60 protein-coding genes are annotated in these 53,213 nt (G+C 38.9%); 27 read left to right on the forward strand and 33 right to left on the reverse strand.

What is annotated here, in order from left to right; all coding sequences use genetic code 11:
- Positions 1–45: 45 nt before the first annotated feature.
- Genes AMET1_RS07125 through cysE form a run of 4 tightly spaced genes read left to right on the forward strand, consistent with a single transcriptional unit; the run spans position 46 to position 3,303 of the window.
- Positions 46–1,206 carry a cysteine desulfurase family protein gene (locus tag AMET1_RS07125; protein WP_086637786.1) on the forward strand — a complete coding sequence of 387 codons (1,161 nt, stop codon included), beginning with the start codon at positions 46–48 and terminating at the stop codon, positions 1,204–1,206.
- A 5-nt stretch (positions 1,207–1,211) separates the two neighbouring features.
- Entirely contained in the window at positions 1,212–1,676 is a 465-nt protein-coding gene (locus AMET1_RS07130) for an iron-sulfur cluster assembly scaffold protein (RefSeq protein WP_086637857.1), read from the forward strand.
- A gap of 57 nt (positions 1,677–1,733) precedes the next feature.
- Positions 1,734–2,654 carry a cysteine synthase A gene (gene cysK / locus AMET1_RS07135; protein ID WP_086637787.1) on the forward strand — a complete coding sequence of 307 codons (921 nt, stop codon included), beginning with the start codon at positions 1,734–1,736 and terminating at the stop codon, positions 2,652–2,654.
- A 13-nt stretch (positions 2,655–2,667) separates the two neighbouring features.
- Positions 2,668–3,303 (forward strand): serine O-acetyltransferase, encoded by a 636-nt coding sequence (gene cysE / locus AMET1_RS07140; RefSeq protein ID WP_143406894.1) that lies wholly within the window; start codon positions 2,668–2,670, stop codon positions 3,301–3,303.
- 90 nt (positions 3,304–3,393) lie between these two features.
- On the opposite strand, the gene hisB is transcribed toward cysE, so the two are convergent.
- Genes hisB through hisG form a run of 3 tightly spaced genes read right to left on the reverse strand, consistent with a single transcriptional unit; the run spans position 3,394 to position 5,591 of the window.
- The gene (gene hisB / locus AMET1_RS07145) at positions 3,394–3,960 is read right to left on the reverse strand and encodes an imidazoleglycerol-phosphate dehydratase HisB (RefSeq protein ID WP_086637789.1); all 567 of its coding nucleotides are present in this window, start codon (positions 3,958–3,960) and stop codon (positions 3,394–3,396) included.
- A 5-nt stretch (positions 3,961–3,965) separates the two neighbouring features.
- Positions 3,966–4,682: a 1-(5-phosphoribosyl)-5-[(5-phosphoribosylamino)methylideneamino]imidazole-4-carboxamide isomerase gene (gene hisA, locus AMET1_RS07150; protein ID WP_201721317.1), complete on the reverse strand. Its 717-nt coding sequence runs from the start codon at positions 4,680–4,682 to the stop codon at positions 3,966–3,968.
- 51 nt (positions 4,683–4,733) lie between these two features.
- Entirely contained in the window at positions 4,734–5,591 is an 858-nt protein-coding gene (gene hisG, locus AMET1_RS07155) for an ATP phosphoribosyltransferase (protein WP_086637791.1), read from the reverse strand.
- 189 nt (positions 5,592–5,780) lie between these two features.
- On the opposite strand from hisG, the gene AMET1_RS07160 reads away from it, so the two are divergent.
- Entirely contained in the window at positions 5,781–6,161 is a 381-nt protein-coding gene (locus AMET1_RS07160) for a transcriptional regulator (RefSeq protein ID WP_086637792.1), read from the forward strand.
- A gap of 441 nt (positions 6,162–6,602) precedes the next feature.
- On the opposite strand, the gene AMET1_RS07165 is transcribed toward AMET1_RS07160, so the two are convergent.
- Positions 6,603–7,094, reverse strand: a complete 492-nt coding sequence (locus AMET1_RS07165) for an RNA-binding protein (RefSeq protein ID WP_086637793.1) — start codon at positions 7,092–7,094, stop codon at positions 6,603–6,605.
- A gap of 209 nt (positions 7,095–7,303) precedes the next feature.
- Between AMET1_RS07165 and AMET1_RS07170 the strand changes: the two genes are divergently transcribed.
- On the forward strand, positions 7,304–8,893 hold the full coding sequence (locus AMET1_RS07170; protein WP_161490826.1) for a B12-binding domain-containing radical SAM protein: 1,590 nt from the start codon (positions 7,304–7,306) through the stop codon (positions 8,891–8,893).
- Between the two features lie 108 nt (positions 8,894–9,001).
- Here AMET1_RS07170 and AMET1_RS07175 read toward each other — a convergent pair whose 3' ends face one another.
- Positions 9,002–9,742 (reverse strand): hypothetical protein, encoded by a 741-nt coding sequence (locus AMET1_RS07175; RefSeq protein ID WP_086637795.1) that lies wholly within the window; start codon positions 9,740–9,742, stop codon positions 9,002–9,004.
- 199 nt (positions 9,743–9,941) lie between these two features.
- Here AMET1_RS07175 and AMET1_RS07180 point away from each other — a divergent pair, with 199 nt between their 5' ends.
- Complete coding sequence (locus AMET1_RS07180) at positions 9,942–10,124, forward strand: hypothetical protein (RefSeq protein WP_086637796.1); 183 nt, start codon at positions 9,942–9,944, stop codon at positions 10,122–10,124.
- A gap of 341 nt (positions 10,125–10,465) precedes the next feature.
- On the opposite strand, the gene AMET1_RS07185 is transcribed toward AMET1_RS07180, so the two are convergent.
- Positions 10,466–11,467 (reverse strand): metallophosphoesterase family protein, encoded by a 1,002-nt coding sequence (locus AMET1_RS07185; RefSeq protein ID WP_161490827.1) that lies wholly within the window; start codon positions 11,465–11,467, stop codon positions 10,466–10,468.
- Positions 11,468–11,706: 239 nt separating this feature from the next.
- Here AMET1_RS07185 and AMET1_RS07190 point away from each other — a divergent pair, with 239 nt between their 5' ends.
- From AMET1_RS07190 to AMET1_RS07220, 7 genes are all read left to right on the forward strand, one after another.
- On the forward strand, positions 11,707–12,261 hold the full coding sequence (locus tag AMET1_RS07190) for a rubrerythrin family protein (RefSeq protein WP_086637798.1): 555 nt from the start codon (positions 11,707–11,709) through the stop codon (positions 12,259–12,261).
- A 294-nt stretch (positions 12,262–12,555) separates the two neighbouring features.
- Positions 12,556–13,032 (forward strand): transcription elongation factor Spt5, encoded by a 477-nt coding sequence (locus tag AMET1_RS07195; RefSeq protein WP_086637858.1) that lies wholly within the window; start codon positions 12,556–12,558, stop codon positions 13,030–13,032.
- A complete protein-coding gene (locus AMET1_RS07200) occupies positions 13,028–13,477 on the forward strand; it encodes a 50S ribosomal protein L11 (protein ID WP_394334884.1) in 450 nt (149 codons plus the stop codon). Before AMET1_RS07195 ends, AMET1_RS07200 begins: the two co-directional genes overlap by 5 nt.
- 15 nt (positions 13,478–13,492) lie before the next feature.
- On the forward strand, positions 13,493–14,131 hold the full coding sequence (locus AMET1_RS07205; protein WP_201721319.1) for a 50S ribosomal protein L1: 639 nt from the start codon (positions 13,493–13,495) through the stop codon (positions 14,129–14,131).
- Between the two features lies 1 nt (position 14,132).
- Positions 14,133–14,999, forward strand: a complete 867-nt coding sequence (locus AMET1_RS07210) for a 50S ribosomal protein L10 (protein ID WP_086637800.1) — start codon at positions 14,133–14,135, stop codon at positions 14,997–14,999.
- A 21-nt stretch (positions 15,000–15,020) separates the two neighbouring features.
- Entirely contained in the window at positions 15,021–15,344 is a 324-nt protein-coding gene (gene rpl12p / locus AMET1_RS07215; protein WP_086637801.1) for a 50S ribosomal protein P1, read from the forward strand.
- Between the two features lie 260 nt (positions 15,345–15,604).
- Positions 15,605–16,060: a DUF61 family protein gene (locus AMET1_RS07220; protein ID WP_086637802.1), complete on the forward strand. Its 456-nt coding sequence runs from the start codon at positions 15,605–15,607 to the stop codon at positions 16,058–16,060.
- Positions 16,061–16,197: 137 nt separating this feature from the next.
- Here the strand turns inward: AMET1_RS07220 and AMET1_RS07225 are convergent, their stop codons facing one another.
- Positions 16,198–16,761 (reverse strand): stage II sporulation protein M, encoded by a 564-nt coding sequence (locus AMET1_RS07225; RefSeq protein ID WP_161490828.1) that lies wholly within the window; start codon positions 16,759–16,761, stop codon positions 16,198–16,200.
- A 58-nt stretch (positions 16,762–16,819) separates the two neighbouring features.
- Entirely contained in the window at positions 16,820–17,776 is a 957-nt protein-coding gene (gene hemB, locus AMET1_RS07230) for a porphobilinogen synthase (protein ID WP_086637804.1), read from the reverse strand.
- A 386-nt stretch (positions 17,777–18,162) separates the two neighbouring features.
- Here hemB and mcrB point away from each other — a divergent pair, with 386 nt between their 5' ends.
- The 5 genes from mcrB (at position 18,163) to mcrA (AMET1_RS07255) (ending at position 24,294) form a co-directional block, all read left to right on the forward strand.
- The gene (gene mcrB, locus AMET1_RS07235) at positions 18,163–19,491 is read left to right on the forward strand and encodes a coenzyme-B sulfoethylthiotransferase subunit beta (protein WP_086637805.1); all 1,329 of its coding nucleotides are present in this window, start codon (positions 18,163–18,165) and stop codon (positions 19,489–19,491) included.
- Positions 19,492–19,493: 2 nt separating this feature from the next.
- Complete coding sequence (mcrD, locus tag AMET1_RS07240) at positions 19,494–19,916, forward strand: methyl-coenzyme M reductase operon protein D (RefSeq protein WP_086637806.1); 423 nt, start codon at positions 19,494–19,496, stop codon at positions 19,914–19,916.
- A 28-nt stretch (positions 19,917–19,944) separates the two neighbouring features.
- Positions 19,945–20,718: a coenzyme-B sulfoethylthiotransferase subunit gamma gene (gene mcrG / locus AMET1_RS07245; protein WP_086637807.1), complete on the forward strand. Its 774-nt coding sequence runs from the start codon at positions 19,945–19,947 to the stop codon at positions 20,716–20,718.
- 2 nt (positions 20,719–20,720) lie between these two features.
- Positions 20,721–22,379: a coenzyme-B sulfoethylthiotransferase subunit alpha gene (gene mcrA / locus AMET1_RS07250; RefSeq protein ID WP_086637808.1), complete on the forward strand. Its 1,659-nt coding sequence runs from the start codon at positions 20,721–20,723 to the stop codon at positions 22,377–22,379.
- Positions 22,380–22,632: 253 nt separating this feature from the next.
- Complete coding sequence (mcrA, locus tag AMET1_RS07255) at positions 22,633–24,294, forward strand: coenzyme-B sulfoethylthiotransferase subunit alpha (protein ID WP_086637809.1); 1,662 nt, start codon at positions 22,633–22,635, stop codon at positions 24,292–24,294.
- Positions 24,295–24,337: 43 nt separating this feature from the next.
- On the opposite strand, the gene AMET1_RS07260 is transcribed toward mcrA (AMET1_RS07255), so the two are convergent.
- The 5 genes from AMET1_RS07260 to arsB form a co-directional block, all read right to left on the reverse strand.
- On the reverse strand, positions 24,338–25,168 hold the full coding sequence (locus AMET1_RS07260) for a cytochrome c-type biogenesis CcmF C-terminal domain-containing protein (RefSeq protein ID WP_086637810.1): 831 nt from the start codon (positions 25,166–25,168) through the stop codon (positions 24,338–24,340).
- A gap of 118 nt (positions 25,169–25,286) precedes the next feature.
- Positions 25,287–26,321 carry a magnesium transporter gene (mgtE, locus tag AMET1_RS07265; RefSeq protein ID WP_086637811.1) on the reverse strand — a complete coding sequence of 345 codons (1,035 nt, stop codon included), beginning with the start codon at positions 26,319–26,321 and terminating at the stop codon, positions 25,287–25,289.
- A gap of 92 nt (positions 26,322–26,413) precedes the next feature.
- Positions 26,414–27,322: a permease gene (locus AMET1_RS07270; RefSeq protein WP_086637812.1), complete on the reverse strand. Its 909-nt coding sequence runs from the start codon at positions 27,320–27,322 to the stop codon at positions 26,414–26,416.
- 131 nt (positions 27,323–27,453) lie between these two features.
- A complete protein-coding gene (locus AMET1_RS08100; RefSeq protein WP_269087999.1) occupies positions 27,454–27,588 on the reverse strand; it encodes a hypothetical protein in 135 nt (44 codons plus the stop codon).
- Between the two features lie 51 nt (positions 27,589–27,639).
- Positions 27,640–28,695, reverse strand: a complete 1,056-nt coding sequence (gene arsB, locus AMET1_RS07275) for an ACR3 family arsenite efflux transporter (RefSeq protein WP_086637813.1) — start codon at positions 28,693–28,695, stop codon at positions 27,640–27,642.
- Between the two features lie 226 nt (positions 28,696–28,921).
- Here arsB and AMET1_RS07280 point away from each other — a divergent pair, with 226 nt between their 5' ends.
- Complete coding sequence (locus AMET1_RS07280; RefSeq protein ID WP_086637814.1) at positions 28,922–30,034, forward strand: alpha/beta fold hydrolase; 1,113 nt, start codon at positions 28,922–28,924, stop codon at positions 30,032–30,034.
- A gap of 82 nt (positions 30,035–30,116) precedes the next feature.
- Here the strand turns inward: AMET1_RS07280 and AMET1_RS07285 are convergent, their stop codons facing one another.
- Positions 30,117–30,878: a DUF1638 domain-containing protein gene (locus tag AMET1_RS07285; protein WP_086637815.1), complete on the reverse strand. Its 762-nt coding sequence runs from the start codon at positions 30,876–30,878 to the stop codon at positions 30,117–30,119.
- Positions 30,879–30,987: 109 nt separating this feature from the next.
- Positions 30,988–32,040 (reverse strand): cytochrome c biogenesis protein CcsA, encoded by a 1,053-nt coding sequence (gene ccsA / locus AMET1_RS07290; protein WP_161490829.1) that lies wholly within the window; start codon positions 32,038–32,040, stop codon positions 30,988–30,990.
- Positions 32,041–32,415: 375 nt separating this feature from the next.
- Here ccsA and prf1 point away from each other — a divergent pair, with 375 nt between their 5' ends.
- A complete protein-coding gene (gene prf1, locus AMET1_RS07295; protein WP_086637817.1) occupies positions 32,416–33,636 on the forward strand; it encodes a peptide chain release factor aRF-1 in 1,221 nt (406 codons plus the stop codon).
- A 21-nt stretch (positions 33,637–33,657) separates the two neighbouring features.
- Complete coding sequence (argS, locus tag AMET1_RS07300) at positions 33,658–35,367, forward strand: arginine--tRNA ligase (protein WP_086637818.1); 1,710 nt, start codon at positions 33,658–33,660, stop codon at positions 35,365–35,367.
- A 221-nt stretch (positions 35,368–35,588) separates the two neighbouring features.
- Here the strand turns inward: argS and AMET1_RS07305 are convergent, their stop codons facing one another.
- The 15 genes from AMET1_RS07305 to AMET1_RS07375 form a co-directional block, all read right to left on the reverse strand.
- Positions 35,589–36,623 (reverse strand): hypothetical protein, encoded by a 1,035-nt coding sequence (locus AMET1_RS07305; RefSeq protein ID WP_143406895.1) that lies wholly within the window; start codon positions 36,621–36,623, stop codon positions 35,589–35,591.
- A 296-nt stretch (positions 36,624–36,919) separates the two neighbouring features.
- Positions 36,920–37,366 carry a 4Fe-4S dicluster domain-containing protein gene (locus AMET1_RS07310; protein ID WP_086637820.1) on the reverse strand — a complete coding sequence of 149 codons (447 nt, stop codon included), beginning with the start codon at positions 37,364–37,366 and terminating at the stop codon, positions 36,920–36,922.
- Position 37,367: 1 nt separating this feature from the next.
- Positions 37,368–38,345, reverse strand: a complete 978-nt coding sequence (locus AMET1_RS07315; protein ID WP_086637821.1) for a respiratory chain complex I subunit 1 family protein — start codon at positions 38,343–38,345, stop codon at positions 37,368–37,370.
- Positions 38,338–39,603, reverse strand: coding sequence for a hydrogenase large subunit (locus AMET1_RS07320; RefSeq protein WP_086637822.1), 1,266 nt, complete (start codon positions 39,601–39,603; stop codon positions 38,338–38,340). Before AMET1_RS07320 ends, AMET1_RS07315 begins: the two co-directional genes overlap by 8 nt.
- Entirely contained in the window at positions 39,600–40,199 is a 600-nt protein-coding gene (locus AMET1_RS07325; RefSeq protein WP_161490830.1) for an NADH-quinone oxidoreductase subunit C, read from the reverse strand. Before AMET1_RS07325 ends, AMET1_RS07320 begins: the two co-directional genes overlap by 4 nt.
- Entirely contained in the window at positions 40,124–40,594 is a 471-nt protein-coding gene (locus AMET1_RS07330) for an NADH-quinone oxidoreductase subunit B family protein (RefSeq protein WP_086637824.1), read from the reverse strand. Before AMET1_RS07330 ends, AMET1_RS07325 begins: the two co-directional genes overlap by 76 nt.
- Before the next feature lie 3 nt (positions 40,595–40,597).
- Positions 40,598–40,933: a hypothetical protein gene (locus AMET1_RS07335; protein ID WP_086637825.1), complete on the reverse strand. Its 336-nt coding sequence runs from the start codon at positions 40,931–40,933 to the stop codon at positions 40,598–40,600.
- Entirely contained in the window at positions 40,930–42,507 is a 1,578-nt protein-coding gene (locus AMET1_RS07340) for a proton-conducting transporter transmembrane domain-containing protein (RefSeq protein ID WP_201721321.1), read from the reverse strand. The genes AMET1_RS07335 and AMET1_RS07340 overlap by 4 nt, the downstream gene beginning before the upstream one ends.
- A complete protein-coding gene (locus AMET1_RS07345) occupies positions 42,504–42,848 on the reverse strand; it encodes a sodium:proton antiporter (protein ID WP_086637826.1) in 345 nt (114 codons plus the stop codon). The genes AMET1_RS07340 and AMET1_RS07345 overlap by 4 nt, the downstream gene beginning before the upstream one ends.
- Position 42,849: 1 nt before the next feature.
- Positions 42,850–43,293 carry an MnhB domain-containing protein gene (locus AMET1_RS07350; RefSeq protein WP_086637827.1) on the reverse strand — a complete coding sequence of 148 codons (444 nt, stop codon included), beginning with the start codon at positions 43,291–43,293 and terminating at the stop codon, positions 42,850–42,852.
- The gene (mbhE, locus tag AMET1_RS07355) at positions 43,293–43,556 is read right to left on the reverse strand and encodes a hydrogen gas-evolving membrane-bound hydrogenase subunit E (RefSeq protein ID WP_086637828.1); all 264 of its coding nucleotides are present in this window, start codon (positions 43,554–43,556) and stop codon (positions 43,293–43,295) included. The genes AMET1_RS07350 and mbhE overlap by 1 nt, the downstream gene beginning before the upstream one ends.
- A complete protein-coding gene (locus tag AMET1_RS07360; protein ID WP_086637829.1) occupies positions 43,553–43,801 on the reverse strand; it encodes a DUF4040 domain-containing protein in 249 nt (82 codons plus the stop codon). The genes mbhE and AMET1_RS07360 overlap by 4 nt, the downstream gene beginning before the upstream one ends.
- Before the next feature lies 1 nt (position 43,802).
- A complete protein-coding gene (mnhG, locus tag AMET1_RS07365; protein ID WP_086637830.1) occupies positions 43,803–44,216 on the reverse strand; it encodes a monovalent cation/H(+) antiporter subunit G in 414 nt (137 codons plus the stop codon).
- Positions 44,213–44,467 carry a monovalent cation/H+ antiporter complex subunit F gene (locus AMET1_RS07370; protein WP_086637831.1) on the reverse strand — a complete coding sequence of 85 codons (255 nt, stop codon included), beginning with the start codon at positions 44,465–44,467 and terminating at the stop codon, positions 44,213–44,215. Before AMET1_RS07370 ends, mnhG begins: the two co-directional genes overlap by 4 nt.
- Positions 44,464–44,985: a Na+/H+ antiporter subunit E gene (locus AMET1_RS07375; RefSeq protein ID WP_086637832.1), complete on the reverse strand. Its 522-nt coding sequence runs from the start codon at positions 44,983–44,985 to the stop codon at positions 44,464–44,466. The genes AMET1_RS07370 and AMET1_RS07375 overlap by 4 nt, the downstream gene beginning before the upstream one ends.
- 441 nt (positions 44,986–45,426) lie before the next feature.
- Between AMET1_RS07375 and AMET1_RS07380 the strand changes: the two genes are divergently transcribed.
- Positions 45,427–46,446: an NOG1 family protein gene (locus tag AMET1_RS07380; RefSeq protein ID WP_086637833.1), complete on the forward strand. Its 1,020-nt coding sequence runs from the start codon at positions 45,427–45,429 to the stop codon at positions 46,444–46,446.
- A gap of 10 nt (positions 46,447–46,456) precedes the next feature.
- Here the strand turns inward: AMET1_RS07380 and AMET1_RS07385 are convergent, their stop codons facing one another.
- The 3 genes from AMET1_RS07385 to hypF form a co-directional block, all read right to left on the reverse strand.
- Complete coding sequence (locus AMET1_RS07385) at positions 46,457–47,284, reverse strand: presenilin family intramembrane aspartyl protease PSH (RefSeq protein ID WP_269088007.1); 828 nt, start codon at positions 47,282–47,284, stop codon at positions 46,457–46,459.
- Between the two features lie 29 nt (positions 47,285–47,313).
- Positions 47,314–47,817, reverse strand: a complete 504-nt coding sequence (locus AMET1_RS07390; protein WP_161490832.1) for an undecaprenyl diphosphate synthase family protein — start codon at positions 47,815–47,817, stop codon at positions 47,314–47,316.
- An 83-nt stretch (positions 47,818–47,900) separates the two neighbouring features.
- The gene (gene hypF / locus AMET1_RS07395; protein WP_201721322.1) at positions 47,901–50,156 is read right to left on the reverse strand and encodes a carbamoyltransferase HypF; all 2,256 of its coding nucleotides are present in this window, start codon (positions 50,154–50,156) and stop codon (positions 47,901–47,903) included.
- A 109-nt stretch (positions 50,157–50,265) separates the two neighbouring features.
- Between hypF and AMET1_RS07400 the strand changes: the two genes are divergently transcribed.
- From AMET1_RS07400 to pheA, 4 genes are all read left to right on the forward strand, one after another.
- Positions 50,266–50,919, forward strand: a complete 654-nt coding sequence (locus AMET1_RS07400) for an A24 family peptidase (protein ID WP_086637836.1) — start codon at positions 50,266–50,268, stop codon at positions 50,917–50,919.
- A gap of 25 nt (positions 50,920–50,944) precedes the next feature.
- Positions 50,945–51,517 carry an L-threonylcarbamoyladenylate synthase gene (locus tag AMET1_RS07405; protein ID WP_086637837.1) on the forward strand — a complete coding sequence of 191 codons (573 nt, stop codon included), beginning with the start codon at positions 50,945–50,947 and terminating at the stop codon, positions 51,515–51,517.
- A gap of 85 nt (positions 51,518–51,602) precedes the next feature.
- Positions 51,603–52,187, forward strand: coding sequence for a response regulator (locus AMET1_RS07410; RefSeq protein ID WP_086637838.1), 585 nt, complete (start codon positions 51,603–51,605; stop codon positions 52,185–52,187).
- 71 nt (positions 52,188–52,258) lie between these two features.
- Positions 52,259–53,071: a prephenate dehydratase gene (pheA, locus tag AMET1_RS07415; RefSeq protein WP_086637839.1), complete on the forward strand. Its 813-nt coding sequence runs from the start codon at positions 52,259–52,261 to the stop codon at positions 53,069–53,071.
- Positions 53,072–53,213: the final 142 nt, after the last annotated feature.

The following is a 53,213-nucleotide window of genomic DNA, read 5'->3' on the forward strand; positions in this document are numbered from 1 at the left end:
AAAGGGGTATAAAATATTAATAGGGAAATTAAAATTAATACGAAGATGTCAATAAACAAATCTGATATTATTTATGCAGACAACAACGCAACAACACCGATAGACCCAGACGTATACAAAGAAATGAAACCATACCTACAAGAAAGATATGGAAACCCTAACTCCCTACACATAAAGGGACGGGAAGCAAAACAAGCCATAGAAGAAGCTAGAGAAAAAGTAGCCTCTTTAATAAACGCAGATACAAAAGAAATAATCTTCACAAGCTGCGCAACAGAATCAAACAACCAAGCAATAAAAGGGATAGTAAACAAAACCGATAAAAAAGGCCACATAATAACAACCAAAACAGAACACAAATCAATAATAAACCCAATAAAACACCTAGAAAGAGAAGGCCACGAAGTCACATACCTAAACGTAGATAAAAATGGATATGTAAACCCACAAGAACTCAAAAAAGCAATAAAAGAAAACACAATACTCGTATCAATACACTACGCCAACAACGAAATAGGAACGATCCAACCAATAAAAAAACTAGCAAAAACAACACCAAAAGACATACCATTCCACACTGATGCAGCACAAATACCAGGTAAAATCGATATAAACGTAAAAAATCTAGAAATAGACCTACTAACAATAAACGGCCATAAAATGTATGGACCAAAAGGTATCGGAGCCCTCTGGATAAATAAAAAAACAAAAATACAGCCCTTACTCCATGGAGGCGGACAAGAAAACAACAGAAGATCCGGAACCGAAAACGTACCATACATAGTTGGTTTTGGAAAAGCCGCAGAAAAAGCAAAAGAATCCCTAAAAAAAGAACAAAAAAAACTCACAGAAATGCACGAAAAAATCCTCACACAAATACCACAAAAAATAGAAAACACAAAAATAAACGGCCCTCAAAAAAATAGACTACCAGGCAACGCAAACATATCCTTCAAAGGAATAGAAGGAGAAGCATTAGTCTTAAGACTCGAAGACAAAGGAATAATGGCTTCAACAGGCTCTGCATGCGCTTCAGAAACACTAGAACCATCACATGTCTTAATAGAAACCGGAGTCCCAGAAGAACTAGCACACTCCTCCCTAAGAATCAGCTTTGGAAGATTCAACGAAATGCAAGACGTGGAAAAAATAATAGAAACACTACCTGAAGAAGTTAAAAAACTAAGATCAATATCAGCAGTGTGATAGATATGTACTCAGATAAAGTAATGGAACATTTTAAAAACCCAAAAAACATGGGTGAAATGGAAAACCCCGACATAACAGCAAAAGTCGGAAACCCCGCATGTGGAGACCTAATGCAGGTCTACCTAAAAATAGAGGAAAAAAACAACGAAAAATACATAGAAGACATATCATTCAAAACATTCGGATGTGCAGCCGCAATAGCAACATCATCAGTCACAACAGAACTCGTAAAAGGAAAAACACTTAAAGAAGCAGAAAAACTAACTCGCGACGACGTAGCAGAAGAACTCGGTGGACTACCCAAAGTAAAAATGCACTGCTCAAACCTAGCAGCCAACGGAGTGCACAGAGCAATCTACGAATACAAAAAGAAAAACAACATGGAGATATCACAGGAACTAGAAAAAAAATACAAAACAAGCGAAGCAGCACTAGAAAAAACAGAAGAAAAAATGGACCAAAAATAACACCCCATAAAACCACAAAACCCCAAAAAAACAGAAACAAAAATATAGGTGTTAGATTTGAAAATAAAACAAAACATAACACAGTTGGTGGGTAACACCCCACACATCAAACTAAACTCATTTTCACCAAACATCATCGCAAAACTAGAAAAAAACAACCCAATGTCAAGCGTCAAAGACAGAATAGCACTATCAATGATAGAGAAAGCAGAAAAAGAAGGTAAAATCGATAAAAAAACAACAATAATCGAACCTACAAGCGGGAACACAGGCATAGGTCTAGCATTCATCTGCGCCTCAAAAAACCTCAACCTAACAATAACAATGCCAGAGTCGATGAGCAAAGAAAGAAGAAAATTAATGAAGATATTCGGAGCAAAACTAATCTTAACACCTAAAGAAAAAGGCATGAAAGGTGCAATAAAAAAAGCTCAAGAAATCAATGAACAAAAACCCAACACATTCATGCCACAACAATTCAAAAACAAAGCAAACCCAAAAATCCATAAACAAACAACCGGCCCAGAAATATGGAATGCAACCAATGGAGAGATCGATGCTTTTATCGCTGGAGTAGGAACTGGTGGTACACTAACCGGAGTATCAGAATACATAAAGGAAGTGAAAGGAAAAAAAGATTTCCAAACAATAGCAGTTGAACCCAAAAACTCAGCAATCCTATCCGGCGAAAAACCAGGATCACACGGAATACAGGGAATCGGAGCAGGATTCATACCTGAAATACTGAGAACCGAATTAATAGACCAAGTAATCCCAGTAGGGGAAAAAGAAGCCAAAAAAACCACCAAAAAACTGGCAAAACAAGAAGGAATACTAGCCGGAATCTCATCTGGAGCCGCATTAAAAGCAGCCACCAAATACATAAAAAAACCAGAAAACAAGGACAAACTAACAGTAGTGATGCTACCAGACACAGGAGAAAGATACCTATCCACAGACCTATTCCGAAACCTATAAACAAACCAATAAAATAGGAAAAAAAATGATAGGGAGAATCAGAGAAGACATAAACACAGTATTTGAAAGAGACCCCGCAGCAAAAAACACATTTGAAGTGGTAACCTGCTATCCAGGACTCCACGCAATATGGATGCATAGAATCGCACACTACTTCTGGAACCACAAACTAAAATGGCTAGGCAGATTCATATCACACCTATCAAGATTCCTAACATCAATAGAGATTCATCCAGGCGCAGAAATCGGCCGCAGATTCTTCATCGACCATGGAGCCGGAGTAGTAATCGGAGAAACAACAAAAATAGGAAACGACGTATTAATGTACCAAGGCTCAACACTAGGCGGCACTTCAATGGAAAAAGGCAAAAGACACCCAACAATAAAAGACGGCGTTGTAATAGGCGCTGACGCAACCCTACTGGGGCCAATAGAAATCGGAGAAGAAGCAAGAATAGGCGCAGGCTCCGTAGTACTAGACTCGGTACCAAATGAAACAACAGTTGTAGGAATACCAGCAAAACCCGTAGAAGAAGTAAAAAGAAGAGAAAACAAACTAAAACACGCAGACCTACCAGACCCAATAGAAGACGAAATAAACAAAATACACCAAAAAATCAGAGAACTAGAAGACAAAATAGAAAAATAAAAAAATAAAAAAACAACCCAAACTAAACCACAACCTAAAAAACCAAACCAACCAAACACTACTTAAATAGATCCAAATAGACTCTATTTCTTAATCTAAGGTTCCTTTCGTACTAAGTACCTCGTTAGATTCATCTAAAGCTTGTTTTAATGCCTGACCAAATGATTTAAAAACAGCTTCAACAACATGATGCATATCATCGCCTACAGCTTGAATATGTAAGGTTATACCAGCATTGCTGCATAAAGACCTAAAGAAATGTTCAATCAAGACAACGTCAATACCACCAACACTTCCTTCAGGAATTTCCATAACTAGATAACTACGGCCTGAAACGTCTAAAGAGGTTTTAGATATAGCTTCATCCATAGGGACCGATGCAAACCCAAAACGAGTTATATCAACATCCTCAACCGATTTTTTTATAGCTTTACCGAGAACCAACCCAATGTCTTCGATGGTATGGTGTTTATCCACCTCAAGATCACCATCTACATAGACCATTAAATCAAAACGACCATGGGTAGCAAAAGAATCTAACATATGGTCCATAAAACCAATACCAGTCGTTATTTCACTCTTTCCTGAACCTTCCGCATTAAACTCTATCGATACCGATGTTTCGTCAGTATCTCTTTCAACCTTGGATTTTTTCATAAAAATCAACCACTACACATATCTATAGCCTTATTAAAATCAAGTTTACCGTTATACAAAGCAGTTCCAACCACTGCACCTGAAGCACCAACTTTCTTTAAAGCATCGAGATCCTTAATAGATGAAACTCCACCTGAGGCAATAACAGGCATTTCTGTAGCACCTATAACTTCACTGAAACTACCTATATCTATTCCCTCCATCTTTCCTTCTTTATCTATGTTTGTGAATAAAAAACCACCAACACCAACCGCTTCAAATTTCCGACAAGCTTCAACAACATTTACACCACTACCTTTAGTCCAACCGTCAACCATAACCTCACCAGCTTTGGCATCGATAGAAACATAGATGGATTTACCGAAGGATCCTACAAGCTTTTTCAACAACTTTTTGTCATTAAAAGCGATGGTACCTACAAAAACCCGATCAACACCTACTTCAATCAACTTTTCGGCAGCTGAATAACTACGGATACCACCACCAACTTGAATCGGGACATCAAATTTTTCCACAATCTTTCTTATTGTATCAAAGTTCTTCTGTCGTCCTTTGAAAGCACCATCAAGATCTATTATGTGAAGTCGATTAGCACCGGAATCAACCCATCTTTCAGCAGCATCTACAGGATCCCCATACTCACTACCCGTACCTGGTTTTCCCTGCACAAGCTGAACACATTTACCATCTTTGATATCGACAGCCGGAATAACTTCAAACACTAAATCACCAAACAAAAACCATTAAACCTAAAAACAACCTGTCTAAGAAATTTATGGAACTAATCTGTCTATCGATGTCACAAGTATATCTCTAGCTCCTTCGTCCCTTACTTTCTGTATAACCTGATATATCTCCGATTCATCAACAACTACATGTAGAGCTACAATCTCCTTTTCCGATTCAACGTTCATAACGGTTGGACCTGACATTCCTGGTAAAACTTCTTTTACAGCGGATAGTTTTTCACTTGGAACGTTCATCATCAAGTATTTTTTCTTACGACCCCTCAATACACTTTCAACAGCCATTTCAATCTCGCGGATTTTTTTGGAGTTCTCTTTTAAAGACTCTTTGTTAGCTATTAGGTGGGCTGAAGTATCCAAGATCTTATCAATAACTCTAAGTTTATTAACTTTAAGAGTGGTTCCAGTACTCGTCAAATCAACTATACCATCGGCAATGCCAACTTGAGGGGTCATTTCAGTTGCACCAGAAACCTCTATAATATCTGGATAGATATCTAGGTCTCCAAAATAATTTTTGGTTATGTTAGGAAACTCTGTAGCTATATTCATCTGGTCTTCAACATCGGTTGGAGAACCTATCTCAGAATCTTCAGGAACAGCGAAAACTATCTCAGCAACCCCAAAATCAAGGTCCAGTAACAACTCAACGTCAACACCAGTTTCATTGATAAAATCAAGACTTGTTATACCTATATCTGCAGCACCATCATTCACGTATTCAGGGATGTCAGCAGTTCTAGCGAACAACAACATTATATCGGGATCGGCGGTTCGGGCGAAAAGTTTTCTATCCCCCTTATCTTCAATATGTAGTCCGGCCTTCTCAAGAAGCTCCATACTCGGTTTGTGGATTCTTCCTTTGTTAGGAACAGCAATTCTCATAGATAATTACCCTCAAATCAATTAGTCATAGTTTTAGAGTTAGATACTAACCAATTTACCGGTTGCCCACAACCCATCAAAAAAAATATAAAAAAACAAAATCTTAACAATCGTTAATTACTTAAGTGTGTTAACATTAAGTATAAACGAACAACACAAAATTAAAATAAAAAACCAGGTTGAGATGATATGCCTAAACAGCCATGCGAAATAATAGTACTACACGTACTACCCTCCGTTAGAGCACAGATTTCAAAAGACCTAGTAGAGATGGGAATGTCCCAACAAAAAATATCTGAAATAATCGGAATAACCCCCGCTGCAATATCCCAGTACGTAAGCGGAAAAAGAGGATACGAAATGGAGTTCAAAGGAGAAGTTAGACACAAAATCCAGGACTTCGCCCAACAAACATACGAACAAGGAAACGCAGATACACTAGAAGGAATATGCAATATATGCGACGTAATAAAAGAAAACGGAATACTATGCAACCTACACGACAAATACGAAGAACAATCAAACGAATGTTCTTCATGCAAATTCAGTTCAGTATGCTCCTGTGGCTAAAAACAGTAAACGAAAACCACCCCACCCAAACAAAGTGGAATAGATAATTAACTACAACCCGACCTTCAGCAAAGGTACGCCCACACCAATTAAGTTTTTTCCCCACCCCATGCCTCACACCTCTGACCATACAGAGATGGAGAGACAGCTCCATCAGAAGGAGAGTTCGTAGGCTATGTCACATCAAACCCTAGATCAACGAGAGAACATACCTCAACCACAACCCCGCATAGATATACTTAAAGCCCAATTTATCTCAACTCAGGGCTAAGACCTCTTCCTTCAGGGAGAGGAGGATGTCACATCTGGATCTATTAATCTTCTTTAAAACCATCTTAACGTCCTCTACAACTCTCTTCATCTCCCCAATATTTTACAGAAAAATTACCGGCCGAAAAAAAAAAATAAAAAACTACTGAACAGAAACAGAATGAAAGATATTCACAAACCCTTAATGAAATCCCATAACTCATCCTGAACATAATGTAGAGTTTCACCAACCTTACCTGAACCACTCTCATTCATATAATCTCCATTCTCCACCGCCCTACAAACAGCTATAGGTTTATCATGTTCCTCCTCAACAACAAGAAACAGTTCACCAACCCCTATACCAACATCAGCATCAACCACTCCAGGAGCCATTAAATCCGCTCCATTTAACAAAAAAGGAATAGCACCCTGATCAACAACAACCCTCCTCCTCTCTACATCTATCTCAAGAGCTCCAACAAGAGTTAAAAAAACATCACCACCAAACTCCATCAAAACCGGTTTTTTATCAACAAAAACCAATTGATGTCCTTCATCGGTTTCAGCAACCTCAACATCAGAACCAGAGTCAACCACAGTACAACCAAACTTCTCATTAATCTGATCACCTAACTCACGTATTTTATCCTTCCTCATATGATGCCTTGAAGTTATCTTCATACTATATACCTCAAAAACCAAACAAATTGGCAATAACTAAACCTACTAAAAACATGTTCTCTAAATAGATATTTTTTTCCAACAACAGGATACCGAAAAACTACACAAGATATGTAGACAATAAATAACTTGGAACCAAACCATATTTAAACTAAATAAAAAATCCTAACCCAAGTAAATCCATGAAAACACTTCATGGAGATGGTATTTTGAGTATAATAGAAAAAATAATGAAAAATAACAAAAATCAAAACAACCCAACCATCGTAATTACATCCGATGAAACGATGATGAGCAGTTACACAGGAGGGATATTCCTAGGTTTTTCAACATGCATGCCAACAGGCATATTCCCCTCATGGCTCTATTTCAAAACAATAGCACCACCAGTACCTCGAAAAAAAGGTCGTGCAATACAAGCCGACTATGGGTTAAGAATGGTTGAAGCTACGTTAAGAGAAAACGGCTTCAACGAACAAGAAGTAGCAGTTGTACATCCAAAAGACCTTAAAAAAACAATAGGAGATGAAACAGAGATAATTGCTGTCGGTGGCCATGACATATTAGGAATAAACCCTCCTACATCCGAATTCGTAGAGTTCCTGCAAACAGGGCCACCACTAAACCGATTGAAATTCATAGAACTAATAAAACAACCAGCTGTTCAAAATAGAACCTTAATAGTAGGTGGAAAATCAGCTTGGCAAGTAGCTGAAGTAGATATAATGGACAGACTTGGAATAAACCATGTATACCTTGGAGAAGCCGAAACAAAACTACCAGAAACAATAAAATCGATACTAAAAAATGAAGAGGTTCCTAGAATAATACATTCAAACCAACCATCCACACACCAAATTCCATCAATCAAAGGAGCAACAATACATGGACTAGTAGAAACAATGCGTGGATGTGGACGTGGATGCGATTTCTGCACACCATCCATGCAAAAAATACGTTTCAAACCAATAGAAAAAATAATGAGAGACGTCCAGGTTAACATAGATTCAGGATTAAACTCAATATTACTCCACAGCGAAGATATATTAAGATATGGATCAAGAAAAATAACCCCAGACCAACAAAAAGTAATAAAACTATTCAAAAAAGTAAGCCAAACCCAAGGGGTTAAAGAAATAAAAACAAGCCATATATCATTATCCTCAGCCTACCACAACCCCGATTTAATACAAGAAATAACGGAAATCTGCATGGAACTACCAAACCAAGAGATAATAGGAACCCAAACAGGAATAGAAACCGGAAGCCCAAAACTACTAAATAGATATATGAAAGGAAAAGCACTACCATCAACCCCCAACGAATGGCCAAACATAGTTGAACAATCACTGGGACTATTAAACGACAACAACTGGTTTCCAGCATGTACCTTAATGTACGGATTGCCACAAGAAACGGAAAAAGACGTCAAACTAACACTAGACCTACTGGACAACATAAAAAATACATCCAAAATCGTCGTACCACTAAACTTTGTATCCATGGAAGGATCAGCATTATCAAACGACAAATCATTCACAGCAAAAGACATGCAACCCATCCATTGGATATTAATCGGAGAATGCATTGAACAAAGCATAGATTCAATAAAAAAACTACAAAAACAAAACAAAAAAATCATGACCCCTAAAGGAAATTACTTTAAAACCAAACTAGTCAACTACTTCATAAAATTCCTTATAAACAACTCACAAAAATACATAAAAGACCTAAAAAAAGGTAAACCCCCAAAAGACTACCAAAACCTAAAGAAAAACTATAGAAAACCAGAAATATAACAAAACCCCACTCAAAAACCAAAAACCCTACATCCCATGACCAAAAAAAGATAAAAAAACACCAAAAACTACCTAAAATTCAGGGTAAACAGTTTACAAATAAGATAATCAATCCACGCAGCCACACTCCAACTCACCTAAAACTGTTTTTATCCTCTCAATCCGACCTAAAAACTTACTCACATCATCCTGAGAATGAAATAAAGTCCTGTTTGGATGCATAATCTTGTTTCTAAGATCAACAAGCCCACTGAAATGTTTATTAAACTGGGTTTTTGAAGAAAAACCACATTGAGAAACAAGTTCTTTATCGTTCTGAATCACGTTCACCATATCTGAAAGAGACATATACTCCGCTATATGGAGCTCAACACCCTCCAACTTAGATTTATACCAATACCCAACGGTATGATTACCTAACCTCGCAATAAGATCGTTATCTCCAGGGTTGGGATACGAACTTACAATTAAATTCGACAGCTTCTTTTCCAAATCAACAATCAAAGGATAAACTGCTTCACGAACACACCTCTTATTCAAATCCGCAACGGTAATGATAAAAAAACCATCAACATCTTCAATCAAAACAAACGGATATCTATCAAGATACCTAACAGCATCTAGTATACCACTACCAACCTCAAGAACTTGATCAGAATCCAGTTCCTTAAACTCTTCATCTTTCACACAAAAATAGAGATTTTCAGATGGAATCGGAACAAAATCATAACCCTTCTCCCTATAATACTCAATATTATCCTCAACACCACTAACGGAATCAACCTCAGCCTTAGAACTAAGAGCCAAACAACCCTTACCAACACTTAAAAAACCACTATCCGGAACCATTACTAACACTCACAAATAAAATATACCTCAAACAACAAAACACTTCAACAAAAAAACTACACAAAAAACCAAAAAAACATTTAAACCTTAAAATATAAAAGAGAAACATAAATTCTACAAACTTACAGAAAAAATATTTAAAACCAACAAAAATAACTCTATTCGAGGGGATGGTAAACTGCTAAAATCTAAAAGCTACATGATATTAGGCCTTATATTTCTAGCTCCGACTCTAAGCGTATCCGCAATAGATTCATTCTTAGGACTGAATCTAATATACGAAACCAACATAATAAACATAATTATTATAGCAACAATCGTATTCCTTTTATTAATATACTACGCAACCAGAGAAGAAAACTCCAAAATATTCAAAAACTAAAATTCTAAACAAACCGCTATGCTGAGCCCTTAACCAAACAAAAAAGAAGTTAAGACCAACATAGCTTAAAGTTCTGTAGTTTAAATACGCTAACCAACCTTTTTACACCAAAATAAACAAAAAAATCCAAAAAAATCCTAAGTTAAATCCCTTAGATGTTTTTTGGAAATCAATCTACAACATAGAAATATTTTTTAAACCAAACTACAACAGACTGTATTCAGTTATATCGAGAATTATTGGTAACCCCCCCTTTCCTTTATATCATTTTTTGAATCCAGATGATTGTGGTGAATCCAGTTTTTAAAGTGATGGGGAAGGGAAAGTTGGGGAGGCGATTGTCATCTATTTGACCGGGCATGTAGAGTCAATATAGCTATAGGTATTGAGGTAATCGCTATTATCATTGCGATGACGAATGGGAGGTTAGGAGGGTTTAAGTCATCTATGTGTAACCATTCTCCAGTATTATGGTCCCTGAAATCTACGTGAACCATAGAGGTATTTTCATCCACTCCTTCAAAGGATAATATAATACTTTGTTCTTCTTGAGCTCCACCCCAACCCCAGTGATAGATGGAAGTAATTTTTAATCTATCGAAATCAAATCCATCAATGTCTTCTTGGTAATCCCATTTGTGAGCGTGTCCTGATATCCACAGCACTACATTATATTCATCTATTTCTTCCCCTAACCAATCTTCAAAAGAAGTAACCTCTCTATCAATTGGACAGTGATGGCTCATAATAATTGTTGGTTTGCTAGAATTTTCTTCTAAAGTTTCTCTAAGCCATTGGTCTTGCTCAGGTCCAACAACAGTTTTATCTTTTTGATCGCCATCCTCATCTGAAATCCCTATAACTTGAACACCATTAACAATTTCACTAAAATAATTAACCTCTTTTACAGGTTCATTAGTTTCGGAATCAAAATCATGATTTCCAAGTATGTAACTCCAATTATGGTCTAATTTGTTCATTGTTTCATCAAACTCAGCAACGTAACTAGATCCATCATGTACTAAATCGCCTAGAATGACTGCATAATCAGTAGGGACAGTATTAATATCTTCTACAGCGGTTTGAAGCTCACCTTGATAGTTAGTATGGCCTAAATGTGTATCTGCAGCTATCCACCAACTAATTTCAGTTCCTATTTGGTTTTCTGACAACTCATCCATTAAAGAAACTTCAAAAGAAAGTCGGTAGTCCTCAATGTCATCAACAGAAGCATTATCGTTAAAATCATCAACCAACCCATAACCTACCTGAACACCTCCGAACAAAAAACCAAAAAGGCATAATAGTCCAAAAAGACCTATAAATCCATTCTTAATATTCAAATTATCTCCTACCATTCAAAAATGATTTTCAACCAAACAACAATACGGTTTATTTTAAACACTTTCTTAAATACCTTTTTATTTGAAATAGTTATCTATTTTGGTGACCAAAAAACTAACTTAAAAAACTGCAATCAAGTTAAATTAAACCAATAAAAAACTAATTAATTTTTGGCATGAAAAATCACCGTCCGAAATATCTGGTTTATAGGGTGTGAAGATGCCAATAGGTGGTATATATGAAAGAGATGACCTACACAAATGTTAGGAATGCATTTTCAGGTGAGAGCCAAGCGCATATGAGGTATATGTTATATTCTGAAGTTGCTATGGATGAAGGGTTTGAGGGCGTATCACTCCTCTTCGATGCAGTTGTGTTTGCTGAGAAAGTGCATGCTAAAAACCTACTTGAAATCAGTCCGGAAGGTGTTAAAGCCTCCACAGCGCCAATGCACTCTGGATTAGAGAGTACAACTGAAAACCTAGATAAATCGATCCATGGCGAAAAGTTTGAGACCGAAGAGATGTATCCATCTTACTACGAAGTTGCAAAAAAACAAGGGGAGTCAAAAGCAACAAGGGTATTCAGTTGGGCGATGAAAGCAGAAAAAGAACACGCAGAACTATTCAAAAAAGCTAAAAATAAAGTTGAAGAAGGAAAAGACATTGATATCGAACTCATAAACGTATGTTCAAGATGTGGATACACAGTAGATGACAAAGCACCAGAAAAATGCCCTATATGCGGAGCACCAAAACTAAAATTCAAAGAATTCACAAAAAACACCAAATAAAAAGACAGTAGAAAAAATAAAAAAACATAACGAAATAGCATATAGTTAGGTAAGTAGGTTTATTGTTTTTCAAGAAAAACACTAAAAAGAACCGATATATAGACCCCACGAATCCGAGTAATTCTTAATGTAAATTGGTTTGAGTAGTTGTTCGAATCAAAAAATTTTATATAGAACTCGGAGAAATGAATATCACATTTTTAGCGCTCCTATTTTACATATTTGGAGTGGGTCCGTTTGGGTCATAAATTATGGTTACACCTCATACTTGGAGGATAAATTTTGAGAGAAGATATGGAAAGCGATGAAGAGGAGTCGAAGATATTTGCTCTTAAGACAACTGCAAATCAAGAAAAAGCAGTTGCTGATATGATATATCAGATTGCAAAGAGAGAAAAACTCGATATTAGAGCGGTTCTCTCTCCAAACTCGCTTAAAGGATATGCATTAGTAGAGGCCCCTAGATCAGATATATTGATAGAGGCCTCTGAAAGCATACCTCATTCAAGAGGTATAGTGGAAGGTGAAATACCTTTAGAAGAGGTTGAACACTTCCTAACTCCGAAGCCTGCAGTATCTGGGATATCGGAAGGAGATATCGTTGAACTTATTGCAGGGCCATTTAAAGGCGAGAAAGCTAGAGTTAAAAGAATTGATGAAGCTAAAGAAGAAATAGTTCTCGAACTGTTCGAGGCTATGGTTCCTATACCTGTAACTGTACAGGGAGATCACGTAAGAGTTTTAGATCAAAAAGAGGAGGTAGAAGATTAAAATGGAAGAAATTAGTGCTTTAGTTGACGCTGGAAACGTAAGTCCAGGCCCACCGCTCGGACCGAAACTAGGTCCGTTAGGAGTCAACATACAACAAGTGGTGGAAGACATAAACAAAGAAACTAAGGATTTTGAGGGAATGCAAGTCCCTGTAACACTACAAGTAGATCCTGAAACGAAAGAATATGAAATAGAGGTCGGAAAACCACCAACAACCGCGTTAGTGAAAAAAGAAGCAGGAGTAGAGAAAGGTAGTGGCAACCCAAGCAGTGAATATAATGGTAGTCTTTCAAAAGACAAATTAGAGAAAATAGCCGAAATGAAAAAAGAAGACCTCTTAGGAAAAGATACAGAACAAAGAATGAAAGAAGTTGCAGGTACCTGTCGGTCTATGGGAATTAAGATCGATGGAAAACCACCTCAGGAATTCATAGATTCACTATAAAAAAGGTGTTTAACTTTGATATCAAATGAAGAAATCTTGGAAAAGGTTGAAGAAACAGTTGACCTAGCTCCAGAAAGAGGTTTTAAAGAAAACGTAGATATGGCAATAAATCTAAAAAACGTAGACCTCTCAGATCCAAATAATAGAGTAGACCTGGAGATAGTTCTTCCAAACGGATTAGGAAAAGACGTAAAGGTATGCGTAATAGGCAATTCAGCTCAGATGTTGAATGCCGAAAACGCTGACAAAAAAATAACCCCTGAAGAACTCGAAAAACTCGGAAAAGAAAAATCCGAAGCAAGAGCCCTTGCAAAAGAAATGAACTTCTTCCTAGCCGAAGCCGACCTAATGCCAAAAATCGGTAAGTTATTAGGACCAATACTTGGACCAAGAGGCAAAATGCCCGACCCAGTAAGACCCGGCGAAGAAGTAGAACCCAAAATAAAGAGACTCAAAAACACAGTAAAACTCCGATCAGGAGAAAGCTCAACATTCCACACAACCATCGGAACAGTCGAACTAGGTCAAGAAAAAATATCAGAAAACATCAACACGATGCTAAAAAGACTTGAAAGAGACCTACCACAAGCAAGACAAAACATAGACTCCGTATACATAAAAACAACAATGGGGCCATCAGTGGAGTTGATCTAAAATGAGTAGCAAAGTAGCTGAATGGAAAGTAAACGAAGTTTCAAACCTATCAACCAAAATAGATAACAGCGAAGCCGTCGGCATCGTCGACATCGGAGGAATCCCAGCACGCCAACTACAAGAAATGAGAAGCAATCTAAGAGGCAAAGCAGACCTAAGGGTAAGTAGAAACACCCTAATAGAAATATCTCTAGATACAGCAGAAAAAGAAAACATAAAAGAACTAAAAGAATACTTAGAAGGACAAACCTCACTTGTCTTTTCAGATATAAATCCCTTTAAACTTTACAACATGCTTGAAGAGAGTAAGACCACTGCACCAGCTTCTGCAGGCGATATAGCCCAGAAAGACATAGTGGTCGAAGAAGGCCCTACATCACTAGAACCAGGGCCAGTTCTCAGTGACCTACAACAAGCCGGCTTGCCCGCCGGAATAGATGGAGGAGACGTTGTAATACAAAACACAACAACAATAGTCGAAAAAGGAGAAGAAATAAACGCAAAAGTAGCCGACGTACTAAGCAAACTCGACATCGAACCGATGGAAGTCGGATTAAAACTAAGGGCAGTCGTCGAAGAAGGAACAATATTTGAACCAGAAACACTCGCAATAGACATCGACAAATACAGAGAAGACATAACAACCGCACAATCCAGAGCACTAGCACTCGCAATGGGCATACAACATCCAACAGAAGAAACCATAAAACCACTAATACACAAAGCATACACCGAAGCACTAGCCGTAGGAATAGAAGCAGAAATCTTCGAACCAGAAGTACTAAAGAAGTTGGTCGCAAAAGCAAACATAGATGCGAGCACAATCTCTTCAAAGATTGGTGAAGACTTTTTACCCGATGAAGATTAAATCAATGGAGGTGTAATAAAAATGGAGTACATATATGCAGCTATGCTAGTTCATTCCGCTGGAAAAGAAGTAACAGAGGAATCAATTTCCGATGTATTAGGATCAGCTGGAGTAGAAATAGACGATTCAAGAGTTAAAGCACTTGTAGCAGCACTTGAAGACGTCGACATAGAAGAAGCAATAGAAAGCGGACAAATGGCCCAACCGGCCGCCGCACCAGCAACAGAAACAGCGGAAACAACAGAAGAAGCTGAAGAAGAAGCTGAAGAAGAAGCCGAGGAAGAAAAAGACGAAGAAGAAGCCGAAGAAGAAGCAGCAGAAGGACTTGGAGCGCTGTTCCAATAACACAGCAATCCAACCCTCTCCCAAAGAGAGGGAAACACCTTCCTCTTCCCTAATTTTAAAAAAAAATTTATTCTAAAACAAACTACAACACAAAAACCCTAAACTTCCAAATGACAACATAAACAATAAACTTTAAAAAATATTTTTTCTCGATATAGTTTTAATACTCTTTTCTTAAAGATCTAAGTAGGTTTGATTTAATTCTTCTTAAGATTTTTTTTCAAAACCTTTGATAGTTATCTAGATAATAAGTATTGTTAATGAGAGGAAATAGACTTGGTGGTAAACCAGGTGGTAGTGAGGAGTCTAAGAGATATAAACGTATTTTGATGAAACAGATTAAAGCTTTAAACAACCACCTGCCTCAAAGAAGAGCTAGTTTAAAAAAACTAACCGAAAACCCTGAATTAGAACTAAAAACTCGTAAAGGCGAGAAATTTACAGTAAACTCAGATGAAATTGAAAGGATTTCAAAAATAGTTCCAAAAAGATATTGGGAAACACTCAAAATACCGATATACATCGAAATCAACAGAAAACACTCCAAAGGTACATATAAAATATCGGGAAGGTATGCAACCATGGTAGTCAGCGAGATACTAAACAGAGGTATCGATGAAGATAAAGAACAACTCTTCATATACCGTCCAGAAGTAATTGAACTACGAAGAGAACTAAAAACTACAACTGAATATATGTTTGCAGCTAGAATCTAAAAACTAACAAACTAATAAAAAACCAACTCATTAGTTGTCCAAAATCTTTCAACTCTTAACACAAAACTAAAAACCTTCTCGCTTCTACACCAATTAGTCTATGTCCTCTAACTACAGTGTTTGGTTTCTGTTTTTTGTTAGAAGCTATTCATTTCTTTTTGGGTTATCTTTTTAATTAAAGCTGTTTCAAGTGAAGCTGCTATCAACAATATTGGAAGAACTATGAACACGAATACAGGTAGTAGTTCGTAGAAGATGTTTAGGGAAAGACCTGTATCTAAAATCTCTAGACCCATCTCTATTCCGATTGAGAATGAAATCCAGCTTGCGGGAAGTTCGAGCCATGCTACAGGGTTCAAAAACATCATGGCGAAACTTATTTTATCGAACTCCTTCATTGAAACGACACCTAGATGGAGGCCAAGGAAGTAGGCCAGTATAAAAGGCAGTACTACTAAGAAACCGGATATAAAGTTGACAAGTAATGAGAATGAGTTGAATGTGAAAATAAATACTAGAATCTTAAGCCAGTGGTCTTGTGGTCCTATCTTTCTTTTAACCCAACTCCAAATCCAGGTAGGATATTTGATTAATATATTGATTTCCCAACGCCAAACAGGGTAAGCTGATATATAACCAATTAGGAATATTAATGCTGAGACTAAAAACCATTTCCAACTAATTAAACTAACTAAATCCATTACCATATTATAAACACCAAACTAAACGGTAAAACAACTTGATGTGCATGGGTTTTTTTTATATTTTTTTGGCTATTTCTTTCGCGAAGTATGTTATTATTATATCGGCTCCGGCTCTTTTGATAGATATCAAGGATTCGTTAATCACTTCTTCAGACATGATATCCTTTTTTATGGATTGTTTCAACATTGAGTATTCTCCACTTACTTGGTATGCAGCTATTGGTAGGTTAAATCTTTCTGAGGTATCTCTTATGATGTCGAGGTAGGGGAGTGCTGGTTTAACCATTAACATGTCTGCGCCTTCAACTGCATCTATGTTGTTTTCTCTAATCGCTTCTTTTCTCTGAGTTATGGCCATTTGATATCCTTTTCTGTCTCCGAAACTTGGTGTTGATTCTGCTGCATCTCTAAATGGTCCATAGTAGTTGGAAGCGTATTTAGCGGAGTAACTTAAGATAGATGTTGATGTAAATCCTTCACGGTCTAATCCATCTCTTAATGCTGCTACCATTCCATCCATCATTCCACTTGGAGCAACTATATCTGCACCTGATTCGGCATGACTGACGGCTGTTTTTGATAGTAACTCAAGGGTCTCATCGTTGTCAACAACGCCGTTTTTGATTAAACCACAGTGACCATGGTCTGTGTATTCACATAAACAGACATCTGAAATTAAAGTTAGATTTGTTTCCTTGTTGATCTTTTTTAAAGCTTGTTGAACTACTCCATCCTTTTTAAAAGCAAAAGACCCAACTTCATCTTTTTTTTCAGGTATGCCAAATAGGATTATTGATGGTATCCCTAGGTCTTCAACTTCTTTAGCAACCTCTACAGCCTTTTCAACTGGATACCTGTAAACACCATCCATGCTGGATATCTCAATTGGTTTATCTCTTTTTTCAACAAATAATGGATAGACAAGGTCGTCTGTAGTTAACTTTGTTTCTGAGACAAGTCTTCTGGTTGATTCCTTGTTTCTCAGCCGCCTCAATCGGTTTATTGGGTACATACAAAAAATATCGCACTATACAAAATTAATTCTTTAGGAAAAATAGACAAAATTGAGTCTTTAGAAAACAATTAAGTATAAAATAAAAACTTATTTAAAATTCTTTATAGATATTATCAAAAGTTTAATTAGGGATGTTTTACATATTAACTGTCTAGCTCACCTTGGTGGGGTTTTAAAATAACTAGGTTAAGTAGTTTTTGATTTAACCCCCTACTTAAAGGTTTTGATGTAGAAATTAAATATTTGCCCAAAAAAGCGTTTTCGTTGAGGAATATACATGATTTACAATGTCAATTAGGGCAGTTTCTTAACGCTGACAAAAAAATATATAAGTTCTTATTTAAAAATCCTAGGTGAGTAATTTCTAAGGAGGATGAAAAACAATGGAAGATAACATCGATTTATATAGTGACAGAGGTGAACTCCTCGAAAGCGACGTACCACTCAAAGCGATATCTCCGCTGCACAACAATGCAATTAAAACAACGTTTTCTCTTGCTAAACGCATGGTTGTAGCAGACCTAGCTGGAATGGAGAAAGACCTAGAGACCGGAAAGGTCGGAGGCCTCGGGTTCCAAATAAAAGGAAGAGAACTTGAACTAGACATAGTAGCAAAAGCTGAAGAGATAGCAGAAGCAGTTGAAGATAAAATAAAGGTTATCGAAGACGACGACACAGACGTCGACATAGTTGCCGACGGAGAAAGGCTATTTATAAGGGTACCAGAAGAAAGATTCGAAGCTGGTGTCGAATACACAACAGGACTTTCAGCAGCTGCATCCGCAGTAACTGAAGCCGTAGTAGAAGTATTCGACGTCGATATGTTTGATTCAAATATGGTTCACGCAGCAGTTTGGGGAAGATATCCACAAACAGTTGAACTAACTGGATCAAACCTAGACACACTTCTCGACATACCACAAAGAAACGAAGGAATAGGATACGCACTCCGAAACATAATGGTGAACGACGTTGTAGCTTCAACACAGAAAAACGCAATGCAAGCAACCGCATTGTCAATGGTTCTTGAACAAGGAGCTATGTACGAAACAGGAGACGCAGTAGGTTCATTCGAAAGAAAACAACTACTAGAACTCGCATACGGTGGACTAAACGCAGACAACATCGTATACAGCTTAGTAGAACAAAACGCACAAAACGGAACAGTAGGAGACGTAGTCGAATCACTAGTAGCACGAGCACTAGACGACGGAGTAATCAAAGTAAAAGAAACCCTACCATCAGGATACGACGTGTACGAAACAGACGACAGCGCCCTATGGAACGCATACGCAACAGCAGGTATGATGGCAGCAGTAATGGTAAACTGTGGTGCAATGAGAGCAGCACAAGCCGTACCATCAACAATACTCTACTACAACAACCTACTTGAAAGAGAAACAAGCCTACCAGGCGTAGACTTCGGAAGAGCAGAAGGTACATCAGTAGGAATGTCGTTCTTCTCACACTCAATATACGGCGGTGGAGGACCAGGTATATTTAAAGGAAACCACATCGTTACAAGACACGCAAAAGGCGCAATGATACCAGCTATCTCAGCAGGTGTATCACTAGACGCAGGAACACAAATGATGTCCCCAGAATCAACATCAAGCCTCAAGTTCGACACATTCGGCGAAATACCTGAATTCCGAACACCAATGGACGAAATAGCAAAAGCAGCAGCAGAAAGAAAGGGGGAGTTGGCCTAAAAATGCCAACGCAGGTCCAAATATTCCCAGACAGATTATTACTCGGAGACACCGCGAGTGAAGTGATAACACAACTCTCCGAAATCGATGAAGTCAGAGAAATCGTGGTCACAGGCCCAAGAATACCAAAGAGAGTACCGTATGGACCTGCAAAAGGAATCGAAAACCCACATACCGAGAGGAAGAAACTAAAAATAATGGATAAAGAAACCGATCTCGAAGTCAAAGTGGGAAGAATAATACTAGACCTAGACGCCGAAGACGATGACGTAGACCCCATAATAGGGGATATAACAGAAATATGCGATATAAAGATATCCTGCGACTACAACATCGAAACTGGACAATACACGAAGCCAAAACCCACTGTGACTGAGTATATGAGATATGGTAAAAAACCAGATAAAGAAAATAAAGATAAATAAAATGTTGAAAACTAGAGGTGAAATATAAATGAGTTACGAAGCCCAGAGGTACCCAGGTAGTACCACACCTGCAGAAAACAGAAGAAAATACATGGATCCAGATTACGAGTTAGAGAAACTACGAGAAATATCAGATGATGATGTCACAATTCTACTAAGCCATCGAGAACCAGGAGAAGCGTTTAAAAGCGTACATCCACCACTTGATGAGCTGGATGAACCAGATTGTCCAATAAGAGAAATGGTAGAGCCAACAGAAGGCGCAAAAGCCGGAGACCGAATAAGATACGTACAATTCACAGACTCCGTATACAACGCACCGCTCCCACCATTCATGAGAGCATACATGTACATGACAAGATACAGAGGAATCGACACCGGAACACTCTCAGGAAGACAAGTAATCGAAGCAAGAGAAAGAGACGTTGAAAAAATAAGCAAAGAACTCCTAACAACAGAAGTGTTCGACCCAGCAAAAACAGGCCTAAGAGGCGCAACCGTTCACGGACACGCCGTAAGGCTTGACGAAAACGGATTAATGTTCGACGCACTACAAAGATACCAGTTCAATGAAGACACAGGCGAAGTCGAATATGTAAAAGACCAGATAGGGGTCCCACTCGACCAACCAATATCATTCGGAAAACCAATGAGCGAAGAAGACCTACTTGAAAGAACATGTATCTTTAGAGAAGACGGCAAACCATTCTCAGAAGATGAGGAAGTTGTCGAATTCACACAAAGAGTACACAAACTAAGAACACTAGCTGGATATAATCCTTCTTCAATGGAGGGTGAATAAAAATGGCAGATAAAGAGAAAAGATTCATAAAGGCGCTTAAAAATAAATTCGAAGAAGAACCAACAGATACAAAAACACATTTCTACGACCTAGGCGGATACAAACAATCCGAAAGGAAAAAAGAATTCCAAGAAAGAGCAGCACAAATAGCAAAAGAAAGAGGCACACCATCATTAAATGAAGACATAGGTGTCCCGCTTGGACAGCGTGTTTTAATGCCTTACCAACTTAGCCACACAGACACAATGGTTGAGCCTGACGACCTACATATAATCAACAACGCTGCAATGCAGCAAGCTTGGGACGATATCCAAAGAACAGTTATCGTTGGTTTGGATACCGCTCACCAAGTGATGGAGAAAAGACTAGGAGTCGAAGTTACTCCAGAAACAATAAACGAATACCTAGAGGTATTCAACCACACACAGCCTGGAGGTGCTGTTGTCCAAGAGCACATGGCTGAGTGTAACCCAGGAGTAACAGGTGATGCATACGTCAAAGTCTTCACAGGAAATGACGAATTAGCAGACGAAATAGATGACAACCTACTCATCGACATTAATGAGAACTTCCCTGAAGATCAAGCCGAACAACTTAAAGAAGCAATAGGCGATTCTCTCTGGCAAGCAATCCGCGCACCAACCATAGTAACACGAGTAATGGACGGCGCAACTATCCGTAGATGGGCTGCAATGCAAAGCTCCATGGCATTCATCTCAAGCTACAGCCTCTGTGCAGGTGAAGCAGCAATCGCAGACTTCGCATACGCATCCAAACACTCCAAAGTCATTAACATGGCAAGCGCAATGCCAAGAAGAAGAGCAAGAGGAGAAAACGAACCAGGTGGAATACCATTCGGATACATGGGAGACATAGCCCAATCATTCAGAACAAACCCAGACGACCCATCAAGAGCAACACTCGAAACAATCACACTAGCAGCCGTACTATACGACCAACTCTACCTCGGAGGATACATGTCCGGTGGAGTCGGATTCACACAATACGCAACAGCAACATACACAGACGACATACTTGACGACTTCGTATACCACGGAGCAGAACTAATAGACGAAAAATTCGGTGGACTCGGAAACGTAGAACCAACAATGGAAAACGTCGAAGAAATCGCAACCGAAATGACAGACTACTCCCTAAGCGCATACGAAGACTACCCAGCAGCAATGGAAGCACACTTCGGAGGATCACAAAGAGCAGCAGTAGTAGCTGCATCTGCCGGAGTAGCCGCAAGCATGGCTACCGGAAACGCCAACGCAGGAGTCAACGGATGGTACCTATCACAACTCCTACATAAAGAAAGAGCAGGCAGACTCGGATTCTATGGATACGACCTACAAGATCAGTGTGGATCTGCAAACAGCCTATCCATAAGAAGCGACGAAGGAGCACCATTCGAACTAAGAGGACCAAACTACCCCAACTACGCAATGAACGTCGGACATATGAGCGCATACGCAGGAATCGCCGCAGGTGGCCACTGGGCCAGAGGTGACGCATGGGTAGCAAGCCCAATAATCAAAGTAGCGTTCTCCGACAACGACCTATCCTTCGACTTTGCAAACGTAAACGAGGAAGTAGGACGCGGTGGACTCAGAGAATTCGAACCAGAAGGAGAGAGATCTGGAATTATATCACCATAATTCTCTCCCTCCCTTTTTCTTTTTTTATTTTATTTTATTCTATTCTATTCTATATTATCATCTTATACTCACAGTTTTTTCTAAAAAAATAGTTGTAACGATTTAAGCCAGATATATAACTAGATATCTAGGTGATGAACCTAAATAGAAAATAAAACCTAACAAACTAAATAAACAGATACTTATTAATAACTTAACAGTTTCTAAAAACAATAGATAGTTTATAGTTGTCAAAATCGATGAGAGATTATTGATGAATGAAAAACAAAGTAAAAGATTCATAAAGGCGCTTAAAAATAAATTCGAAGAAGAACCAACAGATACAAAAACACATTTCTACGACCTAGGCGGATACAAACAATCCGAAAGGAAAAAAGAATTCCAAGAAAGAGCAGCACAAATAGCAAAAGAAAGAGGCACACCATCATTAAATGAAGACATAGGTGTCCCGCTTGGACAGCGTGTTTTAATGCCTTACCAACTTAGCCACACAGACACAATGGTTGAGCCTGACGACCTACATATAATCAACAACGCTGCAATGCAGCAAGCTTGGGACGATATCCAAAGAACAGTTATCGTTGGTTTGGATACCGCTCACCAAGTGATGGAGAAAAGACTAGGAGTCGAAGTTACTCCAGAAACAATAAACGAATACCTAGAGGTATTCAACCACACACAGCCTGGAGGTGCTGTTGTCCAAGAGCACATGGCTGAGTGTAACCCAGGAGTAACAGGTGATGCATACGTCAAAGTCTTCACAGGAAATGACGAATTAGCAGACGAAATAGATGACAACCTACTCATCGACATTAATGAGAACTTCCCTGAAGATCAAGCCGAACAACTTAAAGAAGCAATAGGCGATTCTCTCTGGCAAGCAATCCGCGCACCAACCATAGTAACACGAGTAATGGACGGCGCAACTATCCGTAGATGGGCTGCAATGCAAAGCTCCATGGCATTCATCTCAAGCTACAGCCTCTGTGCAGGTGAAGCAGCAATCGCAGACTTCGCATACGCATCCAAACACTCCAAAGTCATTAACATGGCAAGCGCAATGCCAAGAAGAAGAGCAAGAGGAGAAAACGAACCAGGTGGAATACCATTCGGATACATGGGAGACATAGCCCAATCATTCAGAACAAACCCAGACGACCCATCAAGAGCAACACTCGAAACAGTAGCGTTATCTGCAATGATTTACGACCAACTTTATTTAGGTGGTTATATGTCTGGTGGTGTTGGTTTTACACAGGATGGTTGTTGTCATTATACAGATGACATACTTGACGATTTTGTTTATTATGGTAAGGAGTTGGTTGTTGATCGTTTTGGTGAAGTTGGGTCTGCTCCAGTAAATCTTGATGTTGTCAGTGAATTAGCAACTGAAGTTAACGATTATGCTTTGGGTTGTTATGAGGATTTTCCAAGTGCTATGGAGACACATTTTGGAGGTTCTCAAAGAGCTGCTATTGGAGGTATTGCTGCTGGTGTCACTGTCGGTTTGGCTACTGGACATTCGCAGGCTGGATTGAGTGGATGGTTTTTGTCTCAAAATCAACATAAGGAGCGTTGTGGTAGGTTAGGTTTTTATGGATATGATCTGCAGGATCAATGTGGATATCCGAATTCGTTTAGTTATCGGACTGATGAATCATCTCCTCTTGAGTTACGTGGTCCTAACTACCCTAATGCTGCGTTGAATACAGAGCATATGCCTGCTTATGCAGGTATTTGCGCTGCTGCTCATGTTGGTTGTGGTGATGCGTGGGTTGTTAATCCCTTTATTAAGGTAGCGTTTTCTGATGATGGGTTGTGTTTTGATTTTGCAGATATTAATGGTATGTTTGGTCGTGGTGGTAAGAGGGAGTTTATTCCAGAAGGGGAGAGATCTGGTATTTTGTTTTATTGATTTAGTTTGTGTTTTAAAGTTGTTTTGATTTTCTTTGTGTTTTTTAGTCTGTTTTGGTTGGGATTAGTTTCATTGTCATTCCGATTGCGAATAGTATTGACCCGAGCCATAGTAGTATTATGAGTGGGTTTGTTTCAGCGGTTATTGTTATATGGTTTTCGTCTCCATGGTTGAGGCTTAAGTAAAGGTCTTCGGTTGGTGTTGAGTGTATTGCTGGTCTGAAGCTCTGGCTGTCGCCTTTTTCAATTCCTTCTATTTGAGTTGTTGTTTGCTGGTTGTTTTGGTCGGTGATGTTCAGGTTGAAGTGGTGGTATGTGGCGTATCCTTTGTCTGTTTCTTCGTATCCGGTGTATTCTATTTTATAGTTGTTTATTTCCCATACTTCGTTTTCTGATATTGTTTGTTCTTGATTGAAACCCATTGTTGATGTTGTGATTACTCCAATTATTATTAGTATTATTGAGATGTGTATGATTGTTGACCCGGTTTTTTTGATTTTGTTTCGCTTGGATTTTTTTTTCAACTGTTTTAGGAGGTCTATTGGTAGTAATATTAGTAGTGTGATCAGTATTGGAAGAGAGGTTTCGAGATATATGTTTTGTATTGGGGAGGTTAGGTATAGGGTTATTGAGGTTAGTATTAATATCGAGATTATTGTGAGGGTTTTTTTCTTGTTTATGTGTTTGATGAGGTAGCATGTGGTTAGAACGTAGAGTATAGCTAGCATTATTGGGCCGGTTCTATTATTGTAGTATGATTTGTAGTCTGGACCTAATCCTAGTAATATTCCTAGTAGTATCACTATGCAGGTTATTCCTAGTAGTATTACTGTGAGTGTTGTTAGGTTCTGTATGTTGATGTCTTTGAGTTTCATTAATGTCTAATTAGTTTAGGTTGTTTTATCATTTTTGTGGATGTTCTATCTTTGTTTATCTGTTTTCTTGTTGTGTTTTGTTGTTTTAATAAATAGAAGGAAGGGAGTTTTGGGGGTTTTATATTATTGGTACCAGTGCTGTTGCTAGTGAGAAGTAGATTAGTAGTGCTGTTACGTCTTTTATTGTTGTTATGAATGGGTCTGAGACTGCTGCTGGGTCGTATCCTAGTTTGTGGGCGATCCATGGGATTCCGTAGCCTATTAGGGATGCGACTATGCATGTTAGTGTGAGGGATAGGAATATTACTACTCCGAGTTCTGGGATTCCTTGCCATAGGTATGCGGCTATTCCTGCGATTGTTCCTACTAGTATTCCGATTAGTAGTCCTACGAGCCCTTCTTTTAGTATGTGTTTTTTTACGTTTTGTTCTCCTATTTGTCCGAGGGCTGTTCCGCGGACGAATATTGTTGAGGCTTGTGTTCCTACGTTTCCTCCCATGTCCATTATTGCTGGTAGGAATATTGCTAGTGCGAGTGTTGCTTCTAGTGTTTCTTCGTATGTGTCTATTACGAATCCGGCTAGTAATCCACCGACCAGTGCTACTAAGAGCCATGGTATTCTGAGTTTTAGTATGGTTTTTATGGGGGAGTCTAGTATTGCGGTGCTTCTTGCTGTTTCTTCTTCTGTGAAGCTGAATCCTGCTAGTCGGTACATGTCTTCGGAGAATTCTTCGTCGACTACGTCCATTATGTCGTCGAATCTAACGGCTCCTATTAGTTTGTTTTTGTCATCTACGACTGGGAGTGACATTAGGTCTGCTTTTTGTATTTTTTTGGCTGCGTTTTCAGGGTCTTCTTGTTTTTTGAGGCTTATTACGTCTTTTTTCATTATTTCTTTGACTGGTTTGTCTGGTTTTGCGTGTAGTAGTTCTATGAGTGATAGTACTCCGACGAGGTGTTTGTATTCGTCTATTACATATATATAGTATATTGTGGTTTCGTCTGTTGGTTTTGCTTTTTGTTCTCTGAATTTTTCTATTGTTTTTTCTGCGGATGTGTTTTGGTTGACCGCTATGTATTTGTCAACCATTATTTCTTCTACTGTGTCGGGATGTTCTTTTAGTTCGATTGATTCATTTACAATTAGGACCATCTCCGTTATGAATTTTTTAGTAAGTATTCTTGTGGGTTTATATATTTTTTCTTTATAAATTCTGGTTTTTATATACTGTCTATAGTTAGAGTTTAGAAGTAGATTTGGTTGAATATTATTCCGGTTGCCATTCCAACAAACACTATTGTGGTGACGTATATGGTTAGTAGGGTTTTGTCGAACAGTTTGTTTAGCATTATGAGGTTTGGTATGCTGACTCCTGCTCCTCCTATTACGAATGCTAGTACGGTTCCTATTGGTAGTCCGCTGTCGGCGAGGGCTGCTGCGATTGGTAGCATTCCTTCCATGCTTATGTATACTGGTGCTCCGAGTATGACGGCGAGTGGGATTGCTAGTGGGTTTTCGTCACCGAGAACCATGTTTAGTATGGTTTCTGGTACGACTCCGTGTATTAATGCTCCGATTATCATTCCTATTGTTAGGTATGGGAGCATTTCTTGGAAGAAGGATAGTGAGCCTTTTAATGCGTTTTGAAGTTTTATTTTGTGGTTTGTTTTTTGTGTGTCACAGCTGGTTTTTTTGATTTTGACGTCTTTTAGGTGTTTTTCTAGGCCTATTTTCCCTATTATGAGGCTTCCTATTACTGCTAGTGTGAAGGTGGTTGTTATGTATAGTAATGTTATATTTATTCCGAACAACCCGAATAGGAGTATTATTGCTATCCAGTTTACCAGGGGGCTGCTGAGTAGGAATGCGAATGATAGTCCTACTGGTGCTCCGGCTTGTAGTAGGCCTGCGAGTATTGGTATTGTTGAGCATGAGCAGAATGGGGTTATTGATCCGAAGAGTGCTGCGATTATGTTTCCTTTTCCTTCGTCGTGTTTTTTTAGTTTGTTTTCCACTTTGTTGGGTGGTAGGTATTCTCTTATTAGGCCTACTATGAATGATGCTATTATGAATAGGGGGATTAGTATTATGGCTAGTTGTATGAAGTAGTCGGTTGATTGGATTAGGTTTTCTTGTATTTCTGGGGGTAGCACTTTTTTCGCCTTTATTTTTGGTTGTTGTATTTTTTTATATATCGTTCAGTTGTGCACAATATTGCATATATTTATTTGTTTTATTTGTTTTTTGGTTGTTTTTTGATAGAATTAGGGGGTGGAGGGCGGTTTTAGCCCTCTGTTTTTTTGTCTTCTGTTTTTTCTTCGATTTCGAGTTCACAGCAGCATTGGTTTTGTTCTTTTTTGACTGCTTTTTTGACTTTTTTAATCATTTTATCTAGTTTTCCATCTTTTTCTGATTCCATTTTTTATCACCTTGTTTAGGTTGTTTTTTTGTTTATATATGTTTGTTTTTGTTAGGCCGCGGTTTTGGTTGTGAACCAGTCTTGTGTTTTGAGTGCTATCTGTACTATTATTAGCATTATTGGGATCTCTATTAGTAGTCCTGTTACGGCTGCGAGTGTTGCTCCGTGGTCTATTCCGAATAGTGTTATTGCCATCGCTATTGCGACTTCGAAGTGGTTGCTTGCTCCTATTATTGCTGTTGGGGATGCGTCTTCGTATGTTAGGTTTATTTTTTTGGAGAGTGAGTAGCCGAATCCGAACATGATTAGTATCTGTATTGTTAGTGGGATCAGTACGAGTAGGATTATTTCTGGGCTTCCAATTATCAGGCTGGATTGTGGTGCTATTATCACTATTACTGTTAGGAGTAGTGCTGTCATTGCGACGTAATGTAGGTTTTTTGTGAATTTGTTGAACCATTTTTCTCCTTTTTTGTTAAGGAGGTACCATCTTGTTAGGTATCCTGCTATTAATGGTAGTGCTACGTATATGGCTACTCCGAAGGCGACTTGTTCCCAGGGCACTATTATGTCTTCGAGTCCGAGTAGGAATACTGCTAGTGGTGCGTATAGTACTACCATTGTTAGGGAGTTTATGGCTGTCATTACGAGTGCGTGTCCCATATTTGCTCTTGAGAGGTATGTCCAGACCAGTACCATTGCTGTGCATGGGGCTACGCCTAGAAGTATCATTCCGGCCATTAGTTCTTCGCCTAGCTCTATACCTATAATTGGTTGGAATATTATCATCATGAATAGCCAGGCTATACCGAACATCAGGAATGGTTTTATTGCCCAGTTTAGGAATAGGGTTGTTGTTATTGGTTTCCATGATTTTCCGGCTTCTAATATTTTTTTGAAGTCTATTTGAACCATTATTGGGTATATCATTAGGAATAGGACTACTGCTATCGGTATTGATACTCCTGCGTACTCGAATTCTTCGAACCAGGCTGTTATTTCTGGGAATAGTTGGCCTATAGCTAGGCCTATAATTATGCAGATTGCTACCCATAGTGTTAGGTATTTTTCGAAGAAACCGAGTTGGTGTTCTTTATGTTTTGACATGTTGGTCCTCTTGGTGAAAATAAATTATGCAGCAACTTATATTGCATTTGTTTACACAGTTGCAATTGTCTTTAGTTACCACCGAAACATAAATCTTTCCCCACCAGTGACATACTCCCCGCCCTAAAGAAAGAGGGTCTTAGCCCTGTTTTAAGGTAAAAAAACAAAAAAACCTAAACCTTAAATAACATACTATAACAAATTTACCTAATTAAAGTGTCAATACATGACAGAAAAAAATAACAAAAAACCAGCAGAAGCTCCATCACCAGGAGCAAGCAGAACAATGTCCACAATAGAAAACAAATACTACAGCCAACAGATACACGGACCTTACGAAAAACACTCAATAGGCAACCTCAAACTAAAAGAAGGAAAAACATTAAGAAACACCAAAATCGCATACACAACCTTTGGAGAACTCAACAACAAAAAAGACAACGCAATCCTATTCCCCCACATGTATAGTGGAACAAGCAAAGACATGGAGATGTACATAGGAGAAAACCAACCACTAGACCCAACAAAATACTTCATCATACTCCCAAACCAAATCGGAAATGGACTATCAACATCACCCCACAACACAAAACCACCAAACGGCCAAGCAGACTTCCCCCAAATAAACATCTCAGATGACGTAAGAGCCCAACACAAACTAATCACAGAAAAATTTGGAATAGAAAAACTAGAACTAGTCCTAGGATGGTCAATGGGCGCACAACAAACCTACGAATGGATAGTAAGATACCCAGAAATGGTGAAAAAAGCAGCCCCAATCGGAGGAACAGCAAAAAACCCAGTAATAAGCAAAATATTCGTCGACACACTAATCGACGCAATACAAAGCGACCCAAACTACAGACACGGATACTACAAAAAACCACACGCAGTACAACAAGGCCTCAAAAGACATGCAAAATTATTCTCAATGATGGGCGCAAGCTCAAAACTCTACAGCCAAAAGGACTGGAAAAAACCAGGATTCACATCCTTAAATGACTTCCTAACAAACTTCTGGAATGAATGGTTCCTACCAATGGATCCAAACAACCTCATATGCATGGCCAAAAAATGGAGAGAAGCAGACGTAAGCCAAAACACAAATGGAGATCTAAAAAAAGCATTAAAAAGAATCAAAGCAAAGGTATACGTAATGCCATTCGAAGAAGACATGTTTTTCACACTAGACCAATGCGAAAAAGAAGAAAAACACATCCCAAACAGCGAGCTCCACCCAATACCCACAACATGGGGTCATTTCGGAATGCTAGGAATGGACCCAAACGACAAGAAATACATAAACAACAAAATACAAAAACTACTCAAAACCAACTAAAACAACCAAAACCCCTAAAACAACTTTCAAACAGTTTTAGGGGGTTAAAACCCAATAAAACCCATAAATTGTTGTCTAAAAATCAATCCAAATTCTCTTTAAACCTAGAGTAATTTTCTACCAACAGTTCTTGACCTTTATTCGTAGTTGTTTTTTCGATATCCAACTCAAATGTTTTTGAAAACTCCCTTACCTTTTCATCAAAACCATCTGAAAAAATTATTCCAGTATCGATCTTTAAAACCTTGTTGTATCCAGCGTTCTCAAAGACTTTTTTAGCAAGCTCTATATTGTCTAAATCCCTAACCAACTTACATTTAATGAACATATCTCTCCAGTTGTCAGCCCACATTGGAGTTAAAAAAAACGTAGCAGGATCTTTCTTGATATACTGTACATACTTATCGGTACCGCCTAATGCTAGACATATGCAGTCATCAACTATTCCAGTAGAATCTCTTAAAATATCCAGAGTACCTTCAACCTCTTTATCGATTTCATCTATCTTTTTAAGTGCATTACCACACAAACCATAAAAAAGAAACACATCATCTACAAACTGAGATAAACGACCAACCCAGTTTTTAACCTCTTTCTTAAGGTTTTCTGGTTCTTCATGGAGCGCCATAGACATCATTACAACGATGACTTCGCCATCTTTTATCTCGGTTGGTAGTGAACTAAAGGATATTGATTCATAGTCAATCTCTAATTTATCTATAATGCTGTCTCCAGATTCATCAAGTATTAAGTAGGTTTTTTGGATTTCACTGTCTCTGTTAAGTATGTAAGCTAGTTCATCTTCAAGCAATTCACAACAAACCACGCCGTAAGGTGCCTGCATAAAATACCACTCATGTAACCATAGTCCTGTAATTAAAATAAGAATATCGTGAATAAAAAAAACTTATTAAATTAATGTTATACTCTAAAAAACAGTTTTTAGATATGTTTTAGCCCGATTGGTCCTTTTTTTGTTTCTTCCATATAAGATATGTTCCGATAACCAGTGGTATTGTTATCATTGATAGGAGTATTGCTTGAACTGGCCCTACCGCAGCACCCCATGTATGTGGACCTTCTATCGGGAGCCCTCCCCTTGTTACAAAGGTTGTGAACATTATTAATGAAAATGTGATTATGATGAACATATGGCTGAGGTATTCATATCTACCGTTGTTTTTGTTCATCCACAACATATGGAGTAATGCTGTTGATGTTAACCATGGGAGCAGTGATGCGCTTTCCACTGGATCCCAAGCCCAATATCCCCCCCAACCAAGTGTTAGGTAAGCCCAATAAGCACCGATAGCGATTCCTAAAGTTAAAAACAACCATCCTAATCGAGACCAAACTAAAGAAATTTTATTCCACTTATCGGTGTATGTGAATCCGTAACTTAATGAGATGGCTATAGGTATTGTGAAAAATGCATAACCAACGAATATTATCGGTGGATGTATAGCCATCCATGGATTCAGAAGTATCGGACTCATCGCAAATCCTTGCTCTATGTAATCTGCTTCTTCACCTGGAATGTTGTTTAAAGCTAACATTTCCTCTGTTGGCTGAAATGGACTTTCTATTAATAATATTAGGATAAATCCGAGTGTTATGAGGCTTACTGTAGCTCTAAATATGTCCTGGGTTTTTTTAGATGTATTTTTTATTTGAAATATCTCTACGACAACTATAGAGATCGCTATCAATGTTGTCCAAAAATAGATTGAACCTTGTTCCCCAGCCCATATAGTTGATAAAGCATAATACCATGGATATTCGGGGTCTCCATACGCAAATGAGTAGAAAACATCTGGATTTGCAGTTACACAATAATAAGCAAAAATTAAGAAAGAGATTACAAATATCGTGAGAGAAAAAACATTTAGTTTCCAAACCCAACCAACATATTTTTCTGGATAAAAATAATTTCTGATAGAGATGGAGGATACAACTAACAACCCTACAAACGTAGCAATTATCAATAAGCTCTCCAGTTCAATCAATTTCAAATCCTCTCATTTAACCAGTCTTTTTAGGTACTATTTAGAGCCCGTTATTTCTTAAAGATAGTGTATAGACATCAACTTAAATAGTTTGTCAACCAAAAAAACCATAACTGACTTAGAAACTAAATATAGTACCCCGTAATCTCTATTAAGTTTTGGAGTCAAATTAAGTTAGGTCAGGTATAACTTCAACGTGATTTGTTGTCTGATGACTTCGATATAGATTAATTATGGATTTGAACCAAAATGCTGTCAAGGTAGTCAGCGTTTTTATAGACCGCTATCGAACCACCTAGTTGATGAGATATAGTTGTTTATACCTTGTAGCTATTGAGAACATTTTTGTTATCATTTTTTTAGGGAGGGTTTCTTCTGGACGATAAAAGATATGAGCTTAAAAGAAAGTTGGATGAGATTCAAGACATCCAAGGCAACCATACCGAGTTAATAACTCTGTATGTACCACCGGATAAAAACATAAAAGATGCCTACGACCAACTGAAAGATGAGTATAGGCAAGCTAACAACATCAAAACTAAGAATACAAGGAAAAACGTCCAATCCGCTTTAGACGTACTTATGGGTAAACTAAAACATTTTAAAAAACCACCTGAAAACGGTATGATAATGATGGCTGGGGAGGTACCAACAAGAGGCGATAAGACCGATATGATGAGCCTTATAATAGAGCCTCCAGAAAAAATCAATTCATATCGATACCACTGCGACTCCAACTTCCTTGTAGAACCATTGAGAGAGCTTGTAGAAAAAAATAAAAAAATAGGTCTATTAGTTCTTGATAGGCGTGAGGCAACTGTAGGCCTATTGATCGGTAACAACATAGAGGCGTTACGTCACCATACCTCCGGTGTCCCTGGAAAAACAAAAGCCGGTGGACAGTCACAAGCACGTTTCGAAAGACTTCGAGACATAGCTGCAAGCGAGTTCTACAAACGGGTAGGCGAATCTGCAAACGAGATTTTTGAAAACGAAGAAGACCTGGTTGGTGTTTTAGTTGGAGGGCCTTCCCCCACAAAAGAAGAGTTCTTGAAAAAAGATCTGTTACACCACGAAATCGATGTGCTCGGTAAATACGACGTTTCATACACCGATGAATATGGATTAAGAGAGCTTGTCGACGTCGCAAGTGAAACACTGGAGAAAATTGAAACAATGGAGGAGCGGCGGGCAGCAAAAGAATTCCTCAAAAAATTAGTTGAAGATGAAAACATGGTTACATACGGTGAAAACCAGGTTCGTAAAGCAATACGAATGGGAGCCGTAGAAAAACTTGTAATCTCTGAAGACCTCCGTAAATACCGGGTAAACATCAACTGCAGTGAATGTGGATACAGTAAAGATGTGACATTGAAAGGTGAAGGGCCTAAAGAAATCAAATCAAGATACGAAAACTGTCCAGAATGCAATGGACAACTAGATATAGAGGTCGAAGACGTCGTCACCGAGTTAGCAGAGATGACGGACAACATGGGTGGCGAAGTAGTTTTTGTAAGCACAGATTTCGAAGAAGGACAACAACTATACAACGCCTTCGGAGGCGCAGCCGCTATACTAAGATTCAGCCCATCCTAACCTAAAGAAAAAAGTGGTAAAATGTTCAGAGAATTTAAAAGAGAAGTAGAAACATCGTTAAAAAACAGTTTAAATAAAACAGGAATCCAACAAGAACTAAACGAAAAAGGAGTGAAAGAACCGATAGACCTAATGATAGAAGAGCCCAGAGAGATAGCCGACCTCGCATCAACACTACCTTTCTCACTAGCCTCCAAACTAAACAAAAACCCAATAGAACTTGGGGGAAAAATAACAAAAAACATCGATACCGAAAAACACAGACATATCAAACGAGTTGAGTTCTCAAAACCAGGATACATAAACTACTACATAGATAGATCCCAACTAAAACACCTACTTAAAAACATATTAATCGAGAAAGAAAACTACGGATCACTCACCGAAAAAAAACAAAAAATCGTCCTCGAACACACAAGCGCCAACCCAACAGGACCACTACATATAGGCCACCTAAGAAACGCAGTACTAGGAGATACATTAACAAGAATCTTAAAAGCAGCCGGCCATACAGTGGAAACACATTACTACGTAAACGATATAGGTCGGCAGATGGCGATACTTCTACATGGAGTTAGAAAATACGGATTAGATGAAAACAACAAACCGGATATCGCGGTAGGTAAAACCTACACAAAAACAAATAAAAACATGGACGACAGAGACGAACAAGAAATCGAAAAATTAATGAACCGTTTCGAACAAAACGACCAAGACACATATACAGAACTAACAGAAACTGTTGAACACTGTCTAAATGGAATGAAAGAAACACTACAAAACATCGGTGTAAACCACGACCTATATATAAGAGAATCTAAGTTTGTACGAAACGGTTCGGTAGAAAAAATAACAAAAAAACTAAGAGAACACGCTGTAAAGGATGGAGCACTTAAAATAGAATTCAATGACATGGATAAAGAACTCATACTGTTAAGAGAAGACGGCACCTCCGTATATGCATTAAGAGACATCGCTTACCACGAATGGAAATCGAATAGAGGCCATATAATCAATGTACTTGGAGCAGATCACAAACTCTACATAAACCAACTTTCTCGAGCACTTGAATTAATAGATATAGATAAACCTGAATCAATCGTATTCGAATTCGTATCACTACCAAAAGGAAAGATGTCTACAAGAAAAGGCGAATACATCTCCATAGACCAACTACGAGAAAAACTAATAGAAAAGGCAATGAAGGAAGTTAGCGATAGAAGGCCAGAAAAACCAGAGAAATGGCGTAAAAAGATAGCTAGAGAAGTTGCTAAAGCCGCAATCAGATTCGAATTCATCCAGGTCGCACCTGAAAAACCAATAACCTTCAATATAGACCAAGCAGTAAGCTTCAATGAAAGAGGGGCACCATTCATACAATACGCACATGCAAGAGCTACAAGCATACTCAACAGATCAGAAAACATCAACTTTGAAAACATCGAGATACCGGAAAAAATACTCAATGAAAACAAAGAAACACAGAAACTGCTTAAAACAATATCAAAATACTCCTACGAAGTTGAAAAAGCAGCTGAAGAAAGAAAAATACATAGATTCGCTGAATACACACTAAACATAGCATCAGACTTCAATCAGTTCTATAGAGACGTCCCAGTACTGAACACTGGACATAAAGAACAAACAAGACTCGCAGTAGTTAAAGCAACCCAAATAACACTAAAAAACGCAATAAACCTACTTGGATTCAAAGCACCAAAAGAGATGTAAAACCCAAACCCAACTATTTTTATTTTTCTATTTAAACAAACCTTTTCTATAGATAAGGTAAGAAGGAAAGATGCCATTAAGTTAGTAGATATACATTTTGTGACCCACTATACCGTTCGAAACGGATCGGTCGGTGGTGGAGCTGAGGGTATTAACAAATTAATTCATGGGAATATGCCTCGGAAGCTCGACCTAGACAATTCATTTTTTATAACAATTAATTAGCTCCATTTATTTTTGTAGGGTTCTAGATATCTCTGACCTAATAACGCTGCAATTGAAGCACCAACCATGTTCCAAAACATGTCGGCAACTGTGTCACGCAATCCATACTGCATAGTGGTTCCAAATAACTCGTCGCCAATAAACTCCAGTATCTCCCAGACAACTCCAGTAGCCATAATCACCATAAACAGAAACATCCAGGTATATCTACCAGGTATCTTTATAGAATCAGCATATAGGTCTACTGAAAACAAAACTACCAGACCTAGAACCGTTATTAAAAAACTTGAGAATGTATGTGTAAGGTTGTCCCACCACCATACGTTGTCGTAGAAACCTAGAAAACCACCTACAACATGTAGTGAAAGCGCTAAAACTATCAAGAAGTTAAGCAAAGGAGGTAGGTACATATCCAGGTTTTTTGTAATTATTGTTGGTAGTTGTGTTATAGCTAAAGCTATCAATGCGGAAAAAGTCCAGCGTACATTACCTGTGTATACCCCTGCTATTGTGAATATAACCAATACCGCTTGAAGAAAACGAGCGGCTATCGGTGCCCAACCACTTCCTTTCTCTCCAAAACCAAACTCCAGTAACCGGGAAGCCCATTGAGAAGGTTCTTTAATAGAGAATTTAAATGACACAGAACTTGGTTCTAAATATATTTGTTTTTTATTGCTATAGTATTTCAATAAAAAACCCATAAACAGTCCACCGACTGCTATCCAAACTAAATCAACCATTAGATCGGTGTTACTCTCCAAAATAATGGTTCCAAGAAAGATATCACTGGCTTTAGCGGTTAAAGCTAAGAAACCACCGGCTGCAAGCGTGAAAACAACTACGAAGAATATGCCGAAAGGCCGATTGAATTTAAATGGAGTTTTATAATGTAGGTATAACATTGATAAAAAACCGATAATCGGTACAACAATAATAAATGCTATATTTGCCCCTAATAGGTATTCTTCAAAAGACCCTGAAACACCTGATATTCCTAAAAACCAGAAGAACGTGAAAGCAAGTGACAATTTCCAGTAAAACCTATCTGTTGCTTTATATAACGAATAAAATAAAACCAATCCAATAATTGCTATTAAAATCCAGAAAAAAGATGCTAGATACAACTCGGAAGTAAGTGGTATAAAGACATTTATAGCCATCTTAGATATCATTATCGATATAATAACGTTTGATTTGTTTATTGTTTTTCCAAAAACACGGTTAAACGAGATAAAAACTATCTATTATTATTTTTCTGTTTGGATCAAAAAAGTGGGATTGATTAAAAAAAAGGGGTGGTTTTTAAGCCACCCTATAGTTATGGTTATTTGTCTATTTTTTTGAGTTGGCCTGGTGTTTTGTCTCCGTTTACTATCAGGTTTTGGTCGTATTTATCGAATGCCGCTAGTGTGATGAATTCATCTGTCATTTCGATTGCGTCTACGGGGCAGATGTCTGCGCATTGTTGGCAGAATGTGCATCTGCTTGTGTAGAATGTTATTTTTTCTTCATCGTTTTCTTCGTGGACCTTCATTGCTTCTGTTGGACATACGTTGAGGCATTGGTAGCAGTTTACGCATGTTTCTTCGTCGTATTTGAGTTTTCCTCGGAAGTCTGGTGGTATCGGTATGGGTGGGTTTAGTTCTATTTCTCCTTTCTCTACGAGCTGAAGTACCTGTATTATTGAATTTGGTGCGTATCTTGCTGGGAATAGGTTTGTTTTGTGTTTTTTGAATACTTGTTTGCTTATTTTTCTCATTATTTTGCTCATTTTAGGCACCTACCATTACGAGTATTAGTCCGAGTAAGGCTAGTGTTGATACGAGGCCGATAAAGTTTCTACTGAATTGGTCTATTTTTATTCGTGCGAAAGCTGTTCTGACGAATGTTACGATTATGGCCATGAGTATCAGGACTTTTATTAGGAAGAACACGAAGTCTACTGCTATTGCTATTGCTCCTGTAACTCCGAGTATTGGTGAGAGGTTCCATGGGAAGAATATTGCTACGAGCAATGCGATTATTGCTACTGTTTTAACTCCGTCTGCTATGTAGAATAGTGCTAGGTTTCTTCCCGAGTATTCTGAGAGTGTTCCACCTGATACCTCTGTTTTTGCTTTTGATATGTCGAATGGGACTTTTGCTAGTTTTGCTGGGGAGACCACTATCATTACTGCTAGTAGTAGTATGAGGCCTACTATTCCTATTGGGCCTACGAGGCTCCATATGTTTGCGTCTGCTATTGTTGCTAGTGAGAATGCTGTTTCCCCTCCTACTATGTATGCTACTGTGGCTACGACTATCGCTAGTGGTAGTTCGTATGACATCATTACCGTGATTTCTCTTTGTGATCCGAGGGATGCGAAGGGTGCGCCGGAAGCGAATCCACCTATGGCCATTGCGAGTGGTGGTGCTGCGAGTAGGTATACCACGATTATTAGGTCGCCGTATCCTTCGAGTACTGGGTTCATTGACCCTATCGGTATGTATAGGACTGCGAGTATTGACGCTACGATTGCTATGATTGGTGCTGAATTAAATATCCAGGTTACTGCGTTTTCTGGGACCAGGTTTTTCTTTGTTAGTAGTTTCCTTACGTCGTAGAATGGCTGGACGATTGGTGGGCCTTCTCTCCACTGCATTCTTGCGCTTATTTTTCGGTCTATACCGTGGTAGAGTAAGCCTAGGAATATGAATGCTATTGTTATGAGTGGGACTCCAATCAGTAGGTTGAGTAGTATGTTATCCATTTTTCATCCTCCTTGTCTTTTTCTTGGACAATTCAACCAACTCGTCTTTGGTGTATGTTTTTGTTGTGTCCCCTTTGACGGTGACCACTCTATCCATGCAGCTCATGCATGGGTCTATTGATGCTGCGATTATCGGTATGTCTGCTATCTGTTGTTTTAGGAACATTGGTCTTAGGCTCATTATGTTGCCGTATGTGGGGGTTCTTACTTTTAGTGTTTGTATTTTTTCTTGGTCTGCTTTTTTATGGAAGTAGTAGAATAATTCCCCTCTTGGTGCTTCGGTTCGGGCTACTCCACGTCCACTTCTGGTTCTAAGGTCTTTTAGTAGTTTCACTAGGTTTTCTTCGTGTGCTATGTCTCCTTCTGGTAGTCTTGCCATGCATTCGCGGACTAGGTCGATTGATTGTTCGATTTCTTTTACTCGGACTGCGAGTCTGTCGTATACGTCGCAGTGTGTTTCTCCGAATATTCTATCAGGGGTCATTGGTTTTATGTTGAGGTCTGCATATGCTGAGCCGGGTCGGTCTGACCTGTTGTCTATTTTAACTCCTGATCCACGTGCTGTCGGTCCCACGGTTCCTAGTTCGATTGCTTCTTGTTTTTCAAGTATCCCTATGTTTCGGGTTCGCATTTTAACTGTTCGGTCTCTTAGTATTGTGTCTTCTACTTCTTGGTAGATTTTTTCGTAGAACTTCAATGCTTCTTCGAGTTTTTCGAGTCTTTCTGGGGTTAGGTCTCTTCTTACGCCTCCTACGAGGTTCATTTCGTAGTTTACTCTGTTTCCTGATACGTATTCAAGTGCGTCCATTACGTTTTCTCTTTCTTTCCATATGTAGTAGAAGAGTGTTTCAAATCCTATTTGGTTGGCTGCTGAACCGGCCCAAAGAAGGTGTGAGTGGATTCTCTCGAGTTCTTGCATTATAACTCTTATGTATTGAGCCCTTTCTGGTACTTCTATGTCTAATGCGCTTTCTGCGGATCTGGTGTATGTGAATCCGTGTACTTGTGAACATATTCCGCATATTCTTTGCACGAGTGGTAGGGCTTGTATTGGGTTTCTACGGTTTGCTATGTTTTCGACTCCGGTGTGTGTATATCCGGCTTTTATGTCGACGTCTCTTACTTGTTCTCCGTCTTCTGAGAATAGTATTCTGAGTGGTTCTTTTAGCGCTACGTTTATTGGACCGACTGGTATTGTGTATGACTCTTTGCCTTTTTCCAATCTAGCTTGATCAAGTCCTTCTCTATCTTCGTTCATTGTTGACCTTCCTTTTCGTAGATATCTGTTACTTCTATTCTTTTCTCATCTCTTCTCCATGGGTATTCTTCTTCAGGATGGTCCCAGGGTAGGAAGAAATGTCTTTCGTCGGGTATGTCTTTTATTTCTATGCCGAGCATTTCTTGTATCTCTCTTTCTGAGGTTAATGATCCTTTTATTATGTCTGAGATTGTTGGTAGCCAGAGGTCGTTTTTAGGTACCGTTACGCATATTACTACTGTTATTTCGTCGAAATCTCCTCCATAGAACATGGATAGGATGTATTTTGTGAGTATGTCTTCTCCTCTGTCAACACCTAACATAGTTACGAAATGTGGTGTTTGAAGTTTTTTTAGGTGGGTGATTAGGTTTTTAAGTTGGTTTCTTGGGGTTCTTATCCATAGTTCGTGGCTTTCTTTTTTGCTTACTCCACCTATATCGGTGTTTATGAGTCCTTTCACTTCGTCTTTGAATTCTTGGTGAACGTAGTCGTATAGTTCTTCAGGGTTCATTGGCTCCATTATGCTGCCTCCTCGGCTTCTTCTTTTGTTTCTTCTTTTGTTCCGGCTCCCCGCATTTTTTCTAGGGCTTCCCATGCTTTTACTACTCCAAATATTACTCCTTCTGGTCTTACAGCGCATCCGGGTATGTGTACGTCTACTGGTATGACTTCATCTACGGGTCCGGCTATGTTGTATGAGTCGTGGAATATGTGTCCTGTGTTTCCGCAGTTTCCTATTACTAGGACTGCTTTTGGATCCATCATTTGTTCGTATATTCTCTCTAGTGGTTTTTTGGTTTGTTTTGTTACTGGCCCTGTTACCAGTAGTACGTCTGCGTGTCTGGGTGTTTCGACCAGTTTTATTCCAAATCTCTCGACGTCGTATCTGGGTGTTAGTGCTGCGAGTATTTCTATGTCGCATCCGTTGCATGAACCGGCGTTGAAGTGGAATACCCAGAGGGATTTGTCGAAACTTTTTGATAACTTCATTTTTTACACTCCTATGAATATTAGCAATAATGTGGCTAATGCACCTACATACCAGAGTATGTAGTCGTTGATTATTCCGGTATGCATTTTTTCCATCACGTGGTAGAATTCTTTTAATCCTTCGACGAATCCCCAGTATAGGTTTTCACCGCTTACGTGTGAGTCTTCTTTTGATATTTCTGGGTTTCCTGATAGGTATGGTTTTCCAGCCATCTCTGAGGTGTAGTTTCCTGCTCCAGCCCGGTATATCAACAGTACTATTATGCTGATGATTAGGCCGGCTATTAGGAAGACTATTGGGTCCCAGTATCCGGCTCCTGTTGTTAATGTTTCTATCATTCTAGTACTCCTCCTATGTATCCAGTTTGGTCAATTAATGCTTCTACTGCTGGTGCAACGATTGTGTCTACTATTAGGTCTGGGAATAATCCGAACAGTACTGTTAGTGCTGCTAGTATGAACATTGCTGTTTTCATGCTTGTTGGTACCTCTCCGACTCCTTTGTATCTGGGTTTTTCTGGACCTAGGAATGTGCTTTGGAATACTTTTACGAATGAGGCGAGTGTTATTACGCTGACTAGCATTGCGACTGCTGTTAGGAATGGGTTGAGTGCGTATACTGATTCGTATATTAATATTTTTGATGCGAATCCATTGAATGGTGGTAGTCCGGCTATTGCTGCTGCGCCTATTATGAATGCTATTGCTGTGAAAGGCATCTCTCTCGCGAGGCTGCCTAGGTCGTTTAGGCTGCGTACGTTTGTTTTGTAGATTATTGCGCCTGCGGTTAGGAATAACAGTCCTTTGTATATTGCGTGGTTTATTATGTGGAAGATACCTCCTTCCATTGCGTGGTATCCATATACTGGCATCTCTCCGATTTCACCGCTCATTAGTGCTACCAATCCTACTCCGACACCTAGTAACATGTATCCGGTTTGGGATATGGCGTGGTATGCCATCAATCGTTTTATTGTTTTTTGGATTATCGCTAGCATAACACCTATGAACATGGTGAGTAGTCCAAGTATTACTATTATCCATCCGAGTGTGACTCCGTCGAGTGATACTCCGTATAGTGAGAATGATATTCTGAATAATGCGTATAGTGAGAGCTGGCTTAATGTAACTAAAACCATGCTTATGTGGGCAGGAGCTTCTCCGTATGTATCGGGCACCCACATGTGTAGTGGGACTGCACCTGCTTTCATTGCTAGAGATCCGACCATTAGGGCGAGGGCTATTTTGTCTACTGTTCCGATTCCTGTTTCCATCATTCGTTCTGCTACTACTCCGATTGCTAGTGCGTTGTACTGTCCGTAGAGGAATCCAACTGCTACTAGGAACATTAATGCTCCGACTGCACTTATCAATAGGAATTTGAATGCTGCTTCGTTGGGCCGTCCTCTATAGCTGTAGAACGCGATTAATCCTATTGCTGTTATTGATGACAGCTCTATGAATACGAATAGATTGAATAGGTCGCCGGTGAATGCGAATGCTACTCCGGATGCTCCTAATAAGAGTAGTAGTGTGTAGAAACCTGTTGTTCCCATTCCGGTTTCATCAAAATATCTCCATGAGAATATTGCTGCTAGGAATGTTGTTAGGGTTATTCCTAATGCTGCGAAAGCGCTCATCCCATCTACTTCTAGTACAACTCTTATTGGTTGTTCCATGCCACCGGGTATTAGGTCGGTTGGTATTGCGGCTCCGGTTGCGTAGGTCATTATTCCGACGTCGATTACTCTGGCGAAAACGATTATTACTATTGATAGAGCGATTGCTAGTCCTGCTGTTGCCCATAACTTCTTCGCTTTTTCACCTAACCTAGCTATCAATGGTGTGGCGAAACCAGCGAGTAATGGGACCATTATTGCGAGTATTGGGGCGTAATCTATGTAATCCATCATCCTCTTAATCTCCTTATCTCTTTTGTATCAAGTGTTCCATATTCTTTGTAAATTCGAATTACGAGCGCTAGCATTAGTGTTGTCATTGCGAGGCCTATAACGATCGCTGTTATAACCAGTGCTTGTGGTACTGCGAAAACCATAACCATGTCTTCCGGTACCGCGGTGAATATTGGTGTGATCCCTTCTGCTCTGTATCCTGTTGAAACTAGGAATAGGTTTGCTGCTGAAGCAAGTATTCCTACGCTTATAACCGTTTTTATGATGTTGTCTCTGAATATTAATCCATAGAATCCTATGAGCAGTAGTATGGTCACTGCTATGTATGGTAAGTTAATCACTTTATTCAGCCTCCATTTGGCTTAATACTATTATTGCATAGCTTACTGCAGCGAAAACGAGTATTCCGACCAATATGTTTAGGGGTCCGAGTACGCCTCCTGAATCGATAAATCCAGGGTTGATTCCGACTGGTGCTGGACCGAATATCTCTGTTTCTAGAAGGAATTCGCTGAGTCTTTTTCCACCAATGTTTTTCACTATGAAGTATAGTACTGCAGCTAGTGACATTAGTGAGAACATTGCTTTGCTGCTGAACCATTGGTTTGCTTTGTTTGTTCCGTATGCTATGAATACGAGTGCTACTCCTGTTGCTACTATGACTCCGCCTTGGAACCCGCCTCCTGGAAGGATGTGGCCGTGTATTATTATGTACATTCCGAATACGAGGATTGGTATGTACATCAATGATGTTATGGATTTGACTATTGTTGACATCTCTTTCATTAGGCCATCCTCCTTAATACTACCATTACTGATGCTATTGCTGCAAACAATACGGTTGCTTCACCGAGTGTATCGAAGGATCGGTAGTCGTATAGTACTGCTGTAACGACGTTGTTAGCGCCTGTGTCTTCTTGTGCGTTTTCGATTAGGTGTTCGTCTAGATCGAGATACTCGGGTTCTCCGAAGTCTCGTGCTTCTGAGGCTCCGAACAACATGAATGAGAAGAACAGTATCAGTATTACTGCGCCGACTTTTTTCCTCATACATCCCACCTCTCTGTTTTCTTTATTGCCAAAATGAATATGGCAGTTGTTAGTCCTGCTCCTATAGCTGCTTCAGCCATCGCTACGTCCGGTGCTTGTAGCATGTAGAACTCTAGTGCTAGTAGGAGGCTCATTGCTGCGAATGATATTACTGATGCTAGTATGTCTTCTAGGGTGAGGGATAGGTATGCTGTTATTATTATTAATGCTAAAACTATTCCGTGCATCAGTAGTTCGAGCTCCATTTTATGCGCCCTCCAGTTTTTTATCTTCTTCTGTTGGCTGTTCTTCTTGTTTGGAACCTGTTACTCCGGTATCCATTGCGTCGACAACTCCTTTGGGTAGGTATCCGCTTCTGTGTGCTGCTCTCGCTATTGCGTGTGAACCTGTGGGGTTTGCTATTAGTATTGCTATCAATGCTATTAGTGAGTGTATTGCGAGTTGTAGTTGGGTGGCTGCAGCTGCTCCATCTAAGTAGTTTGAGATTGCGTATACAACGACTGCGAGCACGAGGAATATAGAGCCGTATGTATTGGTTTTTGTTGAGGCATGTAGTCTTGAATATACGTCTGGGAATCTATGTAGTCCTAGTGCTGCTATTAGGTTGAAGAATAGTCCGATTGCTAGTAATATTATCACTAGTATGTCAAGTGGGTTCATGCTTCATCCTCCAGGTATTTTGATATGTATAGTGTTGCTACAAATGCTAGTATTGCGTATACTATAGCGACGTCGATTAGAATTACTGAGTCGTATGCTGCTCCAAGCAATATCATTGTGGCTATAACCATCATGTTGGTTGTGTCAAGTCCAACAACCCTGTCAGGGGTTGTGGGGCCTAAAATAATTCTTAAGATGGCTATTGATATGAATACAGCCATTAATATTGCTGCTATTAGGAATATGTTCATTCAGCTATCCTCCTGACCCAGTTTATCATGCTTCCTGTTATTCTTTCTGTGTCTGGCTTTTCTTCTGTAACGTTCATCCAGTGTACGTAGAACTCGTCGTTTTCGTGGTCTACAGTTAATGTACCGGGTGTTAGTGTTATCGAGTTTGCTAGCATTGTTATTGAGACGTCGTTTTTTAGGTTTGTTTTTATTTTGACTATTCCTGGTGTGATTTTTCCTGTGATCACTCTCCATGCGATATCTAGGTTTGCTTTTGTTATTCTGTAGAAAAGTGGGCCGATTGCGTAGGCTATTAGTGTTATTACTTTGATTGGGTTCAGTAGGAATTCATATCCTTCTATGTTGTCTAGTATTTTGTAAGAAGCTGCTGCTGCTATGATAGAGACTAGGACTGCTAGTATGATGTCTCCATATTGCCAGAACAGCAAGTCGCCTGTTGAAGCGGTCAACAGCATATATAGTATAAATGAATATATGCCGACCACTAGTTGGGCTTTTCTTAAATTGCTATTCGCCATATTATCAACGATCTCCCTTTTTATATTTCATGTATCCTGTATTCCCCTTATAAATGAAATCTTAACAGAGATTAATTTATCATGATTATTTATAAAAGATTTGGGTTGTGTTTAAAAAAATTTTAAAACCTTAATAACTCTAAAAAACTGATTTACACAACCTAAATGCTTATTACAACATTTAAACCAACTCAAATAAAACAAAACACACCAAACAAACCAATATCAACAATAAACACATAAACACACATAACCTCCAGCCAAAAACCTACTAAAACACTTATAAACTATTATAGCCGGTTTATATCGATTCAAACTTAAAACAAAACCCCATTTATTGCTCAATTGAGAACAATCATATTTTCCAAACCAACCACATATAAATCATATCCATCTCAAATTCTAACTAAAAACATATATAATTAACGACGTTATCCACAGATGCAACACAAAAACAACCTACAAAAACAAACATACTCAAAAACAAAAATACCTATAGGTGAACAAGGCATGTTCAAAAAAATACCAGACGCACCAGAACCCGACCAACTAATAGACAGAGCATTCAAAAAAGCAAGACAAGAACACAACCAAAAAAGCGAGAACAAAGAACTACAAAAAATCCACATAGCAGCAGAACTCATCAAAACAGAACTAGAAAAAATAATAAACAAATACCCCAACTTCAACAAACTACCCCAGTTCTACTACGACCTCGCAGACACAACAATCGACATAGACCAAACCAAACAATCACTCGCCGCACTCAACTGGGCAAGAAACATGATGGACACAATAATCTCAAAATCACACAAAAAACGAAGCAAAAAAACCAACCTCCAAATACGAAAAGAAGCATACGGCCGAATATCCTCAATACTCCACCAGATAAAACCAGACATAGAACACCTCAAACAAACAAGAAAAAAACTCAGACAGATCCCAGAAATCAAAAAAATGCCAACAATCGTAATATCAGGATACCCAAACGTAGGAAAATCAACAATACTAAGCAGAATAACAAGCAGCCGACCAAAAATAGAAACATACCCATTCACAACCAAAAACCTAGAGATAGGAATACTCGAAAAAAACTACGTAAAATACCAAATCATCGACACACCAGGAATACTAGACAGACCACTATCAAAAAGAAACAACATAGAAAAAAAATCCATACACGCACTAAAACACATCGCCAACTCAATAATACACGTAATAGACCCAACAGGCAGATGCGGATACCCAATAGAAAAACAAGAAAAACTATACCAAGAAATAAAAAACACATTCAAAAACACACCAATATTCAAAGCATACAACAAAAAAGACATCTACACCGAAGAAATCAAAGAAGGATACAAAGTATCAGCAAAAACAGGCGAAGGAATAGAAAAACTACTAGAAGACGTACTAAAACCAATAGAAATAGAAAAACCATGGGAAAAATACCAACAATAAAAAACTAAAACTACACACCCAAAACCAAAAAAACAATCAAAAACCCAGCAATAGCACCAGAATTAAGCAAAGGCAAACCAGCCTGAGGCTTACCAGTCAAAACCAACAAACTAAGCCCAAAATAACCAACAATACAACCAAAAAACGACCCTAAAGCCACATAAGGCCCAATAAACGTATACGCAGAAACGGTTAAAATCGATGGGATAATAGCATCACCAAGACCCATATAAAAAGCCTTACGCCGCCCCTCACCACCAAAAGACTCCTCACCAAAAGAATAACCACGCTCCCACGGAACAACAAAAAGAATAGGAACCCTCATCTCCACAGCACTACCAGCCAAACTCAACATATGCTTAGTCTTATACACCGCAATAGCATCATAAACAGCTAAAAAAACAAGAAGAACCACAACAGGCCATACAGAAAACGAAACACCAAAAATCGCTACAATACCACTAGCAACAAACAAACCAACCAAATTAACAACATACCACTCACGATGAAAAACAAGAATCCCAAACAAAACAACAGCAGGAACCAAACCATATAAAAAACTAACCTCAAGCCCTAAACCAAAAACCCTACCAAACAAACCAGTAAACGTATAAACCAAAGTCATAAACACAGCAAAACCAATAATAACCTCAATAAACCATCTAGACCTCCGTTTATGCATAAAAAGAAAGAAAAAAGTGAACAATAAAATAAAAAAAACAACAATAATCGGGTTCAAAACAGATTCAGGATCCCCAAAAGCCTGTAGCTCTTCAGCCATAAAAAAAACAGATAGATACACACCTAAAACCTGTGTAATCACAATAAAAAAACCCATCGAAACAATAGGCAGCAAACCCCTCTCCCTCACCTACCGAACCTCCTTTCACGAGCCCTAAACTCATCAAAAACATACTCAACAAAACCATCATCCAACCCATCAAAACTCTCAACGAAGAAAAACTCAGAATAACTCAAACTCCACAAAAGACTGTTAGGAAGCCTTTCACCACCAACCTTAATCAAAATATCTAGGTCACTACCTGAATCAAAAAAACGACCCAAAAACTCCTCATCAACATCCTCAACAACAACCTCACCACCACAAACCAACCTACAAACCCTACGCAAAGAACTCAAAACCTCCTCTCTACCAGTCTTACATACAACAACAACCTCACCACCACTTGAATCAAAAACATCTAAAACCCGTTCCTTCAAATCCTCTGAAGCCCCAGGAAAACCAAGAACAACCTTAGAAACACCACGCTCCCAAAACTCATTAACAACAGAAAACAACCTACCAATCCTCAGAGACCCCCAATCAGGAACCACAATACCAATCCGATCAATATTCCATAAATCCCCCAAATTAAACCACCAAACCAAACTCCATATACATTAAACTTAAAAACACTTTACTTTAACCTTAAACAGAAACCAAATCCAACTCATCAACCTCTAGCGCTACCAACCACCACCTGCCCATATGAAACCCCACCATCTCCTGGAGGAACCCTCTCATTAACCAATAGATCCACATCCCCAACCCCATCAATATACCTCACAATCTCCTTCATAACCAACTCATTATATGAAACCCCACCAGAAACAGCTATTTTATCAACACCACGATCCAACGCCTCATCAACAGCTATCTCAACCAAACCCCGAGCCAAACCCACCTGCGCAGTAGCAGCAACATCCTTCCTTGAATAACTATCCAACAAACCCAATAACTTAACCATAAACTCCCTCACATCCAACCTATATAAACCATCTCTTTCAACAACAGGAACATCTATATCAACAGGACATCCTTCCTTACCAACCGCTTCAAGTTTCATAGCCGGCTCCCCCTCATAACTTCTTTTAGAACAAACATCAAGAAGAGCCGCCACACCATCAAGAAACCTCCCTGCACTCGAAGTAGGAAACACATTGAAAGAACGCTCCAACTGCTGAACAACAACATCCACCTCATCACCACCATGCGGAAACCACAAACCACTTAAAACATCCTTAAGACCATCGAAAGGATACAAAATACCAGCAACCATACGAGAAGGATAGTAAGCAGCAGCATCACCACCAGGCATCAAAGACCTCGACAAACCACCAACCCTCTCAAAACTCTCTAAACCAGCCAAAAGAACCTCACCACCCCAAACAGAACCATCCAACCCATAACCAGCACCATCTATAGCAATACCAACCACACGATCAACATCATGCTCACCCATAACCGATGCAATATGCGCATGATGATGTTGAACCATAACCGGTGAACCCACCTCCCTTGCATAACGAGAACTACGATACTCAGGATGAAGGTCACAAACAACTGAATCAGGCATCTCAATACCTGTAACCCCCAGTAAGTTCTCAACACCCTCCTTCATATAACCAAAAACCCTGGGATCATCAACATCACCAATATACTGCGAAACAACACACTCACCATCCTTCCCAACCGCCACAGTATTATCCAACTCCGCTCCAAAAGCAAGAACAGGATCACCAGAAACAGGTATAGAAAGAGACTCTGGAACAAAACCCCTAGACCTCCGAATAAACCTCTTATTACCACCATGAAGCCTTAAAACAGAGTCATCACACCTATTAACAATCTCACGATCATGCAGCAAAAAACTATCAACAACACCAGACAACTCATCTAAAATCACATCATTCTCAATATGCATCGGCCTTCCAGGCATATTACCACTGGTCATAACAACAGGCTCATCGAGATAACTGAACAACAAATGATGAATCCCAGAATACGGTAACATAACACCAACATTATGCAAACCAGGCGCTATCTCACCAGAAAGTGGAAAAGGCCTTTTTTTATCCAACAAAACAATAGGCCGTCGTATAGAAGTTAAAACCTCCCGTTCATCCCCACCAACCTCAGCAAAACTACCCACAACATCTAAATCCGGAGCCATAACGGCGAAAGGCTGAGAATCACGACCCAAACGATCCCTCAACAACCCTACCGGCTCTTCCCTAGCAAGACACACAAGATGAGTCCCCCCACAACCCTTAATAGCTACAACCTTACCTGAAAGTACATCACCTGCAACAACACGAACCGGATCATCATCACACCCCGGCACCCTGAAAACACTGGGCCCACAAACAGAACACGCAATAGTCTGAGCATGATAACGCCTGTCCAATGGATCTGTATACTCAGACCTACAATCACCGCACATCTCAAAACTAGACATAGACGTGTTATCACGGTCATAAGGAAGGTCACGAACAACAGTGAAACGAGGACCACAGTTAACACAGGAAGTTGCCCAATACCCACCAAACCTACCACCTCTCTTAATATCATTCAAACAATCACTACAAACCGCAGTGTCAGGTGGAACAACCCCAACACCATCACCCCCATCAAAAGAACCAGCAATCTCAAAACCACATAAACCCTCAACATCCATCCAACACACATCCACCTCCCGAACATCTGATAAAGGAGGTCCTTCATTCTCGATACAATCAATCAAACTCTCGATACTATCTATCTCACCCTCAACCACAACCTCAACCCCTAAAGCCCCTAAATTACGTACAAAACCATCTAAACCAAGACCCACAGCACTACGATACACAAACGGCCTAAACCCTACACCCTGAACCACACCATCCACCAATATCCTAGCCCTACTCAAACCACCAATATTTCCAGACAAAACAAACACCACAATTAAGACAAATCAATCATCAAAAAACAAATACCCTTCCCAGTATTAATCTGTTTGCACAAACCACTTTATAAATTTAAAAACATATCAATTATCGATGGACCTTGACCTCATAAAAATATTAATCGTACTACCGTTCTTTATAATTGCCTGCTTCACCGACCTGAAAGACCGGAAAGTTCCAAACAAACTATGGATACCACTAATCATAATTGCAGTAGTCTTTCTCGCACTACAATACAACACAGAATACATAACCATGCTCGGTATATCACTACTGGTTATCGCTATAATAGTCTTTATAATGGCGGCATTAAGGTTTGGAGGAGCCGATCTAAAAGCATTGATCGTTATAGCTATTCTTTTTCCAACCTACCCAGAAACATTCAATCCAACAATCGGAGAATACAGTATATTCGCCCTCACAACCATAGTAAACGGATTGTTTATAGCCCTAATATACCCCATAGCAATCCTCATAACCAACATAATAAAAGGAGATACCGAAAAACCCAGCCATCTCTTCACATCAATAAAAAAACCAACCAAAAAAGTCACAGATAAAGAAAGAGTATACCACCAAGGACAGTACAAAACACTCTCAGAAGAAGAAGTAAAAACACTATCAAAAACCAAAAACAAGGTATGGGTCACCCCATGGATACCTTTCATAGTATTCATAACACTCGGATTAATAGTCGCCCTAACCATTGGAGACCTACTGTACATAACCTTCAACTACCTAACCTAAAACAAGATTATTCAGTTGATCAAAAATGATTGAAGAAGCAGTAAATACCCTAAAGAAAGACGAATTGATAGCCTATCCAACGGAAACCGTTTATGGTGTAGGAGCAAACGCTCTAAAAAAACCAACAATCGAAAAAGTATTCAAAATAAAAAAACGCAGTAAAAACAAACCAATATCCCTAGCAATCTCATCATGGGAGATGTTCCATGAAATAGCTGAAATAGACAAAAAACAACTAAAAACCCTAAAAGAATTAATGCCCGGACCAGTAACAGCAATAGTAAAAAAAACCGATAAAGTACCAAACACATTAACCGCAGGCAGCGACAAAGTTGGAGTACGATTTCCAGATAACAAAACGGCGATAAAGATAATAAAACAGTTTGGATCACCAATAACCTCAACCAGCGCAAACATAACCGGAGAAAAACCACCAAAAAACCATAAACAAATCAAAATACCAGTAGACTACATAGTAGAAGCCGGAACCACAGAAATAGGAACATCATCAACAATAATAGAAATAAACAAAAACATCAAAATACTAAGAGAAGGACCAATTACTAAAAAACAAATCCAAAAAATCCAAAAAAAATAAAACACAACACCTAAAAAACAACAAAAACAACAAAAACTATTTGAATAAAAAAAAGGTTAAATAGTCTTAAAGCGGAGAAACCTCGATGAAAAAGGTATTAATAATAGAAGACAATCCCGATGAACTAGAATTATTCGAAGAGATACTGAAAGACCAGTACCAAGTAACCACCGCAGGAGACGGTGAAGAAGGCCTACAGAAAATATCCCCCGAAACAGACCTAGTCTTATTAGACCGAATGATGCCAGGTATAGACGGAGGAGAAGTACTAAAGAAAATAAGAAAAAACAAAAACCCAGAAATCTCACAAACACCCGTCATACTGCTAACAGCACTCGACCCTGACCTAGACATAATAGAGATGGAGTTCAACGACTACATAAACAAACCAATATCCCCCAAAAACCTACGTAAAAAAATAAAAGAAACAATATCGATTTCAGAATACGATACCCAAATAGACCAATACTACTCAACAATAAACAAAATAGAAAAACTCAGAGAAAACCTAGACGAAGACATACTAAGAAAAAACAAAGAATACCAAGAACTAAAAAGAAAAAAACAAAAACAACAAAAAAAAGTAGACAAATCACTACAAAAACTAATGAAAGACCTACCACCAGAAAAAACAGAAGAATTCCACGAAATCCTAGAAAAACTACTCTAAAACACCCAACCCCCATAAACCCCAACTATTTTTCCAAAAGTTAATTTTAAAAACAACAGAATATAAAGGGTATGAGAATACTGACACTAGGCCCCCCAGGAACCTACAGCGAAAAAGCAACCAAAAAATGGACAAACAAAAACATAAAAAACCCAGAGATAAAACTAAAATCCTCACCCGAAGAAGTAATCAACCAGATCAACCCAAAAACCATAGGAATACTACCCATAGAAAACTCAATACAAGGAACAGTACTCCAAACAATAGACCTACTAAACCAAAAAAACGTCAAAATAATGGGAGAAACAATAATAGAGATAAACCACTGCCTAATAGGACACAACACCGAAAACACCGAAATAATCGTAAGCCACCCACAAGCACTCGCACAATGCAGAAACTACATAACAAACAAATTCTCCAACGCAGAAACAAGAACCACAGGAAGCACAGCACACGCAGCCAAACTAACAACTGAATTCACAAACATGGCAGCAATAGCCCCAGCAGAAACAGCAAAAAAATACAACCTAAACATACTAGAAAAAAACATCCAAGACGTCAAACAAAACAAAACCAGATTCATCATCCTAGCAACAAAAGATGCCGAACCAACAGGAAACGACAAAACAACCCTAATATTCTCAGTCAAACAAAAACCCGGAACACTATACAAATCACTAAAACCCTTCGCAAAAAGACAAATAAACCTAACAAAACTAGAATCAAGACCATCAAGAAAAAAACTAGGAGACTACTACTTCATAATAGACATCGAAGGACACAGAAAAAAACCCAAAATAAAAAAAGCAATAAAAGAACTAAAAAAACAAACCGAACAAACCAAAATACTCGGATCATACCCAAAAGCCAAAAACCAATAAAAAAACCCAAAAACCTGGAAACAATAATAAACCAAACAGCACATTAACTGTGTGGGGTGCTGCGGGGGTAGCCGAGTCAGGCCAAAGGCGCAGGACTTAAGATCCTGTCCCGCAGGGGTTCGCGAGTTCGAATCTCGCCCCC

The sequence above is a fragment of the Methanonatronarchaeum thermophilum genome, assembly GCF_002153915.1.
Lineage (GTDB): Archaea > Halobacteriota > Methanonatronarchaeia > Methanonatronarchaeales > Methanonatronarchaeaceae > Methanonatronarchaeum > Methanonatronarchaeum thermophilum.

Bases quoted from the DNA above. Each gene is read 5' to 3' on its own strand.
- AMET1_RS07210 (WP_086637800.1), top strand. From the start codon at position 14,133: ATGAGTAGCAAAGTAGCTGAATGGAAAGTAAACGAAGTTTCAAACCTA.
- AMET1_RS07195 (WP_086637858.1), top strand. From the start codon at position 12,556: ATGGAAAGCGATGAAGAGGAGTCGAAGATATTTGCTCTTAAGACAACT.
- mcrB (WP_086637805.1), top strand. From the start codon at position 18,163: ATGGAAGATAACATCGATTTATATAGTGACAGAGGTGAACTCCTCGAA.
- hemB (WP_086637804.1), bottom strand. From the start codon at position 17,776: ATGTACCCAATAAACCGATTGAGGCGGCTGAGAAACAAGGAATCAACC.
- mgtE (WP_086637811.1), bottom strand. From the start codon at position 26,321: ATGGTCCTAATTGTAAATGAATCAATCGAACTAAAAGAACATCCCGAC.
- hisB (WP_086637789.1), bottom strand. From the start codon at position 3,960: ATGAAAAAATCCAAGGTTGAAAGAGATACTGACGAAACATCGGTATCG.
- AMET1_RS07310 (WP_086637820.1), bottom strand. From the start codon at position 37,366: ATGAGCAAAATAATGAGAAAAATAAGCAAACAAGTATTCAAAAAACAC.
- mbhE (WP_086637828.1), bottom strand. From the start codon at position 43,556: ATGAGGAAAAAAGTCGGCGCAGTAATACTGATACTGTTCTTCTCATTC.
- AMET1_RS07335 (WP_086637825.1), bottom strand. From the start codon at position 40,933: ATGATAGAAACATTAACAACAGGAGCCGGATACTGGGACCCAATAGTC.
- mnhG (WP_086637830.1), bottom strand. From the start codon at position 44,216: ATGAACCCACTTGACATACTAGTGATAATATTACTAGCAATCGGACTA.
- AMET1_RS07130 (WP_086637857.1), top strand. From the start codon at position 1,212: ATGTACTCAGATAAAGTAATGGAACATTTTAAAAACCCAAAAAACATG.
- AMET1_RS07385 (WP_269088007.1), bottom strand. From the start codon at position 47,284: ATGGGTTTTTTTATTGTGATTACACAGGTTTTAGGTGTGTATCTATCT.
- argS (WP_086637818.1), top strand. From the start codon at position 33,658: ATGTTCAGAGAATTTAAAAGAGAAGTAGAAACATCGTTAAAAAACAGT.
- mcrA (WP_086637808.1), top strand. From the start codon at position 20,721: ATGGCAGATAAAGAGAAAAGATTCATAAAGGCGCTTAAAAATAAATTC.
- AMET1_RS07330 (WP_086637824.1), bottom strand. From the start codon at position 40,594: ATGAAGTTATCAAAAAGTTTCGACAAATCCCTCTGGGTATTCCACTTC.
- arsB (WP_086637813.1), bottom strand. From the start codon at position 28,695: ATGTCAAAACATAAAGAACACCAACTCGGTTTCTTCGAAAAATACCTA.
- hisG (WP_086637791.1), bottom strand. From the start codon at position 5,591: ATGAGAATTGCTGTTCCTAACAAAGGAAGAATCCACAAACCGAGTATG.
- AMET1_RS08100 (WP_269087999.1), bottom strand. From the start codon at position 27,588: ATGGAATCAGAAAAAGATGGAAAACTAGATAAAATGATTAAAAAAGTC.
- AMET1_RS07260 (WP_086637810.1), bottom strand. From the start codon at position 25,168: ATGAAACTCAAAGACATCAACATACAGAACCTAACAACACTCACAGTA.
- AMET1_RS07325 (WP_161490830.1), bottom strand. From the start codon at position 40,199: ATGGGAAGCCCTAGAAAAAATGCGGGGAGCCGGAACAAAAGAAGAAAC.
- AMET1_RS07160 (WP_086637792.1), top strand. From the start codon at position 5,781: ATGCCTAAACAGCCATGCGAAATAATAGTACTACACGTACTACCCTCC.
- rpl12p (WP_086637801.1), top strand. From the start codon at position 15,021: ATGGAGTACATATATGCAGCTATGCTAGTTCATTCCGCTGGAAAAGAA.
- AMET1_RS07190 (WP_086637798.1), top strand. From the start codon at position 11,707: ATGAAAGAGATGACCTACACAAATGTTAGGAATGCATTTTCAGGTGAG.
- AMET1_RS07320 (WP_086637822.1), bottom strand. From the start codon at position 39,603: ATGAACGAAGATAGAGAAGGACTTGATCAAGCTAGATTGGAAAAAGGC.
- AMET1_RS07280 (WP_086637814.1), top strand. From the start codon at position 28,922: ATGACAGAAAAAAATAACAAAAAACCAGCAGAAGCTCCATCACCAGGA.
- AMET1_RS07180 (WP_086637796.1), top strand. From the start codon at position 9,942: ATGATATTAGGCCTTATATTTCTAGCTCCGACTCTAAGCGTATCCGCA.
- AMET1_RS07220 (WP_086637802.1), top strand. From the start codon at position 15,605: ATGAGAGGAAATAGACTTGGTGGTAAACCAGGTGGTAGTGAGGAGTCT.
- AMET1_RS07405 (WP_086637837.1), top strand. From the start codon at position 50,945: ATGATTGAAGAAGCAGTAAATACCCTAAAGAAAGACGAATTGATAGCC.
- AMET1_RS07340 (WP_201721321.1), bottom strand. From the start codon at position 42,507: ATGATGGATTACATAGATTACGCCCCAATACTCGCAATAATGGTCCCA.
- mcrD (WP_086637806.1), top strand. From the start codon at position 19,494: ATGCCAACGCAGGTCCAAATATTCCCAGACAGATTATTACTCGGAGAC.
- AMET1_RS07165 (WP_086637793.1), bottom strand. From the start codon at position 7,094: ATGAAGATAACTTCAAGGCATCATATGAGGAAGGATAAAATACGTGAG.
- AMET1_RS07285 (WP_086637815.1), bottom strand. From the start codon at position 30,878: ATGCAGGCACCTTACGGCGTGGTTTGTTGTGAATTGCTTGAAGATGAA.
- mcrA (WP_086637809.1), top strand. From the start codon at position 22,633: ATGAATGAAAAACAAAGTAAAAGATTCATAAAGGCGCTTAAAAATAAA.
- AMET1_RS07375 (WP_086637832.1), bottom strand. From the start codon at position 44,985: ATGGCGAATAGCAATTTAAGAAAAGCCCAACTAGTGGTCGGCATATAT.
- AMET1_RS07360 (WP_086637829.1), bottom strand. From the start codon at position 43,801: ATGGAGCTCGAACTACTGATGCACGGAATAGTTTTAGCATTAATAATA.
- AMET1_RS07400 (WP_086637836.1), top strand. From the start codon at position 50,266: ATGGACCTTGACCTCATAAAAATATTAATCGTACTACCGTTCTTTATA.
- mcrG (WP_086637807.1), top strand. From the start codon at position 19,945: ATGAGTTACGAAGCCCAGAGGTACCCAGGTAGTACCACACCTGCAGAA.
- AMET1_RS07225 (WP_161490828.1), bottom strand. From the start codon at position 16,761: ATGGATTTAGTTAGTTTAATTAGTTGGAAATGGTTTTTAGTCTCAGCA.
- AMET1_RS07315 (WP_086637821.1), bottom strand. From the start codon at position 38,345: ATGGATAACATACTACTCAACCTACTGATTGGAGTCCCACTCATAACA.
- AMET1_RS07350 (WP_086637827.1), bottom strand. From the start codon at position 43,293: ATGAAAGAGATGTCAACAATAGTCAAATCCATAACATCATTGATGTAC.
- AMET1_RS07380 (WP_086637833.1), top strand. From the start codon at position 45,427: ATGCAACACAAAAACAACCTACAAAAACAAACATACTCAAAAACAAAA.
- AMET1_RS07410 (WP_086637838.1), top strand. From the start codon at position 51,603: ATGAAAAAGGTATTAATAATAGAAGACAATCCCGATGAACTAGAATTA.
- AMET1_RS07370 (WP_086637831.1), bottom strand. From the start codon at position 44,467: ATGAACATATTCCTAATAGCAGCAATATTAATGGCTGTATTCATATCA.
- pheA (WP_086637839.1), top strand. From the start codon at position 52,259: ATGAGAATACTGACACTAGGCCCCCCAGGAACCTACAGCGAAAAAGCA.
- AMET1_RS07175 (WP_086637795.1), bottom strand. From the start codon at position 9,742: ATGGTTCCGGATAGTGGTTTTTTAAGTGTTGGTAAGGGTTGTTTGGCT.
- AMET1_RS07125 (WP_086637786.1), top strand. From the start codon at position 46: ATGTCAATAAACAAATCTGATATTATTTATGCAGACAACAACGCAACA.